This is a genomic window from Candidatus Colwellia aromaticivorans (genome assembly GCF_003333305.1).
Lineage (GTDB): Bacteria > Pseudomonadota > Gammaproteobacteria > Enterobacterales > Alteromonadaceae > Colwellia > Colwellia aromaticivorans.
Genome location: NZ_QOLD01000070.1, coordinates 57672 through 115342 on the forward strand (window position 1 = coordinate 57672; position 57671 = coordinate 115342).

The 57671-nt window shown below is 38.9% G+C and carries 37 protein-coding genes, 1 tRNA gene, 1 pseudogene and 1 riboswitch (1 of these 40 only partly in view); of the genes and pseudogenes, 20 read left to right on the top strand and 19 right to left on the bottom strand.

Features of this window, described 5'->3' with window-relative positions:
* The first annotated feature begins 274 nt into the window (after nt 1-274).
* The 5 genes from DWA31_RS11125 (at nt 275) to hpf (ending at nt 8405) form a co-directional block, all read left to right on the top strand.
* A complete protein-coding gene (locus DWA31_RS11125; RefSeq protein WP_114326656.1) occupies nt 275-1693 on the top strand; it encodes an aldehyde dehydrogenase family protein in 1419 nt (472 codons plus the stop codon).
* Nucleotides 1694-2145: 452 nt separating this feature from the next.
* The gene (radA, locus tag DWA31_RS11130) at nt 2146-3537 is read left to right on the top strand and encodes a DNA repair protein RadA (RefSeq protein WP_168427333.1); all 1392 of its coding nucleotides are present in this window, start codon (nt 2146-2148) and stop codon (nt 3535-3537) included.
* Nucleotides 3538-3717: 180 nt separating this feature from the next.
* Complete coding sequence (locus DWA31_RS17715) at nt 3718-3846, top strand: hypothetical protein (RefSeq protein WP_281268631.1); 129 nt, start codon at nt 3718-3720, stop codon at nt 3844-3846.
* 1211 nt (nt 3847-5057) lie between these two features.
* Complete coding sequence (locus DWA31_RS11135; protein WP_114326712.1) at nt 5058-7319, top strand: S9 family peptidase; 2262 nt, start codon at nt 5058-5060, stop codon at nt 7317-7319.
* Between the two features lie 750 nt (nt 7320-8069).
* Nucleotides 8070-8405 carry a ribosome hibernation-promoting factor, HPF/YfiA family gene (hpf, locus tag DWA31_RS11140; RefSeq protein WP_114326658.1) on the top strand — a complete coding sequence of 112 codons (336 nt, stop codon included), beginning with the start codon at nt 8070-8072 and terminating at the stop codon, nt 8403-8405.
* A 310-nt stretch (nt 8406-8715) separates the two neighbouring features.
* On the opposite strand, the gene metH is transcribed toward hpf, so the two are convergent.
* The 3 genes from metH to recA all read right to left on the bottom strand — a co-directional run bounded on the left by metH (nt 8716) and on the right by recA (nt 15058).
* Nucleotides 8716-12423 carry a methionine synthase gene (gene metH / locus DWA31_RS11145; protein WP_114326659.1) on the bottom strand — a complete coding sequence of 1236 codons (3708 nt, stop codon included), beginning with the start codon at nt 12421-12423 and terminating at the stop codon, nt 8716-8718.
* A gap of 96 nt (nt 12424-12519) precedes the next feature.
* The gene (locus DWA31_RS11150) at nt 12520-13467 is read right to left on the bottom strand and encodes a homoserine O-succinyltransferase (protein WP_114326660.1); all 948 of its coding nucleotides are present in this window, start codon (nt 13465-13467) and stop codon (nt 12520-12522) included.
* A 562-nt stretch (nt 13468-14029) separates the two neighbouring features.
* Complete coding sequence (gene recA, locus DWA31_RS11155; RefSeq protein WP_114326661.1) at nt 14030-15058, bottom strand: recombinase RecA; 1029 nt, start codon at nt 15056-15058, stop codon at nt 14030-14032.
* A gap of 696 nt (nt 15059-15754) precedes the next feature.
* On the opposite strand from recA, the gene DWA31_RS11160 reads away from it, so the two are divergent.
* The 3 genes and pseudogenes from DWA31_RS11160 (at nt 15755) to DWA31_RS11165 (ending at nt 21224) form a co-directional block, all read left to right on the top strand.
* Nucleotides 15755-18679: a KAP family P-loop NTPase fold protein gene (locus DWA31_RS11160; protein ID WP_168427334.1), complete on the top strand. Its 2925-nt coding sequence runs from the start codon at nt 15755-15757 to the stop codon at nt 18677-18679.
* Between the two features lie 82 nt (nt 18680-18761).
* Nucleotides 18762-19217: pseudogene (locus tag DWA31_RS17530) on the top strand (transposase); the annotation flags it as partial.
* A gap of 372 nt (nt 19218-19589) precedes the next feature.
* The gene (locus DWA31_RS11165) at nt 19590-21224 is read left to right on the top strand and encodes a thiamine pyrophosphate-dependent enzyme (RefSeq protein ID WP_114326663.1); all 1635 of its coding nucleotides are present in this window, start codon (nt 19590-19592) and stop codon (nt 21222-21224) included.
* A 749-nt stretch (nt 21225-21973) separates the two neighbouring features.
* Here DWA31_RS11165 and DWA31_RS11170 read toward each other — a convergent pair.
* Complete coding sequence (locus DWA31_RS11170; RefSeq protein WP_114326664.1) at nt 21974-23002, bottom strand: lipase family protein; 1029 nt, start codon at nt 23000-23002, stop codon at nt 21974-21976.
* Between the two features lie 459 nt (nt 23003-23461).
* On the opposite strand from DWA31_RS11170, the gene phaP reads away from it, so the two are divergent.
* Entirely contained in the window at nt 23462-23833 is a 372-nt protein-coding gene (gene phaP, locus DWA31_RS11175; RefSeq protein WP_114326665.1) for a TIGR01841 family phasin, read from the top strand.
* A 535-nt stretch (nt 23834-24368) separates the two neighbouring features.
* On the opposite strand, the gene DWA31_RS11180 is transcribed toward phaP, so the two are convergent.
* The 3 genes from DWA31_RS11180 to DWA31_RS11190 all read right to left on the bottom strand — a co-directional run bounded on the left by DWA31_RS11180 (nt 24369) and on the right by DWA31_RS11190 (nt 26135).
* A complete protein-coding gene (locus tag DWA31_RS11180) occupies nt 24369-25496 on the bottom strand; it encodes a hypothetical protein (protein WP_114326666.1) in 1128 nt (375 codons plus the stop codon).
* 203 nt (nt 25497-25699) lie between these two features.
* Nucleotides 25700-25978, bottom strand: coding sequence for a peptidylprolyl isomerase (locus DWA31_RS11185; protein WP_114326667.1), 279 nt, complete (start codon nt 25976-25978; stop codon nt 25700-25702).
* Nucleotides 25979-26050: 72 nt separating this feature from the next.
* Nucleotides 26051-26135 (bottom strand) — tRNA-Leu (locus DWA31_RS11190).
* A gap of 595 nt (nt 26136-26730) precedes the next feature.
* On the opposite strand from DWA31_RS11190, the gene DWA31_RS11195 reads away from it, so the two are divergent.
* Nucleotides 26731-27231: an RDD family protein gene (locus DWA31_RS11195; RefSeq protein WP_114326668.1), complete on the top strand. Its 501-nt coding sequence runs from the start codon at nt 26731-26733 to the stop codon at nt 27229-27231.
* Nucleotides 27232-27346: 115 nt separating this feature from the next.
* On the opposite strand, the gene lptG is transcribed toward DWA31_RS11195, so the two are convergent.
* Both lptG and lptF read right to left on the bottom strand, forming a co-directional pair.
* A complete protein-coding gene (lptG, locus tag DWA31_RS11200; RefSeq protein ID WP_114326669.1) occupies nt 27347-28414 on the bottom strand; it encodes an LPS export ABC transporter permease LptG in 1068 nt (355 codons plus the stop codon).
* The gene (gene lptF, locus DWA31_RS11205) at nt 28414-29604 is read right to left on the bottom strand and encodes an LPS export ABC transporter permease LptF (RefSeq protein ID WP_114326670.1); all 1191 of its coding nucleotides are present in this window, start codon (nt 29602-29604) and stop codon (nt 28414-28416) included. The genes lptG and lptF overlap by 1 nt, the downstream gene beginning before the upstream one ends.
* A gap of 251 nt (nt 29605-29855) precedes the next feature.
* On the opposite strand from lptF, the gene pepA reads away from it, so the two are divergent.
* The 3 genes from pepA (at nt 29856) to DWA31_RS11220 (ending at nt 34924) form a co-directional block, all read left to right on the top strand.
* Nucleotides 29856-31364: a leucyl aminopeptidase gene (pepA, locus tag DWA31_RS11210; RefSeq protein WP_114326671.1), complete on the top strand. Its 1509-nt coding sequence runs from the start codon at nt 29856-29858 to the stop codon at nt 31362-31364.
* 89 nt (nt 31365-31453) lie between these two features.
* Nucleotides 31454-31915: a DNA polymerase III subunit chi gene (locus DWA31_RS11215; protein WP_114326672.1), complete on the top strand. Its 462-nt coding sequence runs from the start codon at nt 31454-31456 to the stop codon at nt 31913-31915.
* Nucleotides 31916-32026: 111 nt separating this feature from the next.
* On the top strand, nt 32027-34924 hold the full coding sequence (locus DWA31_RS11220; RefSeq protein ID WP_114326673.1) for a valine--tRNA ligase: 2898 nt from the start codon (nt 32027-32029) through the stop codon (nt 34922-34924).
* Between the two features lie 88 nt (nt 34925-35012).
* Here the strand turns inward: DWA31_RS11220 and DWA31_RS11225 are convergent, their stop codons facing one another.
* Nucleotides 35013-35846, bottom strand: coding sequence for a formate/nitrite transporter family protein (locus DWA31_RS11225; protein ID WP_114326674.1), 834 nt, complete (start codon nt 35844-35846; stop codon nt 35013-35015).
* Between the two features lie 174 nt (nt 35847-36020).
* Between DWA31_RS11225 and fdhF the strand changes: the two genes are divergently transcribed.
* Genes fdhF through DWA31_RS11240 form a run of 3 tightly spaced genes read left to right on the top strand, consistent with a single transcriptional unit; the run spans nt 36021 to nt 39979 of the window.
* Nucleotides 36021-38111 carry a formate dehydrogenase subunit alpha gene (fdhF, locus tag DWA31_RS11230; RefSeq protein ID WP_114326675.1) on the top strand — a complete coding sequence of 697 codons (2091 nt, stop codon included), beginning with the start codon at nt 36021-36023 and terminating at the stop codon, nt 38109-38111.
* A 1-nt stretch (nt 38112) separates the two neighbouring features.
* Entirely contained in the window at nt 38113-39132 is a 1020-nt protein-coding gene (locus DWA31_RS11235) for a 4Fe-4S dicluster domain-containing protein (protein ID WP_114326676.1), read from the top strand.
* Nucleotides 39125-39979, top strand: coding sequence for an iron-sulfur cluster-binding protein (locus DWA31_RS11240; RefSeq protein WP_114326677.1), 855 nt, complete (start codon nt 39125-39127; stop codon nt 39977-39979). The genes DWA31_RS11235 and DWA31_RS11240 overlap by 8 nt, the downstream gene beginning before the upstream one ends.
* A gap of 14 nt (nt 39980-39993) precedes the next feature.
* On the opposite strand, the gene ppsA is transcribed toward DWA31_RS11240, so the two are convergent.
* From ppsA to DWA31_RS11275, 7 genes are all read right to left on the bottom strand, one after another.
* A complete protein-coding gene (gene ppsA / locus DWA31_RS11245; protein ID WP_114326678.1) occupies nt 39994-42444 on the bottom strand; it encodes a phosphoenolpyruvate synthase in 2451 nt (816 codons plus the stop codon).
* Between the two features lie 48 nt (nt 42445-42492).
* Complete coding sequence (locus tag DWA31_RS11250; RefSeq protein WP_114326679.1) at nt 42493-42750, bottom strand: acyl carrier protein; 258 nt, start codon at nt 42748-42750, stop codon at nt 42493-42495.
* Nucleotides 42747-44039, bottom strand: a complete 1293-nt coding sequence (locus DWA31_RS11255; protein ID WP_245942593.1) for a dihydrolipoamide acetyltransferase family protein — start codon at nt 44037-44039, stop codon at nt 42747-42749. Before DWA31_RS11255 ends, DWA31_RS11250 begins: the two co-directional genes overlap by 4 nt.
* The gene (locus tag DWA31_RS11260; protein ID WP_114326680.1) at nt 44039-45022 is read right to left on the bottom strand and encodes an alpha-ketoacid dehydrogenase subunit beta; all 984 of its coding nucleotides are present in this window, start codon (nt 45020-45022) and stop codon (nt 44039-44041) included. The genes DWA31_RS11255 and DWA31_RS11260 overlap by 1 nt, the downstream gene beginning before the upstream one ends.
* Nucleotides 45019-46050 (bottom strand): pyruvate dehydrogenase (acetyl-transferring) E1 component subunit alpha, encoded by a 1032-nt coding sequence (gene pdhA / locus DWA31_RS11265; RefSeq protein ID WP_114326681.1) that lies wholly within the window; start codon nt 46048-46050, stop codon nt 45019-45021. Before pdhA ends, DWA31_RS11260 begins: the two co-directional genes overlap by 4 nt.
* Entirely contained in the window at nt 46047-47828 is a 1782-nt protein-coding gene (acsA, locus tag DWA31_RS11270) for an acetate--CoA ligase (protein ID WP_114326682.1), read from the bottom strand. The genes pdhA and acsA overlap by 4 nt, the downstream gene beginning before the upstream one ends.
* Before the next feature lie 202 nt (nt 47829-48030).
* Nucleotides 48031-48222 (bottom strand): hypothetical protein, encoded by a 192-nt coding sequence (locus DWA31_RS11275; protein WP_136037989.1) that lies wholly within the window; start codon nt 48220-48222, stop codon nt 48031-48033.
* Between the two features lie 1436 nt (nt 48223-49658).
* Here DWA31_RS11275 and DWA31_RS11285 point away from each other — a divergent pair.
* Nucleotides 49659-50306 (top strand): PEP-CTERM sorting domain-containing protein, encoded by a 648-nt coding sequence (locus DWA31_RS11285; protein ID WP_114326684.1) that lies wholly within the window; start codon nt 49659-49661, stop codon nt 50304-50306.
* A gap of 60 nt (nt 50307-50366) precedes the next feature.
* Here DWA31_RS11285 and DWA31_RS11290 read toward each other — a convergent pair whose 3' ends face one another.
* Entirely contained in the window at nt 50367-52193 is a 1827-nt protein-coding gene (locus tag DWA31_RS11290; RefSeq protein WP_114326685.1) for a S8 family serine peptidase, read from the bottom strand.
* A gap of 94 nt (nt 52194-52287) precedes the next feature.
* Nucleotides 52288-52372: riboswitch (cyclic di-GMP riboswitch) on the bottom strand.
* Between the two features lie 493 nt (nt 52373-52865).
* Here DWA31_RS11290 and DWA31_RS11300 point away from each other — a divergent pair.
* The 3 genes from DWA31_RS11300 to DWA31_RS11310 all read left to right on the top strand — a co-directional run bounded on the left by DWA31_RS11300 (nt 52866) and on the right by DWA31_RS11310 (nt 55885).
* Entirely contained in the window at nt 52866-54263 is a 1398-nt protein-coding gene (locus DWA31_RS11300) for an NfeD family protein (protein WP_114326686.1), read from the top strand.
* On the top strand, nt 54247-55038 hold the full coding sequence (locus DWA31_RS11305; protein WP_114326687.1) for a slipin family protein: 792 nt from the start codon (nt 54247-54249) through the stop codon (nt 55036-55038). The genes DWA31_RS11300 and DWA31_RS11305 overlap by 17 nt, the downstream gene beginning before the upstream one ends.
* Before the next feature lie 637 nt (nt 55039-55675).
* Nucleotides 55676-55885, top strand: a complete 210-nt coding sequence (locus DWA31_RS11310) for a cold-shock protein (protein ID WP_114326688.1) — start codon at nt 55676-55678, stop codon at nt 55883-55885.
* 402 nt (nt 55886-56287) lie between these two features.
* On the opposite strand, the gene DWA31_RS11315 is transcribed toward DWA31_RS11310, so the two are convergent.
* Nucleotides 56288-57671: the 3' portion of an efflux RND transporter permease subunit gene (locus DWA31_RS11315; RefSeq protein ID WP_114326689.1), read on the bottom strand. 1775 nt of this gene lie beyond the right edge of the window; the window shows 1384 of its 3159 coding nt (coding positions 1776-3159); its start codon lies beyond the right edge, outside the window; its stop codon occupies nt 56288-56290.

Genomic DNA, 57671 nt, shown 5'->3' on the forward strand with positions numbered 1-57671 from the left:
ACCCGATCCACTTGAAGATGCTCGTTTCAGGAAGGCTGAGCGATTCATAATCAAGGCGCATTTTTTTATTAAGGGTTATTCCCTTAAAAAGAAATGCAACGTAGAGTATGATTTGCTCAGCAGTCCTGAACAAGCATTTTGAAGTCGCTTGGGTATATACTAATTCTATTGCTCACGGCGTGAATGCTATTTTCATTCCAGCCCATCCCCCTGAGAAACACCTTGGTTCACTAAGTAAATGTTTGCAAAATACACAATTAATTTGGAGATTTACATGAAAAACAGCAAAGAGTTTTATATCAATGGTCAATGGGTAAGTCCATTGGTTGCTAATGATTTCCCGGTAATTAACCCGGCAACAGAACAAACCATTGCCACTATTTCTTTAGGAAGTGCTAAAGACGTTGATATCGCAGTATCAGCAGCCAGAACAGCTTTTTCATCATTTGGGTATAGCAGTGTCGAGGAGCGTATTTCTTTATTGGAAGCGTTATTAAAACAATATAAAGATAATTATGATGCGATGGCACATGCGATTTCACTTGAAATGGGCGCACCAATTGACTTTGCTATAAATGCTCAGGCTGATTGTGGTAAAGGTCATATTAAATCAGCATTATCAGCTTTAAAAGAATTTGAATTTGAAAGAACCTTAGCTAATGCACAAATAATTAAAGAGCCGATCGGTGTTTGTGGGTTTATAACACCATGGAATTGGCCGATAAATCAAATCGCCTGTAAAGTAGCGCCAGCATTGGCTACTGGTTGTACAATGATCCTCAAACCTAGCGAAATAGCACCTTTGTCAGCACAGTTATTTTCACAAATGGTGCACGATGCTGGTTACCCTGCTGGTGTTTATAATATGGTGCATGGTGATGGTATGGGCGTTGGTTCGGCCATTTCAGCACATAAAGATATTGATATGGTCTCCTTCACTGGTTCAACACGCGCAGGCATTGCTATTGCAAAATCGGCAGCAGACACCGTTAAAAGAGTCGCTCAAGAGTTAGGCGGAAAGTCACCTAATATCATCCTAGATGACGCCAATATTGAAAAAGTAGTTAAGCGTGGCATATTAGGTTGTATGAGTAATACAGGCCAGTCATGTAATGCGCCTACACGAATGTTAGTTCCTGCTAGTCATTATCAACAGGCCGTTGATGTTGCCAAAGCCACCATTGCTAAAATTAAGGTTGGCAACCCCGAAGAACATGGTAATCATATTGGCCCATTAGTCAGTGAAGATCATTTTAATAAAGTTCAAACTATGATCCAAAAGGGAATTGATGAAGGTGCTAACTTATTAGCGGGTGGAATAGGTAAACCCACAGGTTTTGAAACAGGCTATTATGCTAAACCTACCATTTTCACCGATGTAGATAACGATATGACAATCGCTAGAGAAGAAATTTTTGGACCAGTTTTAGTGATGATCCCTTATGAAGATGAAGAGCAAGCGATAGAAATAGCCAATGATACTCCATACGGTTTAGCGGCCTACATTCATTCAGAAGATGCTGACAGAGCCAAACGGGTGGCGAGAAGAATACGTGCTGGTATGATCAGTATTAATGGCGCTTCACATTATTATACCTCGCCTTTTGGTGGTTATAAACAATCAGGCAACGGCCGTGAATGGGGAGAGTTCGGTTTTGATGATTTTCTAGAAATTAAAGCGATTAATAGCTAATACCAGTTTCATTAATTAGGTGGTCTATTTTATACGTAGGAAAAACGGCCAAGTACAAGGCATTTATTTTAATAACTAGTTGTTCAGGACAATATGCTCCTGCATTGTCTAATAAGCTGCATCCATGCAGCGTTAATTATTAAATAAATAACGAAGTACTTGGTTGTTTTAACAAGTAGAAATGAACACATAGTTAGTGAGATTGGTATAAATATTCGTCCAATTTTAACCCTCCGCATTAACATGCATTAATACCTAATCACTCTTCTACTTACTATAGAGGAGTGATTAACGCGAATATGATCAGAACACTACCAGAAAGATTTCTGATATTTTTTTCTCATTCTACTCAAGAAAGACACACGTTATATTGCAAACAGGTGAAACATAGATATACTGTATATAAAAACAGCTTAACTATTATACCACGAGATATATACCACGAGATTAAAATGGCCAAGAAAGAAAAAACTCAATACATGTGTAGTGAATGTGGTGAAACCCACCAACGATGGTTAGGTCAATGTTCTTGTGGCGTGTGGAATACTATAATCGAATTCAAAGAAGCAAAGACAGTTACTCAGCGTACTCCTAATGCAAGACAGCATAAAGGTTATTCAAAACAAGACGCTAAAATTGAAAACCTTAGTAAAGTATCTGATACAAAGTTAACCCGTTTTGACACAGGAAGTTCTGAATTCAATCGTGTATTAGGTGGCGGTATCGTTGAAGCATCGGTAGTTTTGGTAGCAGGCGATCCCGGTGCAGGCAAAAGCACATTACTGATAAAAACTTGCTCAAACCTCAGTAAAATAGGAAAGGCTTTATATACCTCAGGCGAAGAGTCTAAAAGCCAAGTGCGTGATCGCGGCCTTAGACTACAACTTGATATTGGCAATATAGACATAATGAACTCTGGTGATGTCGAGTTAATTTGTGATGTCGTTGTGGCAGAGGGATATAAGTTTTTGATTATTGACTCTATCCAAACCGCATTTGTGAGTTCACTTCCTAACGCACCTGGCGGCGTAACACAGGTTAAAGAATCTGCATCTATATTGAACCGACTGGCCAAAGAACATGGTGTAACCGTGATTCTAGTGTGTCACGTTTCAAAATCAGGGGATATGGCAGGGCCAAAAGTGTTGGAACATATCGGCGACACTATGTGTAAGCTTGAATGTGAAGATGACAGTAAATATCGTACCTTGCGCGCATCTAAAAACCGTTTTGGCGATACCACTGAAGTTGGAACATTCGCGATGACGGCAAAAGGAATGCAGGATATTGTAAATCCATCAGCTATTTTTTTAGAAAAAGGCGGCATAGAGTCTAGCGGCAACATGGCCTATTCATCGAACGATGGTGGCAGAACCTTACTTATCAATATCCAATCACTCGTCACACAATCCCACGGTGAAAACCCTGTACGAGGAGGCGTTGGTTTTGACTACAAACGTATGTCTATGCTACTAGCAATATTGCAAAATAGAATGGGGGTAAACATTGGCGGAAATGACATATACGTTAATGTTGTTTCGGGGGTGAACTTAACTAAAGACGTTGGTGCAGACCTCCCTCTTGTTTTAGCGATGATTTCATCAAACAATGATTCCATATTATCATCAAGCACAATTGCCTTCGGTGAAATAGGGCTTTCTGGTGAAATACGTCCAGTACCGTCAGGTGAAGAACGGGTCAAAGAAGCCATTCGCAACGATTTCAAAACAATCATTTTGCCAAAACGAAATTATAGTCCGAGGCTAGAAACCGCTGGCGTTACCATCATTCCAGTCTCTAGCGTGAGTGAGTTACACAAAGTTTTTGATAGAACTAATTCTTAAATGGATAAGTGTATGTAGATAACCCTAATCGATACCGAACTTATTCTAGAGTTTAATCTAAAGGACTTTAATTCACTGATGTTTTCTAATAATTAGTGCCGATTAAAATAACAGATTAAGCTTCGATACTATTTTGTTGAGACTTGCTCATGATTTCCTCGTACATCAACATGATCTCTTTTGCCAAAGAATCATATTCTGGGTGACGCGATAATAACGCCAATACTTGGTGGGTATCATCTAGTGCCTGCTCAAGAAAAGATAGATCCTGTTCGTCGAGTACACCGCCATTATCAACCTTCGTTTTAAGTAACTGCGCCCTAGGGTAACGATCATTTTCAAAACGTTTGAGCAGTACAGCTATAACTCCTTGGTCTTTTTTTTTGATCCATTTTTCATCCTATTAAATTATCAACACTACAGAGTATGTCACAAAACAGCCTATTCATAGAGACTAAAAATTCGTATCAAAAGCACGGACTATCTCCTTTAGCTCAATGTTCTAAAAAGACGATATCTTTTTTATGTAACTAGTGTCAACAAAGTCCAGAACAGCACATATTTTAAAAATATAAAAGATCAATGCTGTGCTTGTATTGCTGATTATCTTGTAAAGCACTTAATCACTCTCTCCATTTATACCCATGAACATTCAAAATGCATGTTTCAGTGGGAGAAAAAAACGATTTAGACAAGGCTTTGATTGCAGAGAATGGTTGTTCCATTCACTAAATCAATAACGACGTATAAATCGTTTTTAGCCCCATCGTAGAAGAGCATGAGCAAACCTATTTCATTGTAGCGTCAAAGAAATAGGGAATGACCATGATTTAATTGACGCGCCTCAAACTAGATTTGCTCAAGCACTCTGAATCGAGCATTTTGAATGATTACGGGTATATATGTGATAATTCGAGCCTTGATCCTTGCATTGGTTTCCTGCTTTAAAGATAATGCTTTACCATAAAACTTGGTTATTTTTAGTGACGTTACTTATCTGGCAAAACTTGCCTAGCACCTAGCGGCCAAAACGACTGAATGATGCAACTATACCCGTTACCATTCAAAATGCAGGTTTCAGAGTGCTTGAGCGATTTCAATTCAAGGCGCTGTGATGTAATAATGGTTACTCCCTTATAAATCACAGCAACGATGAAGTGATATTGCTCAAGCCCTTCTTCGATGGGTTTAAAAGTAATTTATGCTGCGTTATTAAATTAAAGAATGGAACAACCATTCTATAAATTTAATGCCTTGCTTAAATGGCTTTTAATTCCCACTGAAATCACGCACTTTGAATGATTACGGGTATAAATACATTTTAAATCGCGCGATAGTTCCCTTTAATATCATGCGTAAATAGCGAAAGCAGGCATAAAATTATTAGTGTAAAAATCAAATGATACATTAGCTTTTATTTGATTCGCGTTTTATACATTTTCTAATTTAACTTTATTTAAGAAATATTTAACCAATACGAATTATTTATGAATAAAAAACTAAAAACATCTTCATTTTTCATGGTTTGTGCCTTATTTATCTCACAGCAAATACTTGCCGGAGAACTAGTTAACGAAACCAACGTTCAAGTAAATGAACAACTTTCCATAGAACGTATATTTAGCTCACCTTCACTCAATGGCCAGACACCAAAATCATTAAAACTTTCTCCTGATGGATCTCGTGTTACTTATTTACAAGGAAAAAGTGACGACTTAAATCAATATGATTTATGGGAATACAATCTAAAGAGTAATGAAAATAAATTACTCGTTGGCTCACAAGTGCTTTTTAGTGGCATGGAAGTGCTTTCTAATGAAGAAAAAGCGCGTCGAGAGCGTCAACGCATGTATGGCTTTGGCATTATGGAATATAAATTCTCTAAAGACGGCAGTGCTTTATTATTTCCACTTAATGGGAATATTTATTATTACCATTTAGAATCTAAAAAAGCCAAACGCTTAACCGAAACAAGCGCCTTTGAAACCGATGTTAGATTTTCACCAAAAGGCAATTATGTTTCTTTTATTCGTGGCGAAAATATTTTCGTATTGAATATTGAAAACGGTAAAGAGATAAAGCTGACTAAAGACGGTGGTAGCAACAACATTAAAAATGGCATGAGTGAATTTGTTGCCCAAGAAGAAATGGATAGAATGACCGGTTATTGGTGGTCACCTGATGAAAAGCACATTGCCTTTTTACGTGTTGATGAATCACCGGTAAAAGTAGTTATTCGTAATGAAATTTATGCCGAAAAAATAGAATTAATTGAACAGCGTTATCCTGCTACGGGCACAAACAATGTCAATATTCAGTTAGCAGTCACTGATATTAAAGGTAAAAAAACGCGTTTTATTGCCCTTGATGAAGCTCAAGGTGTTACGTCAAAAAATAATAAAAATGATTTTTACATCCCAAGAGTAAAGTGGCTACCCGATAGTAAAGAAGTATCTTATCAATGGCAAAGCCGTGATCAAAAAACGTTAACGTTAAAAACCTATAATCTTAAAAAACGAAAACAAAAAACCTTGCTAACTGAGCAATCAGATCATTGGTTAAATTTACATCACGACTTAGTTTTCTTAAGTGATAATAAATCGTTTATTTGGGCTTCAGAACGCGATGGTTATAAACATTTATACCATTTTACCAATAATGGCAGGTTGATAAATCAGTTAACTAAAGGAAACTGGGTTGTTGATTCAATCAAACATGTCGATGAAAAAAATGGCTTAATCTATTTTACTGGTCGCGCTGACACGCCACTGGAACGTCATTTGTATCGAGTACCGCTCAATGGTAAATCACCTGAACATGTCGATAGAATTAGCAAACGTAACGGTTTTCATAGCATAATTTTTAGTAAAGATAGTAAAAGCTATATTGATAGCTTCTCTAATATTTCAACGCCAAAACAAGTTAGCTTACACCAAGCTAATGGCGAGCATGTAACTTGGCTAGAAGAAAATAAAGTAACCAAAGATCATCCAATTTCGCCTTATTATAATAATTTAATACAACCAAAATTTGGCGCACTATCCGCAAGTGATGGTGAAACAAGTCTTTATTACAAACTATACAAACCTGAAAATATGGCGCCGGGTAAAAAATATCCCGTTATTGTTCGCGTATATGGCGGCCCACACGCTCAGCTAGTGAAAAACAGTTGGCAAGGTGCAGATGTCACTCAGTACATGGTGAAGCAGGGTTATATTGTATTTCAACTGGACAACCGTGGTTCAAATTATCGTGGCACCGCATTTGAATTTCCCATACATGAAAAATTAGGAGAAGTGGAAGTTGCCGATCAAATTAAGGGCGTTGAATACCTACGTTCATTAGAGTTTGTTGATAAAGATCGTATCGGTGTTTTTGGTCATTCTTATGGTGGTTATATGGCGTTAATGACCATGTTCAAAGCAGGTAATTACTTCAAAGCCGGTGTTAGTGGTGCGCCAGTAACTGACTGGTTACTTTACGATACGCATTACACAGAACGTTATTTAAATCATCCTGAGGTTAATGCTGACGGTTATAAAAAATCTAGCGTGCTTCCTTATGTTGCAGGTTTAGAAGGTCCATTGATGATTTATCATGGAATGGCTGACGATAATGTACTGTTTAGCAACACCACCAAACTCATTAAAACACTGCAAGATGAAGGGAAAATATTTGAGTTAATGACTTATCCCGGCAGCAAGCACAGCATGCGCGGAAAAAAAGTAAAAGTGCATTTGAATAAAACTATTATGAATTTTTTTGATAGGCACTTTAAGTAATCTATTAGCAAAACAGCGGCTACGCCCCAACCATCTACTAGTAACATTGCTATAAGCATACACCAAAAATTTACGTCGTCATCCTCGTGGTGTTTTTGCCTACAGGACGTAGGTACTTAGCTTTGGTCTGGAACCACAAAGCTGAATCGAGGATCCAGTTTTTAAACACTATGGATTTCCGATAAGATACTTCGGAAATGAAGGTGTTCCAGTTTTATGTTTACTTAAAAATAAACCTCTTAACTTTATGTTACTTAGAAGCACCTCAACGGCTGCGCCTTAATCATCTACGAGTAACATTTTACCACCGAGACGCTGCGCTGCACAGAGGGCACTTCGAGCCTGCACAGAGTTTTTGCTTTTCTCAGTGTAGTGCGTAGCACCTCGGTGTCCTCTGTGGTTACCTAATTTATCAATTACTTAATTCATGTTACTTAGAAGCTTATAACTTTCTATTTAAAATTAAAAAATGAGTTAGCGTTAACTACTAGGCATTAGTCATCAATAACAATACAAACGGCAAGTAACTAAGTTACTTGCCGTTTTTTCTTTTGTCGCTTTTGGTCTGATCAGTTGTAGCCTTATTTCTTTACTCATTAGTTTTTTATTAGCATTTTTCATGCCCAAAATAGGCCAAAGATTTGGTTACATTTAATTGCATTTATCTACCATTTTTTTATTGCATTTTTATGACTGATGGAGGATTATGAAATTGAAGATAAAGTCAAAGATAACAAAAGAGGTAAGACTATGAAGATTAAAATTTCTGGACACCACGTTGAAATAACTGAGGGTATCAAGCAGTCAATCGAGAATAAGTTTGCGAAAATCTCTAAACATTATCCGTCAATTATGACGCTAGAATCAACTATCACCGTTGAACCGCATCTACAAAAACTTGAAGTAACCACACTGTATGAAGGTGAACAAGTAACCGTAAATGCTTCTGACAAACAACTTTATGTTGCCATTGCAAAAGTAGCAAAAAAACTACAATCAGCACTAGCACATCGTAAAGGAGTATTATCAGCCAAATTAAATAATAAGTTTGAAGTACCACAAACAGACTTATATCAATCCGCATAACTTATACCAGTTTCATTAATTAAGTGATCTATTTTATACGTAGGAAAAACGGTCAAATACAAGGCACTTTTTTCAATAACTAGTTGTTCTAGCTATTAAATAAATAACGAAGTAGTAGGTCGTTTTAACAAGTAGAAATGATCACATAGTTAGTGATATTGGTATTATACCAAGACTAGTGAAATGCTTGTAATAGCGTAAAGCGTTACAAGCAAAACACCTCAATAAAAAAGGCTGTACTATTTAAATGGTACAGCCTTTTACTTATCTGACTTATTCAGCTCTCAGGTTCATATTACTCTAGTTCATATTACTCTGGCTCATAGTCCAAGTTTGCTGATAACCAACGTTCAGCCTGTTCTATAGTCATGCCCTTACGCGCAGCGTAATCAAGCACCTGATCTTTTGCCAACTTTGCTACAGCAAAGTACTTTGATTCAGGGTGAGAGAAGTACCAACCACTTACTGCAGCACCTGGCCACATGGCATAACTTGAGGTGAGGTCCATATCAATGTTTTCTTTAACATTAAGCAGCTCCCACAATAAACCTTTTTCAGTATGTTCAGGACACGCAGGATAACCTGGCGCAGGACGAATACCTTGGTAACTTTCGCGGATTAACGCGTCATTGTTCAAGTCTTCGTCTGGTGCAAAACCCCAATATTCTTTACGGATTTTTTCATGTAAATATTCAGCGCTCGCTTCGGCTAGTCTGTCAGCCACCGCTTTAAGTAGTATGGAGTTATAAGCATCATGATCCGCATCAAAAACTTTAACCAACTCTTCAACACCAAAACCTGCTGATACCGCAAAGGCACCAATATAGTCTTCAATACCTGAATCAACGGGAGCAACATAATCAGCTAAACAGCGGTTAAACTGCCCTGCTGGTTTTTTACTTTGTTGACGTAATTGATGAAGCCTCATTAATTTCTCACTGCGACTTTCATCGGTGTACAGCTGAATATCATCTTGATTACTGTTGGCAGGAAATAAACCCAAAACCGCCCTAGCAGAAATCTTTTTATTATTGATAACATCATCAAGCATGGCATTAGCATCATTAAATAAGTTCGTTGCTTCAACGCCAATCACTTCATGTTTTAAAATAAGAGGAAACTTGCCTGACATCTGCCATGTCATGAAAAATGGCGTCCAATCGATATATTTTCTCACTTCGTTCAAGTCGATATTATCAAGTACCGTCACACCCAATTTGTTAGGTTTTTTCGGCGTATAACCTTCAAAATTAATTTTAGTCGCATTAGCACGTGCCGCTTCAAGACTAATTAAACTTGAACGTGGGCCTTTTTTATAGTGACGAACTCGTACACGTTCATACTCTTCTTTGGTGCTCATAAAAAAACCGGCTTTATGTTCACTTGATAATAAATTACTCACCACAGATACTGCGCGTGAAGCATTTGATACATAAACCACTGGTTCATCATATTGCGGCTCAATTTTAACAGCAGTATGTGCTTTTGACGTTGTCGCTCCACCAATTAATAACGGCAATTTCAAACCTGTTCGTTTCATTTCTTTGGCTACATATACCATTTCATCAAGGGATGGAGTGATCAAGCCTGATAAACCAATAATATCAACATTCTCTTCTTTAGCTACGCGTAAAATATCATCACAAGAAACCATCACGCCAAGGTCAATAATTTCATAGTTATTACATTGCAGCACAACGCCAACAATGTTTTTACCTATATCGTGTACATCGCCTTTTACGGTTGCGAGTAACACTTTACCATTGGTGCTTATTTCAGTTTTTCCTTCCTCAATGAAAGGATTTAAATAGGCTACGGCTTGTTTCATTACTCTTGCTGATTTTACTACTTGCGGTAAGAACATTTCACCCGCGCCGAATAAATCACCAACAGTATTCATGCCATCCATCAATGGCCCTTCAATAACATTTAAAGGACGGTCTGCCGCTAAACGTGCTTCTTCAGTATCTTCGATGATAAATTCATTAATGCCTTTAACGAGCGCATGAGATAAGCGAGCATTGATAGGTAATTCACGCCAAGTTAAATCCGCTTTTGAAGCCTGCCCGCCTGCTTTACCATGGAATTCTTGGGCAATATCAAGTAAACGCTCAGTCGCGTCATCATCACTATTGTTAATAACGTCTTCTACCGCTTGCTTTAAGTTTTTAGGCAAGTCTGAGTAAATAGCTAGCTGACCCGCATTAACAATGCCCATGTCCATACCATTTTTAATGGCATAGTATAAAAATACTGCGTGAATCGCTTCACGTACTGGGTTGTTGCCCCTGAATGAGAAAGAGACATTGGATACACCACCAGAGATCATCGCATGTGGTAGGTTTTTCTTAATATCATCAACCGCTTCGATAAAATCGACCGCGTAGTTATTGTGTTCTTCGATACCGGTGGCAACAGCAAAAATATTAGGATCAAAAATAATATCTTCCGCTGGGTAGCCAATTTCATCAACCAGCATATGATACGCACGGTGACAAATTTCATATTTACGTTTACGCGTATCGGCTTGTCCTTCTTCATCAAACGCCATCACGATAACAGCGGCGCCATAACGTCGTAATAACTCAGCTTGTTTACGGAAGTTTTCTTCGCCTTCTTTTAGGCTGATAGAATTAACAATGCCTTTACCTTGAATACATTTAAGACCCGCTTCAATGATGTCCCATTTAGAGGAGTCAATCATGATTGGCACTTTCGCAATATCGGGCTCACCAGCAATAAGGTTCAAAAAGCGCACCATGGCGGTTTTTGAGTCCAACATACCTTCGTCCATGTTGATGTCGATAATCTGCGCGCCATTTTCTACTTGCTGTAATGCGACAGAGATAGCTTTATCGTAATCTTCTTCAACAATTAAGCGTTTAAACATAGCCGAACCCGTTACGTTAGTACGCTCACCAACGTTAACAAATAAGCTATCTTTGTTAATGGTTAATGCTTCTAAACCCGATAAGCGACAGGCAATTTCACGTTTTTCAATTTTACGCGGCTTTATTCCTTGTGCATGAAGAGAAGCAACCGTGTCAGCCATGCCTCTAATGTGCTCAGGCGTAGTACCACAACAACCACCAATAATATTTAAAAAGCCTGAGCTCGCCCACTCTTCTACATGGGTATTCATGTCTTCCACGGTAAAATCATACTCACCGAAGGCATTTGGTAAACCGGCATTAGGGTGAGCAGAAACAGCGGTATCACAAATACGACTTAATTCTTGTACATATTGACGTAACTCAACTGGGCCTAATGCACAGTTAAGACCAAAGGAAACTGGCTTTGCATGACGTAATGAATTGTAAAAAGCTTCGGTAGTTTGCCCTGATAATGTACGCCCTGAAGCATCAGTAATAGTACCTGAAATCATTACAGGTAAACGTTCACCTAACTGGTCAAATACAGTTTCTACCGCAAATACTGCCGCCTTAGCATTCAAGGTATCAAAGATTGTTTCGATTAGAATAATATCGCTACCCCCTTCAATTAGGGCTAGAGTAGATTCAATATAAGCATCTTTCAGCTCATCAAAGGTAACGTTACGATAGGCAGGATCATTAACGTCAGGTGAAATTGAACAAGTTCGGTTTGTTGGTCCTAAAACACCGGCAACAAAACGTGGGCGGTCAGGATTTTTTTTAGTGTATTCATCCGCAGCTTCTCGCGCTATTTGCGCGGCAACACGGTTAATTTCAGCGCTATACTCTTCCATGTCATAATCAGCCATGGCAATAGTAGTGGCGTTAAACGTATTGGTTTCAAGAATATCAGCGCCAGCTTCAAGATACTCAAGATGAATCGCTTTAATTATTTCAGGCTGAGTAAGCACTAACATATCGTTATTGCCTTTAACATCCGTATGCCAATCAGCAAAGCGTTCTGCTCTGAAATCTTGCTCTTCAAATTTATATGCTTGGATCATGGTGCCCATAGCACCATCAAGAATTAAAATATTTTTAGCTAATTGTTGCTCAAATAAAGCAAATGATGATGATTTTTTCATGTTCTTTTTTCCGCAATTTTGAATGGTATTAAATTACTGGCTAGGATAAATAATAGTGACTAGCTAAATAATCTTAGCTGATATTTCAGTAAATAATCAAATAACAGTATCTGGATGGATAGCTCTCATATTTGAAGCATCTAATTGGTATGGTGTCATTTGATAAACATAGTAGTTTAGCCAATTAGTATAAAGCAAACTGCCATGACTGCGCCATGAGCCAACTGGTGACTTGCTAGCATCATCATCTTGATAATAATTTTTTGGTAAAGCTGTGTTCGAATTTTTACTACTATCTCGTAAATACTCTTCATGCAGCGTACTTGTGTCGTATTCAGGGTGCCCTGTTAAATACACTTGCTGTTTGTTTTTACTTGCAGCCAAATATACACCTGCATCCGCAGATTCAGCTAATATTTGTATTTCCGAAATACTTTCATAATCTGATTTATCAATGTAACCATAACGAGAATGTGGCACATTAAAGTTTTCATCAAAGCCTCTAGTTAGCGGCTCTTTATCATCAAGTGGCTTATGTTTAAACACACCTGAAAGTTTTTCTTTGCGCAAATGACGATTGAGACCATAATGGTGATATAAAGCGGCATGTGCAGCCCAACAAGAAAACATAGTTGAAGTGACATTTTTTTCAGCCCAATCGAATACTTCACATATTTTATCCCAAAATTTCACTTGCGAATAATCAAGCAAGGCTAATGGAGCACCGGTTATAATTAAGCCATCATATTGTTTGTGCTTTATATCATCAAACAAATGGTAAAAATTCTGTAAATGCTCTTCTGGCGTATTTTTAGACACGTTTTTATGTATACGAATAAATTCAATATTTATCTGTAACGGTGTATTAGACAACATCCGCAATATTTGCACTTCAGTTTCAATTTTATTCGGCATTAAGTTGAGAATAGCAACTTGCATTGGTCTAATTTCTTGAGATGCTGCTCTGTTCTCAGACATAACAAAAATATTTTCATTATCTAAAATTGATAACGCTGGTAATTGGTCGGGGATTTTAATGGGCATAAGACACCTATTACGAAAAAATAATATACAAAATAGCAATAAGCCAATCTTACTTAGATTGCTAGATATGTCAACTTCTAAACGTATAGATGGCTAAATGGTTTATTATAAAAATATGCATTATTAAATTTACGCGTTTGACAAAGTATACATAACCCCATGGTTAATAAATAATTTAAACTCGGATTTATTCAGCAGTTTGCGTGCCCTGTTACAAGCAAAAAGGTATACCCGTTACCATTCAATATGCAGGTTTCAGAGTGCTTGAGCGATTTCAATTCAAGGCGCTGTGATGTAATAATGGTTACTTCCTTATAAATCACAGCAACGATGAAGTGATATTGCTCAAGCCCTTCTTCGATGGGTTTAAAAGTAATTTATGCAGCGTTATTAAATTAAAGAATGGAACAACCATTCTATAAATTTAATGCCTTACTTAAATGGCTTTTAATTCCCACTGAAATCACGCACTTTGAATGATTACGGGTATAGCTAATAATAAAATAGCCTTTATGTAAAAATAAAGGCTATCAAGTGATTAAGAGTTTCCTAGCAATTGAAATTACTCAACAACTTCAACCGCTTCTTTCTTAACTGTATCTGGTTTACTTAAAAACAGATCACGTAATTTAGCATCAACATCTTTTGCCATATCCGGATGCTCTGCTAAATATTTAGCCGCATTTGCCTTGCCTTGGCCAATACGTTCACCATTACAGCTATACCATGCACCTGCTTTTTCTACAAACTCATGCTTTACGCCTAAATCAATTAACTCACCTAAGTTGTTAATACCTTGGCCATAAAGAATTTGAAATTCAGCTTGTTTAAATGGTGGTGCAATTTTGTTTTTAACTACTTTAACGCGAGTTTCATTACCAACAATTTCATCACCATTTTTTACTGCGCCAATACGGCGAATATCTAAACGAACTGATGCGTAGAATTTAAGCGCATTACCACCGGTAGTTGTTTCAGGGCTGCCAAACATAACACCGATTTTCATACGTATTTGGTTGATAAAAATAAGCATGGTATTTGATTTTTTCAAGTTACCCGTTAATTTACGCATAGCTTGAGAAAGCATACGCGCTTGAAGCCCCATGTGTGAATCACCCATATCGCCTTCAATTTCAGCTTTTGGTGTCAGTGCAGCAACCGAGTCAACCACAATAACATCGATAGCCCCAGAGCGAGTTAACATGTCAACAATTTCGAGTGCTTGTTCACCGGTATCTGGTTGCGAAATTAATAACTCGTTAATGTTAACACCTAGCTTTTCAGCGTAAACTGGGTCAAGCGCATGTTCAGCATCAATAAAAGCACAAACTTTATTATTACGTTGTGCTTCAGCAATTACTTCTAAGGTAAGTGTTGTTTTACCACTTGATTCAGGACCATAAATTTCTACAACTCTGCCCATAGGTAAACCACCAGCACCTAAGGCGATATCTAATCCCAATGAACCGGTAGAAATAGTTTCTACATCCATTGTATTATTATCACCTAACTTCATGATTGAACCTTTACCAAATTGACGTTCAATCTGACTTAATGCTGCAGATAGTGCTTTTTCTTTATCGTCTTTCATGTGTTGCTCCACGGGTGATTTCTGGAATTTCGTTTTGATGAAACAAGTATACTGTATAGTCGTACAGTATCAAGTTTTTTATTTATTTTTTTATTTATTGACGACAAACCTACAAACCTATACTTTTAAGTTATTGATATAAACTCAATTTACACATAGTTATAACTTTCAATATTCTTTTACAAAAAAGTTACTTAACACTTTTGAATTTGTATTTACGATCTTTCTTCTACTTAGTTAATACATTATTACAGCTCACCTCCGCTTTCTTTTTCATCATGAAAATAATAATAGAAAGTAAGGTTTGAATATTAAGCTTATTACATTATTCGTTCAGAAAACAAATCAACAGAATAACAATAGCTTTAGTATTTATCACGCCGCCATAGTAAAAACAGATGGCGAAATACTGATTCAATTTTTCATATTTAGAATGAGAAAGTAAGCTTTTAAACCGCTTATAGAAAGGGTTAATTTTGATAAATATAATTGATTTAGTTCATTTACAGTTTTATCCATTTATACCCGTTTACTAAATGAACTTAATATATCCAAAGACTTAAACATGAGCAGCCAAATTAAATAGGCATCATTCGATTTTCGTTTGTCCACATTGGTGACTATACTGATATTAATCCGATAGTATTCCGATAGTATTTTTGAGTAATAATATGGACTTAGCTCATGGGGATAAAAATGTCGCAACCAACAACAAAAGTGAATTCTCCATCTTCAAAAACTGAACGCAAAGTAAGCGAAGGCGTTTCTGATAATGAATCAGTAAACATAAAATCAAACTTTCCCAAGAAAAAATTGATCATCGCTTCAGGCATTATGCTGATAGGCATTTTTCTGGCTTATTTTACTTCTTACATTGCACAACCTAATCCAACCCCCTTTGATAGAAAATTTGAATTGTTTAGCCTGAAAAGTTGGGTGCAGCCCATAGAAGAAAACGGAATTTATAGAGTAACCATTGTTAATACCACATCGCCTATTACTGAATATGCAGTAGTGGGTGAGCAATTAGCACTAACATTTGAAAGTGGTCAAGCACAAAGCATTATGCCTCAAGGTAATCTTAGCGTCATAAAACAAGAAAATAATGAGCAGTTAAGTGCACAACTAAATATCAACTTTGGTGACAATAACAATGATCAGATGACAAATTCGATAGAAAATTCAATTGATCAGTTTTTTAAATCCATTCCCGCAGAAAGCAAAAGACTAAAGATTAATCTAAGTGGGTACGTAGGTAGAACTACTTACGTAGAGCAAACACAACCAATAAAAAAGAATAACGAAAAGCAACAATTTCAGCAACAAGCCTATAGCCCACCGCCAACGGAATTAGATTCATTCACGCCCGAGTATGCGCTTGTTATAGGCGACCGATTTGTGAGAGTGGTTAAAACTTATATCCAAGGTAATTTTAACCTTAATAATATTGAGGGAACTTCTTATGGGGCTGAAAGACATTACACTAATGAATGGAAAGACGGTGTGGGTGCCAAAAACGGCGTATTGATTGAAATAAATTACGAAGTAGAATCAATTAATTGGCAACGTTTGGATGCTAGCAAAACTGTAATAACAATCCAAAATGACTCAAACGGTAAAGCAAGATGGGAAGTCGTAGACGGGAATATCTTCAACTATATCGATGGAGAAGGCAACAAAAGTACGGTTGCTGCTTTAGCCACTGCCTATTTTTCCATACATCCTGAAATATGGAAAATTAATCCAAATAAGCCAGCATTGCAAATTGATACCGTGTTGCCATCACCACAGCTTTATCCTTCAGTTTTATCCTTATTAATTCTGGTAGTATTTAGCTTTTTATCACTACGCACACTTCGTGTTACCAATGAAGATAAAGACCTTAGCGTGGTTACAGAACAGCAAATAATTGACAACTTTATTTCAGACGCCCCAGCGAACGATACAAGTCAGGACCAGTTGGGATTTGTAGAAATTTCAAAGGCGCTTTCTAGCTTCTTGCGCAACACTGGAACAAAAGCGCCCTTAACATTAGTAATTTCAGGAGTATGGGGCTGTGGTAAATCCTCCTTGATGTATTTTTTAAAACAGAATTTAGAATCTTATCGATTACGACCTGTTTGGATAAACGCTTGGCATCATCAAAATGAAGAACAATTTTTAGCTGGATTATTAAACTCTGTGCAGTCTAACGCTATACCTCAAGTTTGGACATCTGCAGGGCTCTTGTACCGTTGGAATTTATTTAAAATGCGCTGGTCAGAATCACCACTAATGTATGTAGTTGCCTCTTTATTTTTCTTTGGTTCATTAAGCTACTGGCTAACCCTACAGGATTTTAATTTTGAGGTGAGTAAAAATCTGACATTTACAGACAACTGGCAAAACATCACCGCCTTTATAACGACATTAATTGGTGGTATTCCGTTGTTACTGGCGAGCATGGACAAAATATCGACTATGGTGAGATCAAGCAACCCAATTAGATTATTGATTGGATCCCCCGGTCGTAATTTAGATTTACGTTCTAACGTGGGCTTAAGAGAAAAGTTTGCCAAAGAGTTTAATATGCTGTGTAAAGCCTTAGGCGACACTACTCTTACTATTTTTATTGATGACTTAGACAGGTGTAAAGAATCACGCATAATGGACGTCATGGAAACCCTTAACTACTTAGTATCCAGTGGCGATTGCTACATTGTGCTAGGCATGGAACGTGAGCCTGTTGAAAAAGCTATCATTAATTATTACCGCAATACGCACGAAGATTTATCGCCCGAAGAATTACAGCTTAAGGCGACACGTTATTTAGAAAAAATTATTAATATCGAAATTCCGGTTCCAGTCGCAACCCCATCACAAGTAAGTTCTTTAACAGCAAGTGTAAAATCACCTAAGAATAACGCTTCTGCAAAATGGAACTGGTCATCACCCCTTTTATTTTTTTTAGCTTTATCAGCCAGTATTATTTTGGGCACCTATTTAGCAGGTGTTGTATCTATTGATATTAGCGAGACTGAGCAAACCTCCGCTATAACCTCATCCATGACTGAGCCTGCACAACCTAGCATAGAAAAAGAAGAGAATAATAATAGCGAGAAAGCTCCTATAGGAGAACTTTCTGAAACTAAATTTTTATGGTCATTTGAAAAACCAAAACAACAACGAAACTATATTAATTTTATATTACCTTTCTTGATTGTCGGTATTGTCGCCCTTATTATTAGATTAGAGCGATATCGACAACGTAAGCAGGTTGTTGAAAAAGACTCCGTTCCTTTCTTAAAAGCAATTGCAGTATGGGCGCAGGCCTTAGGTACTTCAAGCCATACACCAAGAAGCATTAAACGTTATGTTAATCGTGCTCGTTATTTAGCCATGCGAAATATTGCCTCAAGCGCAGGAATAAAAGAAGAAAACTTAGTGACGTTAGCCGCTTTGCTAGAGTTTGCGGATCAGAATAACTTTCAAGATTTTGATAGTCTGAAAAGCTATGTTCCTCACTTTGAAAATGAAGGCTTTGAACAAGACATCAAAGTTTTACTAGCTAAATCAGAAAACATTACTGAAGAAAAAAAAAGGCTATTTTTACATTGGGTTAAAGGCATTCAGGTTAACTAACTTATTGGCTATGTTCCCGTAAATTGTTACCATACTGTATATAACATCAGTATTCGCGTGTCTTATTATGATATCAGCATAATTTAAAAAACTATTAGTCGCGTTAGAACACCTAACAGATAAGCAAGTTAGAGATGTAGAGAAGCTTTTAAAAGGCGATAGTTTAATTCAGCCAATCATTACAGAGCTTTAACTACGCATGATTGATGAACCTAAGTGTCCCCATTGCCATAGTTGTTTGATCAATCGACACGGTAAAGCTGAAGCTATGCAAAGGTATCGTTGTAAAAACTGCACAAAAACCTTTAACGCTGTGACTAATACACCATTAGCTAGGTTACAGCATAAAGAAAAATGGCTAGATTATTTCCAATGTATGATCAGTGGCAAAGTGCTAAGAGAGTCAGCAAGCGATTGTGGCATTAACTTAAAAACATCGTTTAGGTGGCGACACCGCTTTCTTCAACTGCCTTCAACAATGAAGGTTACACTACTAGAAGGGATAGTTGAAGCGTCACTTTCCACATTTGTTTACACAGTTCTGACTACCAGCCCACCCTAGTTAATTGTTTATTATATATATTATTAATAACTTCCTATATTTTAAGTCTGTTTACTATGTAAAGAATAAATTCCAAATGTTTTTAAGTATATTCCTTATAATTTTGACTATAGATAACAAAAAGTACTAAATTTAGCGCAAATTAGTACATAAGTTAAATAACAAAAATAACACTTAGTTTTGAACAATACTTATCTGCAAGCATTGTTGAGGGCATGGTGATTTCGACTTTCTGTTTTTGGCGAAATAATTAATCGAGATTACTTTTTTAGATAAAATATAGTCACAAAAAACCAGCAGACCCTAAACATTAGAAAACAGATCTAGTGTTAACGAAGGAATAATAAAATGCAAAATATCACCTGTTCAGACGCTATTATCCAAACCCTGATTAAAAACGGTGTGGATACTATTTTCGGTATTCCCGGCGCACAAACCTATACTTTTTTCGATGCGTTACACAAACATCAAGATAAGATAAAAACCTATGTCAGTCGCCATGAGCAAGGCTCTGCTTATGCTGCCTATGGATATGCAAAATCAACAGGTAAAGTCGCCGCATATTGTGTAGTGCCAGGTCCTGGTGTACTAAATACAACAGCGGCACTTTGTACAGCCCATAATGCTCCCGTACTCTGCATTACCGGACAAGTACCCAGTGAGTTCTTGGGCGTTGGTCATGGCATGCTTCACGAACTTCCAGATCAGCTTAACACCCTACGTACACTGACTAAGTGGGCTGCCCGTATAAACCATACCGCTGAAGCTCCCGCAATAGTAGAAGAAGCATTTAAGAACCTAACTAGCGGTCGTATACAACCCGTAGCGCTCGAAGTGCCAATGGATGTTCTCGGTCACAAAGCCATGGTGGATATGAATTTCCCTCACATCCCAGGCGCCATTATCGAACCCCGTGCTGATAAAATCAGCCAAGCAGCTGATATGATCCGTAAAGCCAAAAACCCTATGATTTATGTAGGCAGCGGAGCTATAGAGGCTAAGGATGAGATCGCGCGACTAGCCAAACTAATTCAGGCGCCCGTGGCCGCTTTTCGTGGTGGACGAGGCATTGTTGGGGATGATACTCCTTATGGTTTTAACTGCGCACAAGGTTACAAATACTACCCTAAAGTAGACTTAATGATAGGTATTGGTACCCGACTAGAGCTTCCCGCTTTCAGGTGGCAAGAAGGTAACGCCAACCATAATATGATTCGAATCGACATTGACCCAATACAGTCTGTACGCTTGCGTGGTGACGTAGGCATTGTTTCTGATTCCAAGCTTGGGGTGAGTGCATTACTTAAAGATCTTGCAACTAACTATGAAACTCCCCTTTCAAAAGAACAAGAATTCACTGATCTCAAAGCCGATGTGTGGGCACAAATCAACAAAAAAATTCAACCGCAAATGACTTACTTGGGAATAATGCGAGACGTTTTACCACGTGATGCCTTTGTCGTTGAAGAAATCTCCCAAGTAGGATTCGCTTCATATTATGGCTTCCCCGTCTATGAACCGCGTAAATTAGTCACCTGTGGCTATCAAGGTAATCTGGGACATGGATTTCAAACCGGTATAGGTGTCAAAATAGCCAACCCTGATACCCCAGTCGTTTCAATAGCGGGTGATGGTGGGTTCATGTTCGGCGTACAGGAGCTAGCCACAGCAGTGCAATATAAAGTAGGTCTTATCACCCTCATATTTAACAATAACGCCTATGGCAATGTTAGACGAGATCAGATCAATTTCTTTGAAGGACGCGCCTTCGGCTCAGAGCTGCAAAACCCAGATTTCGTAAAATTAGCTGAAAGCTTTGGTGCCAAAGCCTATCGTGCAAACTCTCCGGCGGAGCTCAAAACTTATTTGCAACAAGCCCTAATTGATTCTGAAGATGGTCCTGTCATTATTGAGATACCTTGTGAACGAGGCAGTGAAGCATCCCCTTTTGAATTTCTGTTACCAACAAACTACGGGCGATGATCAATAAGAGAGAATAGTGTCGTTAAATCACCGTTATTTATTGATTATGGTAAACGGTTAGGCAAAGGTTGGTAAGTCAAGAAGCTATAGAAAACATATGGCAAAAAGTTTGAATCTAATGTCTCCAAACACACAACGTAGACATAAAAAAAGCCCCGACTCTTTCGAGTCAGGGCTTTCTATAGATGGTACCGCAAGACGGACTTGAACCGTCACTTCTTTCGAAACCGGATTTTGAATTCTTTGCAAAGCCTTTAAGAACTACAGTTATCAATATATAACAATAAGTATCAAAGATAGTTTTTAAACAATATCCTTTAAAATCGATTCATATCGTTAAGTTTAGTCCATCACTAAACACACACATTATGATTTAATGTACCACTGCTACAATAGTATTTAATGGGTGATTAAATTTAAAGTACTCGTGGCCATCTATACTCAGAGTAGTGTTAATAGTTTTAATTTTTTTCAACGTACCAAAAATCAACACTACAGTTGATTGTATTGGCAAAAATAAAATACACTACCCCCTTGTAAACACCACTCTAAAAGCGCCACTATTTGCCGAACAGTAGATTTTTTACTTATATCTACAGATTTTTAATATCTTTGAATTATTAAAAATTTGAGCTATAAACCATTTCTATGGCGATAACATATTGTCGATATCTATTAAAACCAATCAAAAAAACTGCTCTTTTATTAGCTAAGTCAGTTTGAAATAAGCTGAGAATGAAACTTCGTTATTAAAGGATTCTATCTTTTGCAATTTGGGCAAGTTTCTCACAATAGTTAATTATAAAATGATCCTTTGCAACATTACCAAATGTACTCACAATTTGCTTCCAAAAGTCTTCTAGTACAATAAAAATATTAGGACTGTGTTTTACCGTAACGGAACAAGGCTTTGCTGTTGTTTTTAGTTCACCTTGTATATAAACAAGGTTTCCATAATGAGTATAACCTGCAAGTTTTTTACGAAGCCATTCACTGAGTCGCTTGCTTCCATTAATTGGTATTAATCTAAGTAAGTTTAATGAAAATCTCATGCCATACCCAAACGGCAGTCGCGTCACTATATCCGCACGATGAACCACGCGATAAACAGGGCTTCGTACATTTTCATAAAATTCATCATCAGCTGCACGAGGACATCCAAAAGTATACGTAGCCCCTATATTAAACTCCTGCAGATACTTTGTTGCTAACATGGCCCAAGCTCCACCAAGAGAATGTCCAGTAATGTATAATGGTTTTGTATTACCCTGTTCAGATAGACTATTACGCACATCATCAAGAATTAAATGAATGCCATCATGAAACCCTTTATGGGCCAAGCCACCACCGATTGCGGGTTGTAACATTAATTTTGCATCAGTAAAAGCATCTTTAGCTGAGGAAGTTCCGCGAAAAGATAAAACCAGAAATGATTCTTCACCATTACATATTTCTGCCAATAAAGCTTCAGTTTCACCTTTAACAAAAGAATCCACAAGTCGAATCTTATTTGTTTCTAGGATGGCTTCAACATTGCTTTTATTACGCCCTGAACGCTCAATTAAGTCTTTTACTAAACCATCAAACTCAGTATCAACCTTACCAGTATCAACAAGATTTTTGATATCTGATATCAGTGTTCCTACATTCTTTTCCTGAGGCAGCTCTTCATATACTAATCGTGAGAATTCAGCAAGCAGCCATGATGTTCTGTCAGAATATGCTGCTCGTTTAATAGGGTGAGTTTTGAACACGCTTCTTTCTAAAAAGTATTCCATAATATTTCCTCAAGGTGAGCGATTATATTTTTCTAAGTATGAGACCAGATCCTAACAGCTTATTAGTTTTACATATAAAATTTAACGCCTTTAATCAATTAGTTAAACCTACCGCTTTGTATTATGTAGTCTTGTTGAGTTCTAAATAGCTTATCTTTTTTAATGATAAAAATGTTGTTTTTAAAACAGTACCACAAGAAAAAGTTAAATATTTAGCTAAATGTAAATCTCACACCTTTTTACAACTATCAGTTGTTTACCTTGTTAAATCTAAGTGTCGACTGCTCTCTGTGAGTATTGTCTTGTTAGCATATAATCAACAATGCTATTTAAAAAAGGTGGCTTTATGTTGCAGGGCAGCAATAAAGTTGTTGACGCCTATCTTTTAACCAATTATACTAGCTTCAAATCAAGTTGCTGCACCGCAGTATAAGACAAAACTAAATAGGAATATTAATTATGTTTACACAATTAACAGAACAATTCACTACTGCAATGAATTCATTAAACAATGCAGACCAGTTCTCTACAGCGATGAAGCCATTTAACAGCCTTGTAGAAATTAATACTAAAACGGTTGAGACATTAATCAATCAACAAGCAGCATTAATTACTACCATCATGAACGATAGCGTAGCGCAATCTAAAGCGTTATCAGAGCAAACAGATTTAGCCACAGCAATTGAAGCACAAAAAGTTTTCACTGAAGCGCTTCAAGCTAAAGTTTCTGCCTCAGCTAAAGAAGCTTATGATGTTGTAGCTAAAACGTCTGAAGAAGTATCTACACTAGTTAAAGATTCTATAGCTGAAGCATCTACGCTTGCTAAATAATTGATGACTAAACAATAAGCCCACTTTGCGCTTATTATTGAAAAAACCAGTATCAAGATACTGGTTTTTTTATGCCTGAAATATGATTGATACCAATTGAAGTAATGAATTAATCATTCAGCGAGACTTTATTCAGTATTCGTAAATTTAGATGGCACCATAGTAAGTCCTACCATAACAGCAAAGTTTTAAATAAATATCATATCGCGTACGGTTTTACAGGATAGCTACAGGAGTTTTACAATATTTTAGAAATAAGAAATCGTTGCAACGATAACCACAGTGATAGAAGCAGTCCTTGCAGGTGAACTTGACTCCTTATTAGATAAAGTAATCTCTCATCCAAGCAAAAAGAAACAATCCCACCGCACTACATCAAAATGCCCCGGCTCAATTAAATCCACCATATCCTGTGCCCACAAATCCATATGGGTGATACGCCACTTACCAACGAATTCATTCATAACTATGCCCCTCACTTGTACGCTAGCCAAATATTTAAGGTAGATATACTTGTTTGGTTAGTATTGTACTACTAAATAGTTTGCGCCCTTAACCTTAGGTTAGTCCAATGGTTAAATTGTCTTTGTAGCCCCTTGATTGGCAGACCTATAATATTCTCAACTTGTTTTATGCCAGTAACATCACATAGGTTTTGTTGCTCATACTTAATAACCTTCGCCAGCATGCCTTTCCTTTGTTGATTATCCATCATGAAATAAATAAATGCCCAACTAGTCGCATACAGCCTACTTCTTAGTTCTGAATTCCAATCACCATTGGTGGCAGTCAGCAATTTGTTCAAAGGTAATAGCTGTTTAGACATATGGTTGTTGTTAGTCCAATTTTTGTTGGGATATACCCTACCGTTCTGACCATCCACTTCGATATATTCACTGTATTCTGCCAACCCTTCATTTAACCATTTAGGGCTATAGCCAATAATACCTCGGTTAATAGCATGAGTTGCTTCGTGGGTTGCTATTCGCATGGTTGCAGCATGATTAGTGAGTAATAGGTGTGCTTGATTAGTTGCATGACTATAAAAGCCCGGCGTATTGTCGCTAACAGGCATATTGTTTTTGGCTTTGATTTGGTTGAAAGTTATTTTAGATGCGTAAATACGAAGGTTGATATCTACCTTCTTTAGCGATGACCTATCAAGTAGTTGACCATATATCTCAAACAGTTTGTTAAGCTTCAGAGTTAGCTTTTGGTTAAAATCATAGGGAAGGCTTTCAGCGTTTAGGTCTAAGGAGAAATAATCAAATACCTTTTCACCTGCATAGTTTAGTACCCTGAATTCACCATTCTTAGGTTGTGTACTACTAAAATTTGCTATTCCCCTTTCATCAACCCAAGTATAAACCTCACCGACCTTTTTATATTTAACCTCGCCCAATGATGTATCTTTGCAGGCTCTAGCATTACCCACTTCTACATGTTGGTATTGTTTTTTAGGTTTGGCCTTGGCAACAGCTTGTCTTGTATTAGCTGGAGGCTTTTTTAATTCAGGGACATCAGCAAATAGCGACTCTACCCAATGGATGGTTTTATTAAGTTGTGCATGCAAACTAATACCGTGGTCGCTGAAATAGCTGGCAAGTAAGAAGCTACCAACGAACGCCAGCAAGGTAAATATTCCTATGAGCCTTTTTTTCAAGCCACTTCCTTGAACAAATAAAGTTAATGCTAAGCTATAAGGTATCAAGTAGTTGGCTACACCACAAATTTCAGGTACAAAAAAAGCCCCACTCCGTTAAGAGCAAGGCTTCATAAATTGTAATACCCGCGGTCGGACTTGAACCCCATATCTTTCGACAGGAGTTTAAAAAAGAACGTGCATTAAAAACCACTAGTTGTAAATTAAGTCCGGTAAAGCACTTTAATGACATGCCAACCAAATTTAGTTTTAACTAGGTGTGGCTCTAATATTGCTCCGTTAAATGCTATTTTATCAAACTGAGGTACCATTTGACCTCGTTTAAACTCGCCTAAATCACCGCCCTTTTTACCAGACGGACATGACGAATGTTTTTTAGCTAACGTTTGAAACTTAGCGCCTTTACCTAACTGCTTAATAATGTCTTCTGCAATTGCTTTGTGCTTAACCAATATGTGAAGTGCGTACGCTGTAGCTGCCATATAAAACCTTTTTAACATTATCTTTTGGACATAAAAAAGCCCCGACTCTTTCGAATCAGGGCTTTCTTTATATGGTACCGCAAGACGGACTTGAACCGTCACTTCTTTCGAAACCGGATTTTGAATCCGGCGTGTCTACCAATTCCACCACTGCGGCTTAAGCTTTTTCTGTTAACAGTTACTACGTGGTTATCACGTCAACTTTTAACTTAAATTTCTTTTCTCTCACTTTATGCAAAACTTACAGTGATTTGCATACTCACTGTCTTTCGACATGAGTTCTAGCGAAAACGAAGTGGGGGCATTATACGAGAAATCCCTTAGTTGACAAGTGTTTTTATCGTATGCTTGCTTATATGTTGCTTATTTATACAAGTGGTTAGTTATCCATTTCAACTCACTTAATAGCTTGTTTAGTTATTTAGTATTGACGACAAGACAAAATAAAAGCTACCTCTAAAACAATTAACCAAAACATACCAATATCTGGCACACATGCTTTTAGTCATTTATGATTTGACTGAAAATTACTAAAAACAAAATTATTTACTTTGTTATGCGCGTAACTATTCACCTATCGTCACTCCCGAGGTCTTTAAATCTGGAGTCTAGAATTTAAAACACTGAGACTCCAGCTTAAGACACAACTGGAATGACGGGAATACTAGGTATGGTGAATAGATACTTATGCCCTTACTTTTGTTAGACTAGCAAAAAAATTTTACTGTGTTTTACAATATTAAGAGAACTTTATGAGCGATAGCCAACTAGAACATTTTCCCCGAGCAGGCTTTCGCCGTCGATTTGGCTCATGGGTATATGATGTTCTCATTGCTTTTGCTGTTTATATGGTGGCAGGGGCAGTATCATTTTTGTTGATATATCTAGGTTATTATATAGGTTTGTATGGCATGCAAGGCTATGAACATTTTTCAGATACTATTTCAAATACCTATTGGTTAAAGTGGCCAAATGAATTTTGGAAGCTTGCTTGGGTGAGTTTTTTCTTTGTTTATTTCTGGGAAAAAAGCGGCCAAACGTTAGGAATGAAGGCTTGGCGATTACGTCTACAAAATCAAGATGGTACACGCATCACTATAACGACAGGCTTGAAACGTTTAATCCCTACTTTGCTTGGTTTGGGTAATTTAACTGTTATTTTTGATCGAAAAAACAAACTCAGCTTACAAGACAGGTTAACTAACACTGAAGTTGTTGTTTTATCTTTAGCCGCAAATAAAGGTAGACTGTAGACGTTTCGAATTAATAGTTACGAGTTAATCGTTTCGAGTTTCGAGTTTCGAAGAAAAATAGCTCATTGTATGGCACTTCGCTACTAGTCACTTTTCGTGCTAACAACTTTTGCCGTTATGTCGCCTTCTTACTGATAAAATACCACGCGACACTAACGAACAATATACTAGGTGAAATGGCTCCGATAAGTGGAGGGAATTGATACACTAAACTTAACGAGCCTAGCACTTCGTTACAAACAAAGAATAATATTCCTGTCACTACGCCCATCATAATTCTCGCACCCATTGATACTGAACGTAATGGGCCAAAAATAAAGGACAGCGCTACCAACAACATAACGGCAACAGTAATGGGTTGCATTAGTTTTCGCCAAAAAGCGAGTTGATAACGACTAGGATCTTGCTCATTGGCTTCAAGATAATCTAAATAGTCAATTAAGCCCCTCACCGACAATGATTCAGGAGTAACCGTTACAACGCCTAATTTTTCAGGCGTTAATGATGATTCCCATATTTGTTGTTCAATATTGGTAGTGGTAATTTTTTCTTTGCTTAACTGAGTATTAATCACTGTAGTCAATAACCAAACATTCTCTTGATATATAGCACTATCAGCACTAAGCCAACTTTCTAATTTTAGTTGCTCATCAAAACGATAAATTTGAATTTTTTTCAACTGACCTTGCTCTAAAACTTCGCCAATATTAACAAAATAATCACCGTCTTTTGCCCATACGCCATTTTTAGACGATATTAAGCTACCGCCTGATATAGCCTGAGCACGAATTTCTCTTGCCGTCGCCTCACCTATTGGCGCAAGCCATTCGCCTACCGCCATACTAATAAAAATTAACAATGTGGCGGTTTTCATCACTGACTTAATAATATCTAACCGCGATAAACCTGCCGCTTGCATCACGACTAATTCACTATTACTTGCTAGCATGCCAATGCCAATGAGCCCACCAATGAGAGCAGACATAGGGAAAAACACTTCAATATCTCTTGGCACAGCATAAAGCACATAAAGAGCGGCGTGAGATAAATCATAATTACCTCGTCCAACCGCGCGCATTTGTTCAACAAATTTAATAATGCCACTAACACTCACAAAAACCGCTAGCGTTAAAAAAGTAGTTGAAGCGATAATACGACCAATATATCCATCTAAAATTCGCATTATGATTGTCCTTTACTTTGGCTTTTTTCACCCTGTTTATCAACGCGCCTATCGACATTGCTTCGTTTAAAACGTGGTAGTTTCGCTTTGAGTTTTTTGCCGCTACGTCGTTCTTTCATCAGTAAAATCATACCTAAAATTAAAGCACTGATATGTATAGGCCAAAGCCCTAAAATCACAGGTAAAGCTTGTCTTTCTATGCCTGAACGCATTGCTGTTAATAATAAAAAGTAGCCTAAAAATAACATTAGCGCTGGTAGCATTTTAGCAAACTTACCTTGCCTAGGATTTACTACACTTAACGGCACAGCAATAAAAATCAAGATAATACAAGCCAAAGGAAAGGCAATACGCCACTGAATAGTAGCGCCATATTCGGCCACTAATTTATCTTCAGTTGGCGAAAATAAGGCTTGGGTAGGTAACGCGCTGAGTTTGCGATGCTTTTGCTCTACTTCTTGATCTTGAATTTGAATATAATACCGATCAAAAGCAACCGATTGAAATTCACCATTGATAGCATCACTGTGATAACGAGTACCATCAGATAAAACTAAACGTTGAGAGCCTGACTCTTCTTCAATCACTTGCCCTTGTTTCGCATAAACTAAACTGGAGTTAATGATACTTTCTTCACTATGATTTTCATCCGGCAATTGAGCAACAAACACTTTATCAAAGCTATTGTCATCACGGTTTTTATCATGAATAAAAATTACCGCTTTTTTATTACCTGTTTTTTGAAAGCGTCCTGCAACTAATGAACTTAGCCCTGAATCAGCAGCTAATTGATCTTTTACCTGATATTGATATTCCGATGCCATCGGCGCTAAATACAAAGTAAAAATACCGGTAAAAATAGCGGTAATAAACGCTAAAACTAACGTCACTCGTACAACATACCACTCACTCACACCACAGGCATGCAATACGGTCATTTCATTGTCGGCATATATTCGCCCGTAAGCTAATAACACCCCTAAAAACAAACTTAATGGCAACATCATACCCGCTAAATCGGGAATTTTTAGCGCGATGAAAATCATCACCATTTGACCTGGAATACTTCCTTCAGAAGCATCGCCAAGTACTCGAACAAACTTCTGACTGATAAAAATAGTCATTAACACAAAAAATACTGCAAGTTGTGTTTTAGCTACTTCTTTTAATAAATAACGAAAGATGATCACAAAAAGATCCTATAAAAACTTTCCATAAAACATGGTTTTTTCTGACATTACAGCAAATATTCAGTAAACTTGCCGTTTTAGTAAGTAAACTATATAGTCAGTAAATAAGCTATATCGAGTAAAACAGCTATAATTATAGCCCTTAGCGATATCAATTGAATAGACAAGAGTGCTATTTTTTACTGATTTTAGCACGTTATAGTAAAACAATAGCCAAAAAAAAACCAAATTATTATGCAAAAGGAGAGCTCATGGAGTTCAGTATAAAAAGCGGTAGCCCAGAAAAACAACGCAGTGCCTGTATTGTTGTTGGTGTGTTTGAACCACGCCGCCTTAGTGCAACAGCAGAACAGCTTGATGAAATTAGTGAAGGCTATATCAGTAATCTTTTGCGTAAAGGTGATTTAGAAGGTAAATCAGGACAGATGTTATTATTACATCATGTACCTAATATTCTTAGTGAGCGTGTTTTATTAGTTGGCTGTGGTAAAGAGCGTGAGCTAGACGAACGCCAATATCGCCAAATTATCAATAAAACCATTAATACTCTTAATGAAACTGGCTCAATGGAAGCGGTATGCTTTTTATCAGAATTACATGTTAAAGGCCGTGATACCTATTGGAAAGTTCGCCAAGCAGTAGAAGCAACTCAAGATGGTTTGTATAGCTTTAATAGTTTAAAAACTCATAAAGAAGAGCCACGTAGACCGTTGCGTAAAATTGTATTCAATGTACCAACACGCCGTGAGTTACCTATTGGTGAACGTGCAATTAATCACGCATTAGCCATTTCAGAAGGTATTACTACCTGTAAGAATGTCGCGAATATGCCACCAAACATTTGTAACCCTGCATACTTAGCTGAACAAGCAAAAATTCTTGATAGTGAATATGAAAATGTCACAACCACCATAGTGGGTGAGCAAGAAATGGAAGCATTAGGCATGGGCGCTTATTTAGCGGTTGGCCGTGGCTCTGTTAACGAATCATTAATGAGTATCATGTCTTACAATGGCATTGATGATGACTCTAAACCGCTTGTATTGGTTGGTAAAGGCCTTACTTTCGACAGTGGTGGTATTTCATTAAAACCCGGCGCTGGCATGGATGAAATGAAATACGACATGGGCGGAGCTGCTGGCGTTTTAGGTGCTATGCATGCGTTGGCTGAATTAAACTTACCTATCAAAGTTATTGGTATTTTAGCTGGCTGTGAAAACATGCCAAGCAGCAATGCTTATCGCCCTGGTGACATTTTAACCACAATGTCAGGACAAACTGTAGAAGTGTTAAACACTGATGCCGAAGGTCGTTTGGTACTTTGTGACGCGTTAACCTATGTTGAACGTTTCGACCCTGAGTCTGTTATTGACGTTGCCACATTAACTGGCGCTTGTGTGGTTGCATTAGGCAAACATGCCACAGGTTTATTAAGCTCGCATAACCCGCTTGCTCATGAGTTACTTAATGCTTCAGAGCAAAGTGGTGACAGAGCATGGCGCTTACCGTTATGGGATGATTATCAAGAACAAATTGAAAGCCCATTTGCGGATATGAGTAATGTTGGCGGTAAAGGTGCTGGCACTATTACTGCGGCATGTTTCTTAGCACGCTTCACTAAAAAATATAATTGGGCACATTTAGATATTGCTGGTACTGCATGGCGCAGTGGTGGTAAAGATAAAGGCTCAACGGGTCGTCCAGTTAGCATGTTAACGCAATTTTTGCTTAACAAAGCAGGGCAAGAGCAAGGCGAGTAACTCGAGTTTCGAGTTTCGAGTTTCGAGTTTCGAGTTTCGAGTTTCGAGTTTCGAGTTTCGAGTTTCGAGAAAATGATAAGAGCATATGCATGCAAACTCAAGTAATGTTTTACATATTATCTGATGATAAACAAAGCGCTGATGCTAAAGATACAAGCTCAGCGTTTTATCATGCCTGTTTACAAGCAAGCTACTTTTATCGCCAAAATCAACGGGTATTTATTTATACTCAAGATCAAAAAAGCGCAGAACAAATAGATGAAATGTTATGGGCATTTGACAGTGATAGTTTTGTACCCCATAACTTATCTGGTGAAGGCCCTAAACAAGGCGCAGCGGTTGAAATTAGCCACCAAGCTTCACGTAGCCGTCGCCCTGTTTTGATTAACTTATCTAGTACTGTGCCCGATTTTGCCAATCAATTTCAATTTATTGTTGATTTTGTCCCAAGTGACGAAACATTGAAACAACTTGCCCGAGAACGATTCAAAGCTTGTCGCCAACGAGGTTTTCAAGTTGATAACCAAGCAGCAGTAGCAGAAACACAATAATGTAGGACGTACTTTTTAGTGCGATATAAAGTAGTGCGACATTAAGTTTTGTCAGCGCATTTTTATGCTAAAAGCCGACCTACAATTTACAACTTTTATTTCGAGAACATGATGGAAAAAACATTCAACCCAACCGACATTGAACAATCTTTATATACTAGCTGGGAAGAGCAAGGTTACTTTAGCCCAACAGGCGAAGGAGATAGTTACAGCATTGCAATTCCACCACCAAATGTCACCGGCTCTTTGCACATGGGACATGCTTTTCAACAAACCATCATGGATACGTTAATTCGCTACCAACGCATGCAGGGTAAAAATACCTTATGGCAAACGGGTTGTGACCATGCTGGTATTGCCACACAAATGGTGGTTGAGCGTAAAATTGCTGCTGAAGAAGATAAAACCCGTCATGATTACGGACGCGAAGGTTTTATTGATAAAGTTTGGCAATGGAAAGAAGAGTCTGGCGGTACTATCAGCAAACAAATGCGTCGTTTAGGCAACTCTATTGATTGGAGCCGTGAGCGCTTCACCATGGACGAGGGCATGTCAGAAGCCGTCCAAGAAGTTTTTGTTCGCTTATTTGAAGATGACTTAATTTATCGTGGTAAACGCTTAGTTAACTGGGATCCTAAATTCCATACCGCTATTTCTGATTTAGAAGTTGAAAACAAAGATAAAAAAGGCCATATGTGGCACTTACGTTATCCATTAGCTGATGGCGAAAAAACTGCCGAAGGTCTTGATTATTTGGTTGTAGCGACTACTCGACCTGAAACCATGTTAGGTGATACGGGCATTGCGGTTAATCCAGAAGATCCACGTTATAAAGATTTAATTGGCAAGCAAGTATTGTTACCACTGGTTAATCGTTTAATCCCTATTGTTGGTGATGATCATGCCGACATGGAAAAAGGCACTGGTTGTGTAAAAATAACGCCTGCCCATGATTTCAACGATAACGAAGTTGGCAAGCGTCACGCGCTACCACAAATAAATATTTTAGATAAAGACGCGGCAATTTTAGCCAGTGCTGAAGTTTACGATACCAAAGGCGAACTTTGTGATGCTTATAGTTCTGAATTACCAAGCGAATTCGCTGGGTTGGACAGATTTGTTGCCCGTAAAGCGATCGTTGCTAAATTTGATGAACTGGGTTTATTAGTTGAAGTTAAAGATCATGATTTAGTTGCCCCGTATGGTGATAGATCTGGCGTTATCATTGAACCTTTATTGACTGATCAATGGTATGTACGTGTTGAAAAACTTGCAGGCCCTGCCGTTGAAGCAGTTAAAGATGGCCAAATTGAATTTGTGCCTAAGCAATACGAAAATTTATATTTCTCTTGGATGAACGATATTCAAGACTGGTGTATTTCACGTCAATTATGGTGGGGACACCGTATTCCTGCATGGTATGACGAAAATGGCAAAGTTTACGTTGGTCGCACCGAAGATGAAGTAAGAGCGAACAACGATATTGCCGCTGATGTCACACTAAAACAAGATAACGATGTACTAGATACTTGGTTCTCTTCAGCCCTTTGGACTTTCTCAACTTTAGGTTGGCCAGAAGAAACTGAAGACTTAAAAACCTTTCATCCTACTGATGTTTTAGTCACTGGTTTTGATATTATCTTCTTCTGGGTTGCCCGTATGATCATGATGACCATGCACTTTAACAAAGATGAAGAAGGTAAAGCGCAAATACCTTTCAAAAAGATTTACATGACTGGTCTTATTCGTGATGAAAATGGCGATAAAATGAGTAAATCTAAAGGCAATGTTATTGATCCTTTAGACATGATTGATGGTATTTCTTTAGAAGATTTATTAGCTAAACGTACTGGCAACATGATGCAGCCAAAACTTGCTAAGAAAATTGATAAGCTAACCAAAAAAGAATTTCCAAATGGCATTGAAGCCCATGGTACCGACGCGCTACGGTTTACCTTAACATCCGTTGCCACCACAGGTCGTGACATTAGTTGGGACATGAAACGTCTTGAAGGTTACCGTAACTTCACCAATAAGTTATGGAATGCTAGTCGTTATGTATTAATGAATACTGAAGAGTTTGATTGTGGCAACTCTTCACTTCAAGGAAAGAGCGGTGAAATGGAATTATCACTAGCCGATCGTTGGATTATAGGTCAATTTGAACAAACAGTGAAAACCGTACATGAAGCATTTGATACTTTCCGTTTTGATCTTGCCTCACAAGCTTTGTATGAGTTCACTTGGAATCAATTCTGTGATTGGTACTTAGAGCTGACAAAGCCCGTGTTATTTCCTAGAGATCAAGAACAGGGAAATGAAGCCCAGCAACGTGGCACACGCCATACACTAGTGAATGTATTAGAAGGTTTATTACGCTTAATGCATCCTATTATGCCTTTTATCACTGAAACTATTTGGCAACGTGTACAGCCATTAAGTGATTATCAGATCAAAAGCGGTAAAACTGACGACTCAATCATGGTTCAAGCATTTCCACAGTTTGATGCCAATAAATGTGATCAACAAGCCATTGATGATTTAGAGTGGGTTAAACAGTTTATCGTTGCCATTCGTAATATTCGTGGTGAGATGGACATATCACCAAGCAAATCATTACCAGTATTACTTAAAAACGTTAATGAACTTGACCAACGTCGCCTAGATGAAAATGAGCAGTTTTTAAGCTCTTTAGCGAAATTAGAAAGTATTTCTGTGCTAAATGATGATGAACAAGGGCCTGCTTGCGCTTCCGCTGTTGTCGGTGACTTATCGGTATTAATTCCTATGGCAGGACTTATAGATAAAGATGCAGAATTGGCTCGTTTAGACAGAGGAATTGATAAACTTGAAAAAGATGCAGCTAGAACACGTGGTAAGTTAAATAATGAGAACTTTGTTAGTAAAGCACCTGCGGCCGTTATTGATAAAGAAAAAGCTAAACTTAGCGAAGCTGAATCAGCCCTAGCGAAAATGTTAGAGCAAAAACAGCAAATAGCCGCATTATAAGTAAAAAAACAACGTGCCTATGTACTTTACTCAGGAGTACATAGGCAAGTAACATTATTTATGCTACTTCACGTACCTTCTAGGAAACTTACTTTGCATCTTGTTGCACTATATTTCTTCGATAAATAATGTGGTACACAATACCTACCAGCAAGCTGCCACCAACCAAATTACCTAAAATAACTGGCAGTAAATTACTAAAAAAACCAGCCCAAGTAACGGTTTCTGCCGCTAGGTTTGTCGTGTTAAAAGCCTTTTCCAGCATAGCTAGAGGGATAATATACATATTAGCAATACAGTGCTCAAAACCTGCAGCAACAAAAGCAGAAATAGGAAAAACAATCGCAACCGCCTTATCAATGACGGTTCGTCCTGCAAAAGCCATCCATACAGCCATGCAAACTAACACATTACATAGTACCCCTTTAAAAAAAGCACTCCAAAATGGCATAGCGGTTTTTACCATAGCTATCTTTATATATTGCTCAGCAATTGCGCCATTATTCATTTCAGTATGACCTGAAAGAAACACCAATACCGCCAACCCCGCCGCACCAATGAAGTTAGCCAAGCAAACTATAATCCAGTTTCTTAATAATTCTAAGCTAGATATTTTTCCCTCTGCCCACGCCATTGCTAACAAATTATTACCGGTAAATAATTCTGCTCCTGCAACAATCACTAAAATTAACCCTAAAGAAAATGCCAATCCGCCAACCACTTGACCAGTAGCAAAACCAATAGAGGCATCTGATTTAATCAACACAAAATAAAGAGCACCCAAACCGATAAATGCACCTGCAAGTACACCTAACATCAACAAAGATAGAAACGGCAAACGCACTTTAGCAACACCAACATTATTTACCCGTTGGGCTATTTCTTTGGGAGAGAAAGCATCAGAGCCAAATATTTCAGACATAGTTATTTCCTTAAAAAAAGCACCTAAGTAGTATTACTTTAGTCTCATTAAAGGTAACTAACCTACAAAATTAAGCATAGTCTGATTTAGATCATAAAAGTAATGAGTAGCATAAAAAACAACCAATTTATACTGCTATACTTTAACGCAAATGGATTATAGAAAGGTGTTGTTATGTGCGCGGATCTCGTTAAAACAATCTGCCCATTTTGTGGGGTTGGTTGTGGTATTTGCTTAAAAGTAGATGAACAAGGACAGTTACTGAGTGTTGAACCACAACAAAACCATCCCATAAGTCAGGGGAAACTCTGTGATAAAGGTTGGAGTACCGCTTACGCCATCAACTCAGATCAGCGCTTAACCCAGCCATTAAAGCGCATCAACAAAAGCTTTTATCCTATTAGCTGGCAAGAAGCATTAACCACTATAGCCGATGAGCTAACCGCAATTATTGATGAGTCAGGTAGCCAAGCAGTCGGTGTTATCAGCAGCGCTAGAGCCAGTAATGAAGATAACTATGCCGCTCAAAAGTTTGCCCGTGCGGTATTAAAAACCAATAATATTGATCATTGTGCTCGTATTTGCCACAGTCCTACGGTCGCCGGTCTAAAACAATCTTTAGGCTCTGGTGCTATGACCAATAGCGCCAAGGATATTCTTGAGACAGACTTAATGCTAGTTTTTGGTGCCGATCCCACCGAAAACCACAGTATTTTAGGTGGTCATATTATGCAAGCACATGCTCAAGGCACTGAACTGATTGTGGTTGACCCCAGAGTAACCCGCCTTGCCAAGCTAACCCCTATGCATTTACAACTTAAACTCGGCAGTAATATTGCCTTAATCAATGCATTATTACATGTCATTATTAAAGAACAATGGTTTGATCAACGCTTTGTTGAATCACGCACTCAAGGCTTTGAGCAACTAGCAAAACATGTCAAAGATATAACACCAGAGTCCGTAGAGAGCACCACTGGAGTCAGTGCTGAATTAATTCGAACCACGGCTAGGGCTTATAGCCATGCAAAACGTGCAATGATTTTCTATGGTATGGGCATTACCCAATATGTTAGCGGCACTAACAATGTTATCTCGTTGGCTAATTTAGCATTGACCTGCGGCCATATAGGTAAAGCAGGTACAGGCGTTAACCCGCTGCGGGGACAAAACAATGTGCAAGGAGCATGTGATATGGGGTGCTTACCCAATGTTTATCCTGGTTATCAAGCGGTAGCAGAATTAGAAAACCAAGAAAAGTTTAGCAAGGCTTGGGGGACTAAAGTAACACAACAGGCTGGCTTAACCTCACTTGGCATGACTAAAGCAGCTCAATCAGGCGATTTTCGCGCCTTACTACTTTTTGGTGAAGATCCTGTGGTAACCGACCCCGATCAAAACCATGTGCAATCGTCTTTAAAGAATCTAGACTTATTTGTGGTAGCCGAACTAACAATGACAGAAACCGCCAAATTAGCTGATATTATTTTGCCCGCAGCCTCTTTTGCCGAAAAAGACGGTACCTTTACCAATTGCGAGCGACGAGTACAAAAAGTAAATCAAGCCATAGCACCACTGGGTGAAGCTAAAGGTGATTGGCAGTGGTTACAGGCATTAGCGAAAGAAATGGGTAGTAAGTTGTTAAACTGGCAAAGCAGCGAGGATGTATTTAATGAAATGGCTGCACTAACTCCCCCTTATCAGGCGATGACTTACCAAAAAATTACTGATAACTCAGGCTTACAATGGCCATGCACCAACGAAACACCTAATGGCACAACCATTTTGCATCAGCAAAGTTTTCCTATTGGTAGAGCACGATTTATTTGCGTTAATCAAGTTGATATTGATGAATCAACCGATGACAACTATCCACTATTATTAACCACTAACCGCCTACATTTTCACTATGGTTGTGGCTCAATGACACGTAACTCTCCCCTATTAGAACGGGAAACACCACCGGGCGTGCTATTTATTAACCCTATTGATGCGAAAGCGTTGAATATTAATCACCAAGCACCTGTCAGTATTAAATCTCGTCGCGGCTATGTTGAAACCCGCGCCATGTTTAGTGATGATGTACCTGTAGGCTTAGTGTCTATGCCTTATCATTTTAAAGAAGCACCCTCTAACCAACTCACTAATACCGCACAAGATCCTGTCACTAAAATGCCAGAGCTTAAAGCTTGCGCCGTTGTTGTAGCTGCTTTAGCCAAAGACCAAGTACCTAAAACGATACAACAATTACAGGAGGGTAAATAATATGGAAATTTATCATCTTGATGATTTGAGCTTACTACAGCAACATTTACTGGCTCAATATCAACTTTATCAAGTGGTCAAAAATGACGATAAACAATGCTCTTGGCAACAGCAAACTAAAGAAAGAAATGAACCGCTTATTGCTGAGCTACCCCAAAGCTCTGCGAAAGATTTTTTCTTTGCTGAGCATGAAAATTTACTGATCTTTAATGGTGAGTATTTTCAAGAAACCTTACCCACACCTGCACCTTTCGTATTATTTGGCATATTAAGCTGCGACCTCACCGCTATTAGTTACCAAGATCAGTTTTTTAAAGACGACCCTTATTATCAAGCTAGGCGTCAACAATGCTTGTTGGTAGGGTTAGATTGTATTAAGCCTTGTCAGCAAGGTTTTTGTCCCACGGTAGATGCAGGCCCCGGAGTTAGAGAACACACTGCAGATATTATTTTGCACCCGCTAGAAAATCATCAATGGTTATTGATCAGTACTAACGATAAAGGCACTGAAGCAATTAAAGGATTATCACTTAAAACATGTCACTGGCATTTTTTAACTCAACGAGATCTCACTTTACACCAATGTGAGCAAGAATTTACCGATGACAGCGATATAACTCAAGCTATAGATAAACTGAATAATGGTGAAGTGAGTGATTCATTTTGGCAACAACTGGCGGTACAGTGCCTTGGTTGCTCTGGTTGCACCACCTTATGCCCTACTTGTTCATGTTACGGCACTCGTAGTATTACCGATGAATCAGAAGACAAGAAGGTGATAACACAGCAACGTTTTTGGGATTCTTGTCTTTATGAAGGATTTCAACGAGAAGCTAGTTTTCACAATCCATCCGCCGAAGCAGGTAAAAGAGTGCAGCGATTTTGGCAACATAAATTTGGCAACGAATTTTTTGCTGAATTTAATCGTCATGGCTGTGTTGGTTGTGGTCGTTGTGAGCAAACTTGCCCAGGTGTTATTGGCGTACATAGTGTAATGAAAAGGATTAATAATAATGCTTAGTCATATTCCTGATGCTATTGAATTAGTAGATTATATTGATGATGGTGAACAGGCTCGTCATTATCAATTTCGATTAGTAAACATAAACAAACCCAGTGAAAAAAACACTAATAACAACACCGCTAAGCACCATTGGCAAGATGCACAACCTGGACAGTTTTTCATGCTTAATGTGCCTAGTATTGGCGAAGCCGCCTTTACTTTTACTGAGCCTCCCAACGAGCAAGGAGAATTTCGCGCCTTAATTCGTCAAATGGGAAAACTGACCACTACCTTATTTACTCTGCCCAAAGGTGACATTTTGGGCGCACGCGGACCTTTTGGTCGAGGTTGGCCACTAGAAAAAATTAATAAGAAAAATATTATCATTATTGCCGGTGGCTGTGGTTTAGCACCACTTGTTAACTTAATTGATAGTCTCATTGATAACTTGACAGCTAGCCAACAATTAGTCTTAATTTATGGAGCCCAAAACAAGCAGGCACAACTATTAACGACTGAACGTGAACGCTGGCAACAGCATATTAAGATTTATAACAGCTTAGATGAAATCAATGATCAATACACGTTAGTCGAAAATGAAAGCCAAGGTACACCACTTGATATAGTAGACATCGCACTTGCTACTTTTATCAAACCAGCTACAACAGCACTATTGTGTGGTCCTGAAATAATGATGAACAGCGCGGCAAAAAAATTAGTTGATAATGGCATTGCCAGTGATGATATTTTTCTCGCCATTGAAAGGCGCATGCACTGCGCTATTGGGCTATGCGGTCATTGTTATTTAAATGAACGCTATGTTTGTAAAAATGGTCCTACTTTTAGTTGGCAAGAGTTACAGTAAATAACCCCGCTTAATTACTGTAACTCTTGTTCAGCTTTGGCAATATGCACACTAGCTTTTGCGACAGAGTCTGGATTTAAGGAAATAGAGTCAATACCAGATTTTACCAAAAACTCTGCAAATTCAGGATGGTCTGACGGTGCTTGTCCACAGATCCCCACTTTACAATGGTGCTGATGAGCCACTTTGATCACTTGCGCTATCATGCTTTTCACCGCCTCATCTCTCGCATCAAATAACGGCTTTAATTCGACTGAGTCTCGATCTATGCCCAGTACTAATTGGGTTAAATCATTACTGCCAATGGAAAATCCATCAAAACGCTGAGCAAATTTATCGGCTAAAATAATGTTCGAGGGAATTTCACACATAACATAAACCTGCAAACCATTAACACCACGGGTTAGCCCAGCTTCTGCCATTACAGCCAGCACTTTGTCAGCCTCACTTGGCGTACGGCAAAAAGGGATCATAACAATAATATTATCAAAGCCCATCTCTTGGCGCGCCTTAATAATCGCTTGGCATTCAAGCTTAAAAGCAGCTCGATAAAGCGGGTGATAATAACGTGAAGCGCCACGAAGCCCTAGCATGGGATTTTCTTCTTCAATTTCAAAAAACTCCCCGGCCAATAACCCGCGGTATTCATTTGATTTAAAATCTGACATACGCACTATCACAGGTTTCGGGTATTGTGAGGCCGCAATTTTACCGACACCTAAGGCGAGCTTATCAACAAAGTAATCAGGGGGATTTTGATAACCTTGGGTTAATTGAGCAATTTTGGCTCTGACTTTTTCGTCAGTCACTTTTTCAGGCTCTATCAAGGCCATAGGGTGTAAACAAATTTGGCTGGAAATAATAAATTCAATACGCGTTAAACCAATGCCGGCTACAGGCAATGACCACCACCTAAAAATACCATCAGGCATTGCAGCATTGATCATAATATCTGTTTTAGTTTTTGGTATATCCGCTAAATTAACCGCGCTTTCTTCAAAAGCTAACTTACCTTGATAAACCTTTCCTATCGATCCTTCCGCGCAGCTTAACGTCACAGCTTGATCATTGTGCAATAGTTGTGTGGCATTTTCACAACCCACTATAGCGGCTACTTTTAACTCTCGACTAACAATAGCCGCATGGCTAGTTGGTCCGCCACTGTCAGTGATTATACCCGCTGCTTTACGCATGATTGGCACCCAATCAGGATCAGTTCTTTGCGTCACTAAAACGGCCCCATCTGGAAACTGTTCAATATCTTCTGGGCTATCTATTTTAAATACTTCACCACTAGCAATAGCGCTACCAACACTTGCCCCTTGCACCAATACAGTGGACTTTTCTTTTAGTTTATAATTTACTAGTACTGAGCCCACTTTTTGTGATTCCACCGTTTCAGGCCTAGCCTGAACGATATAAAGTTGCTGAGTATTAGTGTCTTTCGCCCACTCCATATCCATAGCGCAGCCATAATGTTGCTCTATTTTTACTGCCCAGCGAGCAAGTGTTAATATTTCATCGTCACTCAGTACTAATGCTACCCTTTCCTTTTCGCTAGTATCACAGGTAGTGGTTGGATCTGGTGATGATGAGGAAAACAACATTTTGACTAGCTTGCTACCACGCTGCTTTTCAATGATAGGGATAAACTTTTCTTGAGAAAGTGAGGCTTGAGAAGCAGAGCTTTGACCAAGTAAGGGCTTATATACCATAAAGCTATCGGGTGTTACTGTGCCCTTAACAATCGTTTCACCCAAACCCCAAGCACCATTAATCACAACCACATCAGGAAAACCTGTTTCAGTATCAAGACTAAACATCACCCCAGCACACTGGGAATTAAGCATTTGTTGTATGCCAACAGAAAGTGCCACTTGCTGATGACTAAAACCTTGCTCTTGCCGATAAACAATAGCTCTATCAGTATAAAGTGAGGCAAAACATTGACGACAGGCTTCAAGTAGATCAATTTCACCCGTGATATTTAAATAACTTTCTTGCTGACCAGCAAAACTCGCCTCAGGTAAATCTTCTGCTGTCGCAGAGCTTCTTACCGCAACGCTGATATTCTCTTGCGCCTTTTCTTTAGACAGGTGCTTTGAAAGCTGTTGATAAGCTTTAACAATTTCTGCTTGCTGCGCCGCTGTAAACTCACCTTGGCTGATCAACTTTCTAATCGCACTTCCTGTTACCGCTAAGCTTTGAGCATCCGTAAAGTATTCTTGTAAGTGCTGCTTAATAGGTTCATCAAGATTATTTTGCTTCAAAAAATCACGAAATAGTTGAGCACTAGTAGCGAAGCCTGTCGGCACAGCAATATCATCATGCGCCATAGCCGTGATCATTTCGCCTAGGCTAGCATTTTTACCCCCTACTTTAGCAACATCAGCAATGGTTAATTCATCAAACCAATAAATGTATGGGCTATTCTTATGATCAGAAATATCGGTGCTATCAACCATGATACTGTTCCTTATTTTTAGTTATACCCGTTCCACTTAAAGATGCTTTTACCTTAGCTTTTCAGATAGGTAATTCAGCATTTTGTTAAAGCTATTCACTTGGGTATAATCACCCTCAGCAATACTGACACCCGTAGATTTTTTTAAGGCAATAAGGTAATTAAGAAAATCCATGGAATCTAAATCACATTCTTCACGAATATCTTCATCCATATCAATGTCGTCTTGTTCAATTTCCGGTGCAACTTCTTGAATAGCTTCTAGTATAATTTGCTGAATGTTTTGTTGAATATGTTTAGTGTTCATAGACGTTCCGGTTTTTGTAATTGTTTGGATAAATGGTTCAGAAACTTAGCCGCTAACATGCCATCAATCACTCGATGATCGGCACTTAAAGAAGCAGTTAACATCGCCCTTTCCTTAACTTCATCATTAACTAATTGCAGCACTTTCCTAACTTTGCCAAACCCCAAAATAGCAACCTGAGGTGGGTAAATAATGCCTAAAACACTGTCGGCACCGCGCTCGCCCATGTTAGTTACAGTGATAGTTGCATCAGTTAACTCTGAGCTGCGTAAATGTCCATTTCGACTACGTGCGGTAATATCTCGCAAGCCTTGCATAAGCTCACTCACAGACAAGTTATCAACATCATGTATCGCAGGAACCACCAAACCACCTTGACGTAAACTAATGACATTACCAATATTAATGGTGCTTGCTTGCTCGAAAGCATTACCTTGATAAAAACCGTTGAGCTTTGGATACTTAACCAAAGATATCGCCATGGCTTTTAACAATAACGCCAGCAATAGCACATATTGTTCTGGTGGCGCTGCTTTATTTTGTTGCTGTAACCAGTATTGTACGGCGCTAATATCAATCTCTAAACTTAAATAAAAATGGGGAATTTCTTGTTTGGATTTAGCCATTGCTGCTGCGATAGCACTGCGCATATTTTGTTCGTGATTATCAGCACTATCATGATTACTGCTTTTTGTTTTTGGTTTTGACAAAGCACTTAAATCAGCTAACAAAATAGCGCCTTGAGGACCACTACCTTGAATGCCCGATAAGTCTAATTGCTGCTCTTGAGCCAACCGACGGACAATAGGGGAAGCGTTAATACCAATGACCTTAATTTGCTCATTAACGAGATAATTATCTTCATTTTGAACTGTTGTCTCATTTGCTGTTGCCACAATAGTTTCCGCTGGTGTAGCTATTTTTTTTGATGGTTCAGCTTTTGATGGTTCAGCTTTTGATGGTTCAGCTTTTGATGGTTCAGCTTTTGATGGTTCAGCTTTTGATGGTTCAGTTAAAGCAAGGCGTGCCAATACAGTGCCAACTTGTACTTTAGCCACAGGCGCTACTAAAATTTCTGCGATAGTGCCAGCTGAATACACTTCCATGTCTATCGCACCTTTTTGTGTTTCTAATACGGCAATAATGTCACCACTATTAACGTGATCTCCCTCTTTAACTAGCCACTGTGTCAAAGTACCTTCGGTCATATCAGCGCCCAGTGAAGGCATAGTAATATCTTCGAGCGCTAATGTGCTTGTTAGTCCTTTATCAATAGGTGTTTCAGCCATTAGCGTGCCGCCATAATAGCTTGTGCTGCAGTTACAATTTGCTCTACTTGTGGCAGTGCAGCTTGCTCAAGATGACTAGGGTAAGGAATGGGAACTTCAGCCGTACAAAGTCGCTTAACAGGTGCATCTAAGTGCCAAAAAGCTTGCTCCATTATAATTGCGCTAATCTCCCCAGCTAAACTTCCCGTAAGCCAAGCTTCATCAATAATAATGGCTCTATGGGTTTTGGTAACACTGGCAATTATTGTTTTAGTATCTAACGGACGCAAACACCGTAAATCAACGACTTCTGCACTAATATTTAAATCTTTAAGCTGCTTAGCTGCTGCCAACGCCTTACCTAAGCTGCCACCATAAGTGATCAAACTGACATCGGTTCCTTGCTGGCGAATTAAGGCTTTTTCCATGCTCGCTTCACTCTGCTCTAAGACCTCGCCACTAGTATTTAACAACATGACATGCTCAAAAATAATCACAGGATCGGGGTCAGCTAATGCCTGAATCAGCATGTGTCTTGCATCATTATGAGTTGCTGGGCTTAATACTTTTAAACCAGGAATATGAGCATAAAAATTTTCCCAGCTATGGGAATGTTGCGCTGCAAGTTGTAAACCTGCGCCACAAGCCATACGAATAACCAAGGGCACATTTAGCTGCCCTCCTGACATATGGCGTAGTGTTGCTGCGCTATTCACAATTTGATCCATCGCCAATAAACTAAAATTAACCGTCATCACCTCAATAATGGGGCGCATACCACCAAGCGCTGCGCCAACACCTACGCCAACAAATCCCGATTCACACAAAGGCGTATCAATAATCCGCTTTGCGCCATAGCGTTCAAACAACCCTTTACTCACACCGTAACAGCCACCATAACGTCCAACGTCTTCTCCCATCAAAAATACTCGTTCATCATCAAGAAGTGCCTGTTCAATACCTGCCCGCAATGCTTCGCGATAAGTTAATACTTGCTCGCTCATAATTGCTCTCCTTGGCTTTTATTAGTTGCGTGACTTGTATTAGTAGATGACGCTGGCGGGCTATATACATCTTTTGCTAGATCCGATATTGGCTCCCACTGCCCTTGCTCAGCAAAATCGATGGCCGCTTGTATTTCAGCCTTGATCTCAGCTTCAATATTGCTAAGTTCTTCATCTTCTAAATGATTATTTTCTTTTAGCCAAGTAATTAAGCGAATAACGGGGCCTTTTTCTTGCCATAATTTTACTTCAGCTTTGTCTCGATATAATTGACCATCAAAACTTGAATGTCCTCGAAAGCGATAACTTTGGCACTCTAAAAAATACGGCTTATTGGTTTGTCTTATTTGCTCAACAGCTTTGATACTTGCCGCTTCAACATCGACAACATTCATACCATCAACCTGCTCTGCCGCCATGCCATAACTACTGGCTTTTTTAGCAATATTGGTTTCAGATTCTGACAGAGCAAGTGCTGTCCCCATAGCATAACGATTATTTTCACAAACAAATAATACAGGCAACTTCCATAACACTGCCAGGTTCATCGCCTCATGAAACTCCCCTTCAGCAACCGCTCCCTCACCAAAAAAACACACTGTGAGTGCTTGTTTGTCTTGATTTTTATTTGCCATTGCCAAGCCAGCAGCTAAGGGTAATCCTCCTCCAACAATGGCATTACCACCATAAAAATTATGATTTTTATCGAAAAGGTGCATAGAGCCACCACGCCCTCGGCTACAACCATTAGTACGACCATACATTTCTGCCAAAATACTTTTCATTGATAAGCCACGCGCCAGAGCATGACCATGCTCTCTATAAGTAGCAACGATGTTATCTTTAGCACTCAGCGCTGACATAACGCCAACCGCAATCGCTTCTTCACCAATATATAAATGTAAGAAACCACGAATTTTTTCTTGCCCATAAAGCTCTGCACATTTTTCTTCAAAGCGGCGAATACGTAACATTTGCTTAAGTTGAGCAAGTAAGTGCACTCTATCAAGATGTAATTTATGCTTCATTGTTCATCACTCTCTAAGGTTGATATATCGCCTTCAGGTAAACCGAGTTCTCGTGCTTTAAGTAAGCGCCGCATTATTTTTCCGCTACGGGTTTTAGGTAAGTTTTGTCGAAAGACTATTTCTTTGGGAGCAACAGCCGCACCTAATTTTTTACGGGCAAAGCCTTTAAGTTCTTTTTGTAATTGTTCACTCGGCTCCACGTCTGATTTTAACGTAACGTAAGCTTTAACAAGCTCTCCAGCAATATCATCCGGTATGCCTATAACGCCTACCTCAATCACATCTTCATGTTCCATCAAGGCGCTTTCTACTTCAAAAGGACCAATTAAGTGACCCGATGATTTTATTAAGTCGTCTGCACGGCCAACAAACCAATAATAACCTTGTTCATCTTTATAGGCTAAATCACCACTGAGATACCAACCTTGCTTAAAACAACGCTGGTATTTTTCATTTTGGTGTAGATAACCACGAAACATCGATGGCCAGCCCTCCTTTAGCGCTAATTCACCGATCTCATTTGCGCGAGTTATCAGCTCTAATTTACCTTGCTTATCTTGTTGCTTATCTTGTTGCTTATCTTGTAAAGAGTTTTCTTGCTTAGCACGTTTCACAATGCCTGCTTCAATGCCAGGTAAAGGCAAGCCCATAGAGCCGGGTTTAATTGGCATACTGGCATAATTAGCGATCATTATTGCCCCCGTTTCGGTTTGCCACCAATTATCATGAAAAGGCAAGCCGAGAACTTGTTCGCTCCATATTACTGCTTCTGGGTTAAGTGGTTCACCAACACTGGCGATAAAGCGCAGGTTTGATAAATCATACTGTGCTCGTATGCCTTCTCCTGCTTTCATTAACAGTCGAATAGCGGTTGGCGCGCTATACCACACACTTACTTTTTGCTGCTCAAGTATGTGATACCAACGCTCTACTTCAAATTCTGCTTCATCAACGATCATGGTTGCGCCAAGGCATAAGGGTGCAATAATGCCGTAAGTAGTACCTGTGACCCAACCAGGATCAGCTGTACACCAGTAAATATCTGTCGCATGTAAATCAAGCGCATAATAAGCAGAGGACTTATGTGCCAGTACGGCTTGGTGAACATGAACAACGCCTTTGGGTTTACCCGTGGTACCACTGGTGAAATGCAGTAAAGCCATATCCTCTGGCGATGTTTGCACACAAGCAAAACTTGCATCGGCGAGCGCCATTAATTCTGTTAGAGCATAACATCCGTCATCAAGTTCGCCTGAACCATCAATGAGTAAAACAGCTTTTAAATGAGGTAATTCTCGCCACCATTTCGCTACTTTTTTTCGATACAAACTCATAGTAGTTATAAGTACATTTGCCTCACCTATTTCCATGCGGGAACGAATAGGTTCAGGGCCAAAAGCGGAAAATAAAGGAGTAAATACTGAGCCCGCTTTTAACGTACCTAAAGCAGCAATGTATAACAAAGGTAAACGGCCTGCTAAGCTGAAAACACGATTCCCCTGTTCAAATCCAAGGGTATGTAACACACTAGCAAAACGACTGGTTTGCTTGGCTAAATCGAGATAAGTAAAATCAATACTTTGGTTTTTCTTACCAAGCCAACGCAAGGCGACTTTATCTTCATTAGGGGTGTTTAAATGGCTATCGACAGCTTGATAAGCAATATTGGGCTGTTGTGTTTCATTCGGCCAATTAAAACCCTGATAGCATTCTTGATAATCAGTTAAATTTGTTACTTGGTTATTCTCGATAACTTTATTAATTATTTTTTTATTCATACTTTATATTTATAATTGTTGCTAAAGAGTGGCTAAGAAAAACTACTCGAGCAGGTAAAGTGTAAAATAAAGTATAGTATTCATATAAATTTCTACTGTGTTTTTTAATGATCTAAATCAATGAGCCGTGAGAGAGTTGAACAATATTCCCCTCTAAATTTTATTGGCGCAGTGAAATGTGTCTAAGTGATGGGTTATTCGGCTAACATGATAACTCACTTAAGCCATCGTATTGCTTCTGCCTTTGTGTTGCTTGAGGTACAGTAATATCACCTTCAGTAATATTACTCATAACCTCATCTCTAATAGGTGCTAATTTAGCCAGTAGCGTCTCGTTAGCATTACCAGCAAGTTCGTGTAATGCTCCTGTCATCACGATCATGGCCCGCTTCATATGAATAACTCGCTAAAACAACTTGTATATTTACCCCTTTGCTTTCAATGTTGTAGGTACTCCACAGCTCACTAACGACATCTCAGGGCTTGCGACAAATTGCTCATTATATTGCTTTCGAAGAGCTCAGCATTCTAACTGAATACAATTACGTGCCTATGTACTTTACTCAGGAGCTCATTGATAACGTCATCTTCGAAGTCTTTTGTCGAAGATCCATTGTCTTTTAGTTTGGATTCAGGACTATGTGCTCCTGCATTATCTAAGTAACATGAATTAAGTAATTGATAAATTAGGTAACCACAGAGGGCACCGAGGTGCTACGCACTACACTGAGAAAAGCAAAAACTCTGTGCAGGCTCGAAGTGCCCTCTGTGCAGCGCAGCGTCTCGGTGGTAAAATGTTACTCGTAGATGGTTGGGGCGTAGCCGCTGTTTTGCTAATAAGTGGCATCCATGCCACGTCAGCCTAAAACACCACTGGAATGACGTTTTCGAACAATTTTGAATTGTTCCTGATTGATCTACATAGGCATGTACAATTATGTTTCAGAGGTGTTTTATGGTTTCGCAAGTGACTGAGTTTAGCGCTCATATATACCCGTTCCACTTGAAGGTGCATGATGCTCAGGACGTCGTTGTAAACGCCATCTTCGAAGTCTCTGGTCGAAGATCCATTGCTTTTTAGAAACTGGATCCCCGATTCAGCTTTGTAGTTCCAGACCAAAGCTAGACCCTACATCAGGAGAATGTGCGTCCTGCATTCTCTAATAAGGTACTTCCTGTACCGTCATGTAGGCAAAGACACCACGGGGATGACGCGCTTCAAACTGGCATTGCTTAAGTACTCTGAATCGAGCATTTTGAATGATTACGGGTATATACCCATGATACTTCAAGATGTGCGTTTCAGGGCAGCTGAACGATTCATGATCAAGGCGCATCTTTTTATTAAGGGTCGTTCCCTTAAAAAGAGATGCAACGAAGAACATGATTTGATCAGGGCCCCTGTAAGGCTGGTTTAGAAACGCTTTATGCTACGTTATTGATTTCGACAATGGAACAACCATTATCTTCAATCAAAGCCTTGCCTAAAGACGTTTCTAACTCCAGCTGAATCCGACATATTGAAGTAACATGGGTATATATCAATTAGTGGCTAGTGCTCTAGTGATAAAGTGTCAGCTTTTTTTACAAAACTAAAATACATGCCCATACATGCCAGCTGATCATTTTTTAACCGCATGATAAATCGTGTTAAAAAATAACAGGTATATAATATGCATACCTTTAGCTTGTGCCCAAAAGCTAAAATAAGTTTGGTGTATAAATATACTTTTTAACTTTTTAACTTTTTAACTTTTTAACTTTTTAACAATAACGTAAGGATAATCTCTTTTGAATTTATATATTGGGGTTGTTAATAAGGAATTTAATATGAAAATACTTACAAGATTTACTAGCATACTGTTTATTGCGCTTGCTGGCTTTTCCTATACAGCTCAAGCAACATTGATGTTAAGTCCTGGTGATTGTAATACTACTACTGATTGCTGGACTAGTAATACTACCTCTAACCTTGGTGCGGCAGGTATTTCCGAGCTAATTGGACAGACTGTCACTGATCTTTATAAATCGGACTTTGATGACGGAGCGGAGACGGGCTCGTTTGCACCTTCGTATGATACCGAGTTTACTAACTCAAATACAGAGCCTAATGATGCATTATTGAGTTATATCGGCGACCCTTCAGACCCTTCAGAGACTTTACCTGTGATGAACTGCTCAGGTGCGCTTTCTTGTTTTCTTGAAGTAAAAGATGGCAAAAAAGAGCCAGCTGTCTATATTTTTGACATTTCAGGCTGGGATGGTTTGGAGATTGATATGGACGATTTCTGGCTAGTCGAGGATGGGAGTACTTCATCGGGTGCTATTTCACATGTAGCAATATGGGGATGTACTGATTGTGATGAAGGTCCTAACCCGCCGGGTGGCGGCCCTGTGCCTGAGCCGGCAACGCTGTTTCTATTTGCCAGTGCTTTGTTTGGCTTAGGTTGGCGCCAGCGTAAATCACTCATTAAATAGAGCTGGGGTAAAGTAAAAAAGGCACTGCTAGATAGCGGTGCCTTTTTCGTTAAAAACAGGCTATTTTTTCCGGCGGCCCTTCTTGGTTGCGGCAACGTAAACCTCGACACTGCGCTGCGTCTGATTACCAGCCGCATCATATGCCTTGGTCATAATGCTATGGTATCCATTAGCCACTTTGCGGGTATTCCAGCTATAAGACAGCACCGAGCCGCTAACCTGAGTTTTTAGCTGGCCATCGATATATAACGCAATATTAGTCACTGCGATATTATCTGTCGCAGTCGCGCCAATCGCGATGGTGCCGCTCATGGTGCTACCGTCAGCCGGGTTGGTAATTGCCATGCTAGGCGCTATGGTATCGGCAACATCGACGATATTATCGATAGCTAGCCAATGAGTTGCAGAGTTGCCCTGATTGCCAGTAGCATCATCGGCGGATGCCGTGAAGGCGACGTTACCATCGGCGACATTATTGCTGTTAAAGCTAAAGCTAAATGGCGCGACGCTATCGGTGCCGACCAAAACACCATCGGCATATAACTTAACCGAGCTAACAGCCATATTGTCTTGGGCATTAGCGGCAATAGTAAATATGCCTGCCTGAGTGCTATTTTCAGTCGGTGAGGTAATAGCAACTGTTGGCGCCTGCTGATCTATGGTTGGTGCCTGTTGCGCCATCGCCACGGCAGCCGCAGCATCGACTCGGCCATGGCCATAATAGGAACTAAACACACCGCCACTCTTGGTTTTATCGGCACTTGTCTCTAAAATGTTTTCGAGCTCATCGTTGCTAAGATTGGGATTAGCCGACTTTATCAGCGCCAGCGTCGCCGCGGTCGCCGGGCTGGCAAAGGAAGTACCATTGACCCTGCCATAACCATTATTCAAATAAGTTGTCCAAATTCCGACGCCCGGTGCCGCGACATCGAGGCAGTTACCGTAATTAGACCAACTGGCTTTGTTATCTGCGCTGTCGGTTGCGCTAACGGTGATAATGCTGGCATTGTCGGTACAATTTAAATTAGCGCCTTCATTGCCGGCGGAAGCCACAACCAAGCCACCTTTATTACGCATATATTGTGCCGCGTTGGTTACGCTGGAGCTGGTAGTTACACTGTAACTAATATTGGCAATGTCTGCGCCATGATCTGCCGCCCAGGTTAGGCCGTTGGCAACGTCACTCCAGTAGGCATAGCCATTACTTTGGTTGGTAATTCGAATCGGCATAATTGATGAGTGCCAGGCGATAGAGGTAACACCGCTGCCGTTGTTACTCGTTGCGGCAACTACTCCGGCAACCCAGGTGCCGTGACCGTATACGTCTGAGGTATCGCTATTATTGCTAACGCTATTCCAGCCTGCCACCATATTGGCCGATAAATCACTATGATTGCTGTCAACGCCAGTGTCTAAAACAGCAACTACCACACCATTGCCTTTTGCTGATTCCCAAGCAGTAGGTAATTGCATTTTATTCAGGTGCCAAGCATTGCCGTAATAGGTGTCGTTGGCGATAATTTCGCTTGGTTTGACTAATAAATCTAATTCAGCAAATTCAATGTTTGGGTTATTAGATAATGCTTTAACAATTGCTTGTTCTGCGTTTGCCGGTACATTGATAATGTGGGTGCGTAATTGATTAAGCTTACCTTTTGAACTGGCTTTGTGTTTGCCTAGGATTTTTTGGAAGTGTTGCTCTGACAAGCCCGGTTGTGGCTGTACTAAAATTTGACCTTTAGCCCAAGCAGCCGAATGTTCAGCAGGTGCTGCTATAGCGACATTGCAGATGGTTAAGGGTAATAATAATGTGCCTAGTGTAAAACTTTTGCTGTTGCGTTTTATTAGCGAGCTGATTTCGATTTGCTTGTTACTTACATACTTCATTTTTTGACTCCACAGTGTGTGAAGTCTACAGAAAACCTATTGCTTCTTAATGCCCGTCATTGCACATCATTATTGTCACACAATAATGCTGGTAGTTGGCAGTTCCGCTATCGTAGGATAGTTCCCGTAGACCGGTGACTTTGCGCCACTTTCTTTCGAAAGCTTTGCCCTTTTCAATTACAGATGCCAAGCAATTTATACTATAAATTACTCAGCAGATGGACAGATTAAACTTGAGGTTAGTCTGTCCCTTATTGTGCTGTTCGAGGCGATTTTAATACATTTTTAAGAAGATAGTCAAACATAATCGATCAAAAAACAGACAGAAACTAGTCTATTAATTATAAGCTATTAATTAACATAAAAATAAACTAAAAAAATATTTCAAGTTGAGATGTCAACAATGACAGTTGCAAAGACAACAAGTGTTTGGTGGATTGAAATATTAATCGCCGTAATAAAAAATGTTGGAAAGGCCTACTAAATGCGGTAAATACCGCCTTTGAGTTTCTAAGGCATAACGCGAAAAGGTCACACCCTAAACGAGACCGAAAAACAGGATATCTTCTTTGATTTAGAATAACTAAAACACAACAAATTTAGCACATTAACCAGACTCAACTACAATTACTATAATAGATCAACTGTTCAAATAATGAACGAGGACTTGTTATGTATCGTTGGGCTAGTGTGTTTTTATTACTGAGTTGCGCGCTTTTGGCCGCAAACGCACAGCCGATCCAAAACATAAATCCAAAAGTTGCAAAGCAAGTGAGTTATAGACAAATCCCTTTGCTCACCATAAAAGGTGCCATAGGTCCTGCCGTAAGTGATTATTTAGTTAGAGAAATATCTGCTGCTAATGCTAAGACCAATACGCCACTGATATTAATCACTTTAGACACTCCTGGTGGTTTAAGTGCCAGTTTACGAGACATTAATAAAAGCATACTCAGCTCAACTGTGCCAATAGCTTGCTTAGTTTACCCGCAAGGTGCTCGTGCTGCTAGTGCTGGAACTTATATTCTTTATGCCTGTCACGTTGCCGCAATGGCTTCAGCTACTACGCTCGGCGCAGCAACCCCAGTAAATATTGCTGCGCCCATGGCGCCACAATCAAAAGATAGCCCTGAAAAAAGTAATGCTTCGTCTATGGAGAAAAAGGTGCTAAATGATGCTATCGCGTATATTCGCTCCTTAGCTCAATTACGTAACCGTAATGCCGAATGGGCAGAAAAAGCCGTAGCTGAAGCTGCCACCTTAACCGCCGATGAAGCGTTAAAAGCCAAAGTGATTGATATCATCGCCGAAACGCCACAAGCACTAATTAGCCAACTTGATGGTAAAGAGGTTTCAATAAATCAGCAAGTAACTCAACTACAGCTGGCTAATACTACCCTTGTCACAAAAGATCCTGATTGGCGCAGCCAATTTCTTGCCACCATTACCGATCCTAATATTGCCTACATTTTAATGTTAATAGGCATTTACGGTTTATTACTCGAATTTTATAGCCCTGGTGTGGGGGTTGCCGGTGTGACTGGCGGTATTTCACTACTTATCGCTATGTATGCCTTCCAATTACTGCCGGTAAATTTTGTCGGTGTAGGTTTAGTTATTTTAGGCATAACACTATTGGTAGTTGAATCTTTAGTGCCCAGCTTTGGTGTTTTTGGCATAGGCGGTGTTGCCGCTTTTGTTATAGGCTCAATTTTTTTATTCAATACCGAACTAGACCACTTCAAAGTGTCATTGCCGTTAATTGCTGCAATTGCATTTATCTCAACATTATTTATTGTTTTTGCTTTAGGCTTTATTTGGCGGACAAGGAAAAATAAAATAGTTAGTGGGCAAGAAGAAATCATCAATGCTTGGGTGACAGTGAGTGATGATTTTACGGGTAACGGCTACGTCATGTTTAATGGTGAACGCTGGGCAGCTAATTCTATACAGCCAGTAAAAAAAGGTCAAAAAATCAAGGTAAAGTCTATCAAGGGGCTAACACTAAATTTAGCCTTACCAGCCACCTTAGTTAATGATAAGGAACAAGCTAATGACAACCATATTTAATAGCACTCAAATATTTTCGACTTCGATAATATTTTTACTCATAGCCCTACTTCTAAGCGCCTTTCGAATTTTACGAGAGTACGAACGCGGTGTCATTTTTTTACTTGGTCGTTTTTATAAAGTAAAAGGACCTGGCTTTATTATTCTTATTCCGTTAATTCAACAAATGGTGAAAGTTGATTTACGTACTGTGGTTATGGATGTTCCCAGTCAAGATGTTATTAGTCGGGATAATGTTTCGGTGAAGGTCAATGCCGTTATTTATTTTCGAGTGATAGACCCACAAAAAGCCATCATTAATGTTGAGAACTTTTTGCAAGCAACCTCACAACTAGCTCAAACCACACTAAGATCCGTATTAGGACAACACGAGCTCGATGAAATGCTTGCCAACAGAGACGTGTTAAATACTGATATTCAAACCATTTTAGATGATAGAACTGACGGATGGGGCATTAAAGTATCCAATGTTGAAATTAAACATGTCGATTTAAATGAAAGTATGATTCGCGCTATTGCCAGACAAGCCGAAGCAGAACGAACCCGTCGTGCAAAAGTTATTCATGCATCAGGAGAAATGGAAGCATCGGGCAAGCTAACTGAAGCTGCTAGTAAGCTTTCAGAACAACCAAATGCCATTATGTTGCGCTATTTACAAACCTTAACTGAAATTGCTGGAGAGAAAAATTCAACCATTATTTTTCCGCTCCCGATGGAGTTAATCAATGGCTTATTAGAGAAAAATCAAAAAAACAAAAATACCGAAAATCATTAACCTGGCGTACATTGAAATATCAATATGATGTTGATGTTTTGCGGGCAACGCATTAATTTTTAAGTTTCTTGCCTATGTACTTTACTCAGGAGTTCATTAATAACGTCATCTTCGAAGTCTTTTATCGAAGATCCATTGTCTTTTTGCTTGGATTCTTTTCTATTAGTAAACTTTTCCTGATTGATCTGCATAGGCATGTTAAGTTTTGATAAAAAAAGAAGAATATTACCTTCCTTAAGGCTTTTTTTAATTATTTCCCCCTGTTCAACATTAAAATAACTTTTATTGAAATAAAATTGAACTATTTTAACTTTTCCTAAAGCATATTAAAAACATCTGTGTTATTATGCTGCCGCGTTGAGTTTTTGTGTTGCAGATGAAGGTTGATACTAACTTTTGTTTTAAATTTATCAGATAGCTATATTTGAATATTTTTAACAAACGGATTTAGGCAATGCAGACTAGTTGTTTGTTCCAAATACGCTTTGTTACGAATATGGTTTGTTTCCTTCCTCTTCCTGTACTACTTGGTAGAGGGCATTTACTCGGGTAAAAACGGCGTTAATTCTTATGGATTTATCCTTTTAAGAAAACGCTACATTAATATTATTTTTAGAAAATACGGGAAAATGTAAATATGTCTGATTCAGTTAGCGGTAAAGTAAAATTCTTCAACGAAACTAAAGGTTTCGGTTTTATAGAACAAGAAAATGGTCCTGACGTGTTTGTTCACTTCAGCGCTATCACAGGAGACGGTTTCCGTACTCTTACTGACGGTCAAGCAGTATCGTTCAGTGTTAAACAAGGTCAAAAAGGCCCTGAAGCTGAGAACGTTGTAGCTCTTTAATTAGACCTAACTTTCTACTTTATTATATTCTTATCCTCTTATCCTCTTTTAGAGAAAGAAAAGAAAAGATAATAAAGAAAGCGAAAAAAAGCGAAGTATTAACAATAAGTTAATCTTCGCTTTTTTATTACCTAAAATTCAAGGTTAATAAAAAAGGAACTACTCACCTATCGTCACTCCCGAGATATTTTAATCGGGAGTCTACTGTTTAAAACAGGCAGATTCCGGCTTCAGCTTTGTAGTTCCAGACCAAAGCTGAATCGGGGATCTGGTGTATTAAGCGCAATAGATCTTCGATCAGATACTTCGAAGATACGCTACATGGATGTAGTTTATTAGACAATGCAGGAGCATATTGTCCTGACGTATACAGTTACATCCTGAGTTAACTGCATAGGCAAGTTAATCTATTTCATTGTTAAGCTTGGTTAATCCACTGGTTCGCCACAAATAAAACAGTGTAGGTAAAACTAATAAAGTTAATATTATTGCACTAAGCATGCCGCCAACCATAGGCGCGGCAATTCGGCTCATCACTTCACTGCCAGTACCTGTGCCATATAGAATAGGTAATAAACCAACAACAATAGCAGCAGCAGTCATCATAACAGGCCTAACGCGTTTACCCGCACCATCTATCACAACAGCAAAGATAGATGACTTGTTAATGGGTATACCTTGCGCTTTATGCTCTGATAACATTGATTGATATGCCTGATTTAAGTAAACCAGCATGATCACACCAATCTCAACAGCCACGCCCGCTAGCGCAATAAAACCAACACCAACCGCAACCGAAAAGTTATAACCTTCAAGATACATCAACCAAATACTACCCACCATAGCCAAGGGTAATGTGCCCATAATCATGGCAACTTCAATCATATTTCTAAAATTTAAGTACAGTAATACAATAATGATGGCTAAGGTTAATGGCACAACATACGATAATTTTTCTTTTGCTCGTTGCATATATTCGTACTGCCCTGCCCAGGCAATTGAATAACCTGCAGGTAAAACTAGCTGCTCACGTAATATTTGTTGAGCATTATCAACATAATTGCCAATGTCAGTATCATTAGTAATATCAATAAAAGACCAACCATTTAAACGGGCATTTTCTGATTTTATACCCGGAGGTCCATCTTCAATAAAAATATTGGCTACATCACCTAAAGGAATTCGTTGACCATTGGGCGTGACAATCGGTAATAAAGCAAGCTGCTCAGGCGAATTGCGATAATCTTGCGGATAACGAATACTCACAGGATAACGCTCTAAACCTTCAACGGTTTGGGTAACATTCATGCCGCCAATAGCAGTAGCGACGACTTGTTGAATATCACTAATATTTAAACCAAAACGTGCTGCTTTTGCGCGTTGAATATCAATTTTAATATAACGACCACCGGCAACTCGCTCAGAATACACAGAAGCAGTACCCGGAACATCCACTAAAATAGTTTCAATCTGTTGCCCTATTTGTTGAATTTTGGTTAAAGAGGGTCCTGAAATTTTAATCCCCACAGGGGTTTTAATTCCCGTTGCTAACATATCAATACGGGTTTTAATTGGCATTACCCAAGCATTAGTAACGCCGGGTAGCTTAACTAACGCATCTAGCTCTTGCTTCAAACTTTCAGGCGTTACACCTTCTCGCCATTGATCTTTCGGCTTGAACTGAATAAAGCTTTCAATCATGGTTAATGGCGCAGGATCGGTGGCAGTTTCCGCACGCCCTACTTTACCAAAGACTGTCTCTACTTCTGGCACTGTATAAATTAAT

Bases quoted from the DNA above. Each gene is read 5' to 3' on its own strand.
- DWA31_RS11125 (WP_114326656.1), top strand. From the start codon at position 275: ATGAAAAACAGCAAAGAGTTTTATATCAATGGTCAATGGGTAAGTCCA.
- radA (WP_168427333.1), top strand. From the start codon at position 2,146: ATGGCCAAGAAAGAAAAAACTCAATACATGTGTAGTGAATGTGGTGAA.
- DWA31_RS11135 (WP_114326712.1), top strand. From the start codon at position 5,058: ATGGTTTGTGCCTTATTTATCTCACAGCAAATACTTGCCGGAGAACTA.
- hpf (WP_114326658.1), top strand. From the start codon at position 8,070: ATGAAGATTAAAATTTCTGGACACCACGTTGAAATAACTGAGGGTATC.
- metH (WP_114326659.1), bottom strand. From the start codon at position 12,423: ATGAAAAAATCATCATCATTTGCTTTATTTGAGCAACAATTAGCTAAA.
- DWA31_RS11150 (WP_114326660.1), bottom strand. From the start codon at position 13,467: ATGCCCATTAAAATCCCCGACCAATTACCAGCGTTATCAATTTTAGAT.
- recA (WP_114326661.1), bottom strand. From the start codon at position 15,058: ATGAAAGACGATAAAGAAAAAGCACTATCTGCAGCATTAAGTCAGATT.
- DWA31_RS11160 (WP_168427334.1), top strand. From the start codon at position 15,755: ATGTCGCAACCAACAACAAAAGTGAATTCTCCATCTTCAAAAACTGAA.
- DWA31_RS11165 (WP_114326663.1), top strand. From the start codon at position 19,590: ATGCAAAATATCACCTGTTCAGACGCTATTATCCAAACCCTGATTAAA.
- DWA31_RS11170 (WP_114326664.1), bottom strand. From the start codon at position 23,002: ATGGAATACTTTTTAGAAAGAAGCGTGTTCAAAACTCACCCTATTAAA.
- phaP (WP_114326665.1), top strand. From the start codon at position 23,462: ATGTTTACACAATTAACAGAACAATTCACTACTGCAATGAATTCATTA.
- DWA31_RS11185 (WP_114326667.1), bottom strand. From the start codon at position 25,978: ATGGCAGCTACAGCGTACGCACTTCACATATTGGTTAAGCACAAAGCA.
- DWA31_RS11195 (WP_114326668.1), top strand. From the start codon at position 26,731: ATGAGCGATAGCCAACTAGAACATTTTCCCCGAGCAGGCTTTCGCCGT.
- lptG (WP_114326669.1), bottom strand. From the start codon at position 28,414: ATGCGAATTTTAGATGGATATATTGGTCGTATTATCGCTTCAACTACT.
- pepA (WP_114326671.1), top strand. From the start codon at position 29,856: ATGGAGTTCAGTATAAAAAGCGGTAGCCCAGAAAAACAACGCAGTGCC.
- DWA31_RS11215 (WP_114326672.1), top strand. From the start codon at position 31,454: ATGCAAACTCAAGTAATGTTTTACATATTATCTGATGATAAACAAAGC.
- DWA31_RS11220 (WP_114326673.1), top strand. From the start codon at position 32,027: ATGGAAAAAACATTCAACCCAACCGACATTGAACAATCTTTATATACT.
- DWA31_RS11225 (WP_114326674.1), bottom strand. From the start codon at position 35,846: ATGTCTGAAATATTTGGCTCTGATGCTTTCTCTCCCAAAGAAATAGCC.
- fdhF (WP_114326675.1), top strand. From the start codon at position 36,021: ATGTGCGCGGATCTCGTTAAAACAATCTGCCCATTTTGTGGGGTTGGT.
- DWA31_RS11235 (WP_114326676.1), top strand. From the start codon at position 38,113: ATGGAAATTTATCATCTTGATGATTTGAGCTTACTACAGCAACATTTA.
- DWA31_RS11240 (WP_114326677.1), top strand. From the start codon at position 39,125: ATGCTTAGTCATATTCCTGATGCTATTGAATTAGTAGATTATATTGAT.
- ppsA (WP_114326678.1), bottom strand. From the start codon at position 42,444: ATGGTTGATAGCACCGATATTTCTGATCATAAGAATAGCCCATACATT.
- DWA31_RS11250 (WP_114326679.1), bottom strand. From the start codon at position 42,750: ATGAACACTAAACATATTCAACAAAACATTCAGCAAATTATACTAGAA.
- DWA31_RS11255 (WP_245942593.1), bottom strand. From the start codon at position 44,039: ATGGCTGAAACACCTATTGATAAAGGACTAACAAGCACATTAGCGCTC.
- DWA31_RS11260 (WP_114326680.1), bottom strand. From the start codon at position 45,022: ATGAGCGAGCAAGTATTAACTTATCGCGAAGCATTGCGGGCAGGTATT.
- pdhA (WP_114326681.1), bottom strand. From the start codon at position 46,050: ATGAAGCATAAATTACATCTTGATAGAGTGCACTTACTTGCTCAACTT.
- acsA (WP_114326682.1), bottom strand. From the start codon at position 47,828: ATGAATAAAAAAATAATTAATAAAGTTATCGAGAATAACCAAGTAACA.
- DWA31_RS11275 (WP_136037989.1), bottom strand. From the start codon at position 48,222: ATGAAGCGGGCCATGATCGTGATGACAGGAGCATTACACGAACTTGCT.
- DWA31_RS11285 (WP_114326684.1), top strand. From the start codon at position 49,659: ATGAAAATACTTACAAGATTTACTAGCATACTGTTTATTGCGCTTGCT.
- DWA31_RS11290 (WP_114326685.1), bottom strand. From the start codon at position 52,193: ATGAAGTATGTAAGTAACAAGCAAATCGAAATCAGCTCGCTAATAAAA.
- DWA31_RS11300 (WP_114326686.1), top strand. From the start codon at position 52,866: ATGTATCGTTGGGCTAGTGTGTTTTTATTACTGAGTTGCGCGCTTTTG.
- DWA31_RS11305 (WP_114326687.1), top strand. From the start codon at position 54,247: ATGACAACCATATTTAATAGCACTCAAATATTTTCGACTTCGATAATA.
- DWA31_RS11310 (WP_114326688.1), top strand. From the start codon at position 55,676: ATGTCTGATTCAGTTAGCGGTAAAGTAAAATTCTTCAACGAAACTAAA.